The organism is Kineococcus gurbantunggutensis (genome assembly GCF_050871925.1).
Classification (GTDB): Bacteria; Actinomycetota; Actinomycetes; order Actinomycetales; family Kineococcaceae; genus Kineococcus.
Genome location: NZ_JBJLSG010000021.1, coordinates 1 through 50616 on the forward strand (window position 1 = coordinate 1; position 50616 = coordinate 50616).

A 50616-nucleotide genomic window follows, 5' to 3' on the forward strand; every position below is an offset into this window, starting at 1 on the left:
CCCCCGGCCGCGCGCCCCCCCCCCCCGCCCCCCCCCCCCCCCCCCCCCCCCCCCCCCCCCCCCCCCCCCCCCCCCCCCCCCCCCCCCGCGTCCGCGAGGAGGTCGTCGTGACCGTTCTGGTGTCCCTCGTCGTCATCCTGCTCGTCGCCGCCCTGGTGGGCCGCACCTGCGCCCGCTCGCGCCCGGGCGCGCGCCCGGCGGGCGCGCCGCGCACCGGCCTGGGCATCGAGCTGCCGGACCTCGTCGGCGAGCGCGGCACGCCCGGCGCGCGCGGGCCGGGCGCTCAGTCCACCGCCACGCCGAAGTCCAGCGCGATGCCGCGCAGGCCGTCGGCGTAGCCCTGCCCGACGGCGCGGAACTTCCACTCCGCGTCGCGCCGGTACACCTCGCCGAAGACCATCGCGGTCTCGGTGGAGGCGTCCTCGGACAGGTCGAAGCGCACGACCTCCTCGCCGGTGGCGCGGTCCACGAGGCGGATGAAGGCCCCGTGCACCTGCCCGAAGCTCTGCCGGCGGGCCTCGGCCTCGTGGATGGAGACGGCGAAGACGATCCGCTGGCACTGCACGGGCACGTCCGGCAGGTCGACCTCGACGACCTCGTCGTCGCCCTCGCCCTCGCCGGTGCGGTTGTCTCCGGTGTGCCGCACGGCCCCCTCGGGGCTGGTGAGCTGGTTGTAGAAGACGAAGTGGGCGTCGGAGAGGACCTTGCCGCCGGCGCCGAGCAGCAGCGCGCTGGCGTCGAGGTCGAAGTCCACGCCGGTGGTGGTGCGCACGTCCCAGCCCAGGCCGACGGCGGCCTGCCTGAGGTCCGGCGCCACCTTCGTCAGCGACACGTTGCCGCCCTTGGCCAGGGTCACGCCCATCGGTGTCCTCCCGCTGCTCCGCCTCGCGCGGCGCGTCGCGCGCCGCCCCGTGCTCCTGGCCGGGACGCTACCCGCGCGCCCGGCGGGCCACCCGGCGGGCGGTGTCCGCGCGCCCCGGCGGGTGGCGCGCGGGCCGCGCGGGAACAAGGTCCCGGGGCAACCTGCTTGACGATCGTGCCGGCGAACGGTCCCCGGTGCCCCCGCCCGCGCCGACACCGAGGAGACCCGTGCCCGACTCCCCCCGCCCGCGCCGCTCGCCGCTGCTGCCCGAGCGCGCCGCGTTCTGGCTGGTCGCCGCCACCCTGGCCGTGCTGGTCTCCGCCTCCTCGGCGCCCTCGCCGATCTTCCCGGTGTACCAGCAGGAGTGGGGGCTGAGCGCGACGACCGTCACCGTCGTCTTCGCCGTCTACGCCGGCACCCTGCTGCTCGCGCTGCTCACCGTCGGCTCGCTGTCCGACCACCTGGGCCGCCGCGCCGTCGTCGTCGCGGGCCTGGGCGGGGTCCTGGCCGCGCTGGCCGGGTTCCTGCTGGCGGACTCCGCCGCCTGGCTGGTGGCCGCCCGCGCCCTGCAGGGCGTGGGCACCGGCGCCGCGATCGGCGCCCTGGGGGCGTGGATGCTCGACCTGGCCGGGCGCCGCGGCGCCCTGGCGCAGACCCTCAACGGCGCGGTGCCGCCCTTCGGCCTCATGGTCGGCGGCCTGGGCTCCGGCCTGCTCGTGCAGTACGCCCCCGCCCCCACCCGCCTGGTCTACGCGGTGGCCGCGGTCCTGCTGGCGCTGTGCGCGGTGGCGCTGCTGGCCGCGCCCGAGCCGGCCCCGCGCGTGCCCGGCGCCCGCGCGTCCCTGGTGCCCTCGGTGCACGTGCCCGCCCCGGTGCGCCCGGTGCTGACCGCGATGGCCCCGGCCCTCACGGGCAGCTGGGCCCTGGGCGGGCTGTTCCTGGGCCTGGGCCCCTCCATCGCCGCCGGCGTGCTGGGCCGCGGCGACCACCTCGTGGGCGGCCTCGTCGTCGCCAGCCTCACCGGCACCGGCGCCCTGGTGGGCGTGCTCACGCGCTCCCTGCCGGCGCGCCGGGTGGCCGCCGCGGGCGCGGGCGCCTTCCTGGTCGGCCCGGCGCTGCTGGTGCTGGCGCTGCAGCAGGCGTCCACGCCGCTGTTCTTCACCGCCTCGGTCGTCTCCGGCGTCGGCTTCGGCGCCGCCTTCCAGGGCGGGCTGCGCGCGGTCGTGGCCACCGCCCCGGCGTCCGAGCGCGCCGGGGTCCTGGCCGCCGTCTACGTCATGTGCTACCTGGCGTTCGGGGTGCCCTCCGTCGTCGGGGGCCTGCTGACCCCGCACCTGGGGCTGCGCGCGGTCGCCGAGGGCTACGCCGCCCTGGTGGTGCTGCTGGGCGCGGCCGCGCTGGTGCTCACCGCCCGCGCCGCCCGCTCCGCGCGCCGCGCGGGCACCGCCGCCGGCGTGCCGGTCCCGGCGGGCGGGTGCTCCGCCGCCGAGGGCTGAGCCGCCCGCGGCCGGGGCCCGGCGCCCCCCGGGGTTCGCACGGGTCGTTGCGCGGTGGAAGCATCCTCCGCACGACCCCGATCGGGAGGACCGCCATGTCGGCAGAGCGCACCACGGGCCCGGGGGGCACCGCCCCGCGCGACTTCTCGCACGAGGAGGGGGGCCTGCACAAGGGCCTGAAGAACCGCCAGCTCCAGATGATCGCCATCGGCGGCGCCATCGGCACCGGCCTCTTCCTCGGGGCCGGCGGCCGCCTGGTCAGCGCCGGGCCCGGGCTCTTCCTCGTCTACGGCGTCTGCGGCTTCTTCGTCTTCCTCATCCTGCGCGCGCTGGGCGAGCTGGTGCTGCACCGGCCCTCCTCGGGCTCCTTCGTCTCCTACGCGCGCGAGTTCTACGGCGAGAAGGCCGCCTTCGTGGCCGGGTGGATGTACTGGTTCAACTGGGCGATGACGGCGATCGTCGACATCACCGCCATCGCCACCTACGTGCACTACTGGGACACCTTCTCCGCCGCCCCGCAGTGGCTGCTGGCGCTGATCGCCCTGGTCGTGGTGCTGGGCCTGAACCTGGTCTCGGTGCGGATCTTCGGCGAGATGGAGTTCTGGTTCGCCCTGATCAAGGTCGTCGCCCTGACCGCCTTCCTGCTGGTCGGGATCGTCTTCCTCGCCGGGCGCTTCCCCGTGCAGGGGCGCCCGACGGGCCTGTCGGTGGTCGCCGAGAACGGCGGCTGGTTCCCCACCGGCGCCGTGCCGCTGGTCGTGGTGGTCTCCGGCGTGGTCTTCGCCTACGCCGCCGTGGAGCTCGTGGGCACCGCGGCGGGGGAGACCGAGAACCCCGAGAAGATCATGCCGCGCGCCATCAACACGGTCATCGTGCGCATCGTCGTCTTCTACTGCGGCTCGCTGGTGCTGCTGGCCCTGCTGCTACCGTACAGCGCCTACTCCGCCGACGAGAGCCCCTTCGTCACCTTCTTCTCGCGCATCGGCGTGCCCGGCGCCGGCGACGTCATGAACTTCGTCGTGCTCACCTCGGCGCTGTCCAGCCTGAACGCGGGCCTGTACTCCACCGGCCGCATCGTGCGCTCGATGGCGATGAACGGCTCCGCGCCGCGCTTCGCCGCGAAGCTGAACAAGGGGGGCGTGCCCTTCGGCGGCATCGCGATCACCGGCTGCGTGGCGGTGCTGGGCGTGCTCCTGAACTACGTCGCCCCGGGCCGCGCCTTCGAGATCGTCCTCAACGCCTCCGCGCTGGGCATCGTCGCCAGCTGGGGCACGATCGTGCTGTGCCAGCTGAAGCTGCACCGCTGGTCGAAGCGGGGCGTCGTCACCCGCCCGGACTACCGGCTCTTCGGCGCGCCGTTCACCGGCTACCTCGTGCTGGCCTTCCTCGTGGCCGTGCTGGCCGTCATGGCCTACGACGAGGACAGCCGGCCCACCGTCTACGCCCTGGGCGTCATCGTCCCGCTGCTGGTGCTGGGGTGGTTCGGCGTGCGCGGTCGCGTGCTGGCCGCCGCGGAGGAGCGCATGGGCTGGACCGGCGACTTCCCCGTCAAGGCCGGCCCGAAGCCGCCGGAGCCGCCGCGCGGCTGAGCGGTGGGCTGAACCGGATCAGTCGCGGCGCGTAACGGGGGAGACGCGGAGCGCCGACCGCCCTAGGGTGGAGGGGACGGTCGGCGCCCCGCCCCGTCCTGCACCGCTCGACGGCGCGCGGCGCACCACCTCACCAGGCTCCCGAGGACCGCTCCCGCGATGACCGCGCTGCCCACCTCCCCACCGAAGACCTCCTCCTCCCGCAGCACCTCCACCTTCGGGCTGGTGCTGCTGCTCGGCGTCATGGCCGCCCTCGGCGCGGTCACCATCGACCTGTACCTGCCCTCGCTGCCGGAGGTGGCCGCCGACCTCGGCACCACCGCCGCCAACGCCCAGCTCACCATCACCGGGGTGCTCGTCGGCTCCGCCCTGGGGCAGCTCATCAGCGGTCCGCTCAGCGACGCCTACGGGCGCCGCAAGCCCGCCGTGGTGGGCTTCGGCGTGTACGTGGTGGCCGCCCTGCTGTGCGCGGTGGCCCCGGACCTGCCCTCCCTGGTCGCCGCCCGCTTCCTGTCGGGGATGGGCGCGGCCGCCGGGTCGGTCGTCGGCATGGCGATCATCCGCGACCTGTTCACCGGGCCCAGGGCCGCGCGCCTGATGTCCCGCCTGATCCTCGTCATCGGCGTCGCGCCGCTGTTCGCCCCCACGATCGGCGGCGCGATCGCCGAGCGCACCGGCTGGCGGCCGGTGCTGGCGATCCTGGCCGGCGTGGGCGTGCTGGTGCTGCTGGCCGTGTGGCGCAAGCTGCCCGAGACGCGCCCGGAGCTGGCCGCCGAGGTGCCCGCGCAGGCCTCGCGCGCCACCGGGCCCGCGGTGCCGGTCACCCGCCGCCGCGGCGGGCGCGTGCTGCGCAGCTTCAGCGGCTACGGCGCGCTGGTGCGCGACCGCCGCTTCATGGCCCTGGCGGTCGTGCCGGGCCTGGCGATGTCGGTGGTCATGAGCTACGTGGCGACCTCCCCGTTCGTCTTCCAGGAGGAGTTCGGGCTGAGCACCACGCAGTTCGCGGTCCTCTTCGCCGTCATGGGCGTCGCCCTCGTCGGCGGCAGCCAGGTCAACGCCGCGCTCGTGCAGCGCTTCGGCTCCCCGGCCCTGCTGCGCGTCGGGGTCACCGCGGCGCTGGTGCTCTCGCTGGTGCTGGGCGCGGTCGTGCTCTCCGGCGCCGAGCAGCTGCTGGCCTTCGTGGTGCCGCTGTGGCTGCTGCTGCTGACGCTGGGCCTGATCATGCCCAACGCGGTGACGATGGCCCTGGAGCCGTACGGCGCCAGCGCCGGCGCGGCCGCGGCCCTGGTGACCGCCCTGCAGTCGGGCGTGGGCGGGCTCGTCGGCGTCCTGACCGGCGTGCTGGGCGGCGACGAGCACGCGATGGCGCTGGTGATCGCGGTGGCCACCGCCCTGGCGCTGGTGCTGACCACGGCGGTGGCGGTCGCCGACCGCCGCGCCGCCGCGCTGCGCACCGCCTGACGCGGTGCCCGACGCGGCGCCCGGGCCCGGGGCGCGCGCAGCGCTCCGGGCCTAGGCTCGCGCCATGAGCTCGATCACGGACCAGCGCTCCGCGGTGGACGACCTGGACCCCTCCGTCCGCCCGCAGGACGACCTCTTCCGCCACGTCAACGGCCGCTGGCTGGCGACGTCCGAGATCCCCGACGACCGCGCCGTGGACGGCGCCTTCGTGCGCCTGCGCGACGAGTCCGAGGCGCAGTGCCGGGCCCTCGTGGAGGCCGCCGCGGCCGCCGCGGCGGACGGCTCGGCCCCCGCCGGCAGCGTGCAGCAGAAGATCGGCGACCTGTTCGCCTCGTTCATGGACACCGCCCGCGTCGAGGAGCTGGGCACGACCCCGGTGGCCGGCGAGCTGGCCGCCGTGGACGCCGTCGACGGCGTCGAGGCCCTGGTGCGGCTGCTGGGCCGCTTCGAGCGCCTGGGCGTGGGCGGCCCCTTCGCCTACTGGGTGGACACCGACAACGCCCGCTCGGACACCTACGTCGTCTACGTCACCCAGTCCGGCCTGGGCCTGCCCGACGAGTCGTACTACCGCGAGGAGCAGCACGCGCAGCTGCGCGAGGCGTACGTCGCGCACGTGGAGCGGGTGCTGACGATCGGCGGGCGCCCGGACCCCGCGGGCAGCGCCCGGCGGGTGCTGGAGCTGGAGACCGCCCTGGCCGCCCACCACTGGGACCGGGTGCGCAACCGCGACGCCAACGCCACCTACAACAAGCTGGACCGCGCCGGGCTGGCGGCGCTGCTGCCGGGCGTGGACCTGGGCGCGTGGACGGCCGCGGCCGGCCTGCCGGACTCGGCCCTGGCCGAGGTCGTGGTGCGCCAGCCCAGCTACCTGCAGGGCCTGGCGGAGGTGCTGGCGGGCACACCGGTGTCCACCTGGCGCGAGTGGCTGGGCTGGCGGGTGCTGCACCAGGCGGCCCCGTACCTGCACGAGGAGCTGGTGGCGGAGAACTTCGCCTTCTACGGCACGACGCTGACCGGGGCCCCGCAGCTGCGCGAGCGCTGGAAGCGCGGCGTGGGCCTGGTGGAGGGCGCCCTGGGCGAGGCGCTGGGCGAGCTGTACGTCGCCGAGCACTTCCCGCCGGCGGCCAAGGCGCGCATGGAGGAGCTGGTCGCCAACCTCGTCGAGGCGTACCGCCAGGACATCGAGGCCCTGGACTGGATGACGCGCGAGACCAAGGACCGCGCGCTGGAGAAGCTGGGCAAGTTCACGCCCAAGATCGGCCACCCCGAGCGCTGGCGGGACTACTCGGCGCTGAGCGTCGAGCGCGGCGACCTGCTGGGCAACGTGCGGCGCGCCTTCGCCTTCGAGGTGGACCGGGAGCTGGCCAAGCTGGGCGCCCCGGTGGACCGCTCGGAGTGGTTCATGACCCCGCAGACGGTCAACGCCTACTACAACCCGGGCATGAACGAGATCGTCTTCCCCGCGGCGATCCTGCGCCCGCCGTTCTTCTCCCTGGACGCCGACGACGCCGAGAACTACGGCGGCATCGGCGCCGTGATCGGCCACGAGATCGGCCACGGCTTCGACGACCAGGGCGCCAAGTACGACGGCGACGGCAACCTGCGCGACTGGTGGACCGACGCCGACCGCGAGGAGTTCGGCCAGCGCACCGCGGCCCTGATCGCCCAGTACGACGCGCTGGAGCCGCCGGAGACGCCCGGCCAGCACGTCAACGGCGCCCTGACCGTGGGTGAGAACATCGGCGACCTGGGCGGCCTGACGATCGCGCACAAGGCGTACGAGATCTCCCTGGGCGGGGCCGAGGCGCCCGTCGTGGACGGCCTGACGGGCAGCCAGCGGCTCTTCTTCGGCTGGGCGCGGGTGTGGTGCGGCAAGGTCCGCCCCGCCGAGGTGGCCCGCCGGCTGGCGATCGACCCGCACTCCCCGCCGGAGTTCCGCTGCAACGCGGTGGTGCGCAACCTGCAGGAGTTCCACGACGCGTTCGGCGTCCGCCCGGGCGACGGGCTGTGGATGGACGAGGCCGAGCGGGTGCGCATCTGGTGACCCGCTGAGGGGCGCCGGCGGGCGCCCCCGGCGGCGCCCCTGAGCGCGGCCGCGAAGGTTCGGGGCGCCACGGTTCGGGCGCGACGGTTCGGGAGGGTCGACGACGGTGGAGGGGGTCCGGGTGGACGGGCGGGACGGGGAGCGCGGGCCGGTGGTGCTCGTGCTCGGCACGAGCGCCGGCGGGGTGGGCCGGCACGTCGCGCAGCTGTGCGAGGGGCTGGCGGGCCGGGGCCACGTGGTGCACGTGGCGGCCCCGGCGCAGACGCTGCGGCGCTTCGCGTTCGCCGCGGCGACCACGGCCGTGGAGGTGGGGGCCTCGCTGGACCCGGTGCGCGACGCGCGCGCGGCGCTGCGCCTGCGCACCGCCCTGCGCGCCCCCTCCGCGCGCGGGGCGGTGGTGCACGCCCACGGCGTGCGCGCGGGCCTGGTGGCCGCCCTGGCGGTCCGCTCGCTGCGCCCGCGCCCGCCGCTGGTGGTGACCCTGCACAACGCGGTGCTGGGCGCGGGAGCGCGGGCGCGGCTGGGCCGGGCGGTGCAGGACGCGGTGTGCCGCGCCGCGGACGTCGTGCTGGCCGTCTCCGGCGACCTGCTGCAGCAGGCCCGGGCGGCCGGGGCGCGCCGCGCCGTGCGCGCGCTGGTGCCCGCACCGGTGCTGCCGCCGGGCGAGCCGGTCCTGCCGCCGGGGGAGCCGGTGGTGCTCGCCGTGGCCCGGCTGGCCCCGCAGAAGGGCCTGGACGTGCTGCTGGACGCCGCCGTGCTGCTGCGGCGCCCCGCGCGGGTCGTCGTGGCCGGCGACGGGCCGCTGCGGGCGGCGCTGGCGGCCCGGGTGGCGGCCGAGGGGCTGCCGGTGCGGCTGCTCGGCGCGCGCGACGACGTGCCCGGCCTGCTGGCCTCGGCCGACGTCGCCGTCAGCGCCAGCACCTGGGAGGGGCAGCCGGTCTTCCTGCAGGAGGCCCTGCGCGCGGGCGTGCCGGTGGTGGCCACCGACGCCGGCGGCACCGCGGAGGTCACCGGCACCGCCGCGCTGCTGGTGCCGGTGGGCGACGCCGCGGCGCTGGCCGCGGCCCTGGACGCGCTGCTGGCGGACCCGGACCTGCGCGCGCGCCGGGCGGCGCTGGCGCGCGAGCGCGCCGCCCGGCTGCCCGTGGCGGCGGACGCGCTGGCGCAGGTCGTGCGCGAGCACCGGCGGGCCCGGGACGCCCGCCGCCGGCGCGCGACCGCCGGGGTCCCCGGCGTGGGGTAACCTCGAAGTCCGTGGCGAACCGCAGCAACCCCGAGTCCCGCACCCAGCACGTCTTCGTCACCGGGGGGGTGGCCTCCTCCCTCGGGAAGGGTCTGACGGCCTCCAGCCTCGGTCGCCTCCTCCGCGCCCGCGGTCTGCGGGTGGCGATGCAGAAGCTCGACCCATACTTGAACGTCGACCCCGGCACGATGAACCCGTTCCAGCACGGCGAGGTCTTCGTCACCGACGACGGCGCCGAGACGGACCTGGACATCGGCCACTACGAGCGCTTCCTGGACGTGCGCTTCGACGCCTCGGCGAACGTCACGACCGGGCAGGTGTACTCCTCCGTCATCGCCAAGGAGCGGCGCGGGGAGTACCTGGGCGACACCGTGCAGGTCATCCCGCACATCACCAACGAGATCGTCGACCGGATGCGCGCGCAGGCCCGCGAGGACATCGACATCATCATCACCGAGGTCGGCGGCACCGTCGGCGACATCGAGTCCCAGCCGTTCCTGGAGGCCGCCCGCCAGGTCCGCCAGCGCCTGGGCCGCGACAACGTGTTCTTCGTGCACGTCTCGCTGGTGCCGTACATCGGGCCCAGCGGCGAGCTGAAGACCAAGCCCACGCAGCACTCCGTGGCCGCGCTGCGCAGCATCGGCATCCAGCCCGACGCGATCGTGTGCCGCTCGGACCGGGAGATCCCCGAGGGCGTCAAGCGCAAGATCGCCTCGATGTGCGACGTGGACGACGAGGCCGTCGTGGCGGCCATCGACGCGCCCTCGATCTACGACATCCCCAAGGTCCTGCACCGCGAGGGCCTGGACGCGTACCTGGTGCGCAAGCTGAACCTGTCGTTCCGCGACGTGGACTGGACCACCTGGGACGAGCTGCTGCGCCGGGTGCACTCCCCGCGCCGCCGGGTCGAGATCGCCCTGGTGGGCAAGTACATCGACCTGCCCGACGCGTACCTGTCGGTGACCGAGGCGCTGCGCGCCGGGGGTTTCGCCGAGGACGCCAAGGTGGACATCCGCTGGGTCGCCGCCGACGAGTGCGCCACCCCCGAGGGCGCGCGCCGGCACCTGCGCGACGTCGACGCGGTCTGCGTGCCGGGCGGTTTCGGCGTGCGCGGCATCGAGGGCAAGCTCGGCGCGCTGCGCTGGGCGCGCGAGAACGGCGTGCCGACGCTGGGGCTGTGCCTGGGCCTGCAGTGCATGGTGATCGAGTACGCCCGCAACGTCGCCGGCCTGACCGGGGCCAGCTCCACGGAGTTCGAGCCGGACGCCGAGCACCCGGTCATCGCCACGATGGCCGAGCAGAAGCACATCGTCGCCGGTGCCGGCGACATGGGCGGCACGATGCGCCTGGGCTCCTACGAGGCGGTGCTGCAGCCGGGCTCGGTGGTGGCGGGCGCCTACGGCAGCGAGCGCATCTCCGAGCGGCACCGGCACCGGTACGAGGTGAACAACTCCTACCGCGACCAGCTGGAGCGGGCGGGCCTGCGGTTCTCGGGCCTGTCCCCGGACCGGGAGCTCGTGGAGTTCGTGGAGCTGCCCGAGGAGGTGCACCCGTACTACGTGGCCACCCAGGCGCACCCGGAGTTCAAGTCCCGCCCGACGCGCTCGCACCCGCTGTTCTCCGGTCTGGTGGCGGCGGCCCTGCAGCGCCAGCGCGAGGAGCAGCTGCTGGACGTGGAGCCGGAGCCCTCCGAGGAGCACGCCGAGGCGCGCACCGCGGGCGCCGGCGAGCCGGCCGAGCTGTCGGAGGTGACCTCGTGAGCGGCTTCCCCGAGGAGCTCCGGGTGCCGGTGGTGACCGGCGAGCAGGTCGCCGACGCGCGGGTGCAGCGCACCCTGCGCTCCACCGAGGTGGCGTTCACCGGCCGCGTGTGGGACGTGGTGCGCGAGGAGGTGGAGCTGCCCGGCGCCGGCGGGGAGGTGTCCACCGTCACCCGCGACGTGCAGCGCCACCCCGGCGCGGTGACGGTGCTCGCCCTGGACGGCGAGGAGAACGTGCTGCTGCTCAAGCAGTACCGCCACCCGGTGCGCCGGGAGCTGTGGGAGCTGCCCGCGGGCCTGCTGGACGTCGAGGGCGAGGCGCCGCTGACGGCCGCCCGGCGCGAGCTCGCCGAGGAGGCGGACCTGGTGGCGGCCGAGTGGGCCGTGGTCGTGGACTGGTTCAACTCCCCGGGCGGCTCCAGCGAGGCCAACCGCATCTACCTGGCGCGCGGGCTGTCGGCGGTGCCCGCGGCCGAGCGGCACGACCGCGAGGACGAGGAGCGGGACATGGTGCCGGTGCGCCTGCCGCTGGACGAGGCGGTGCGCGCCGTGCTGGAGGGGCGCCTGCACAACCCGGGCACGGTCGTCGGCGTGCTGGCGGTGCACGCCGCGCGCGCGGCGGGCTGGTCGACGCTGCGCCCGGCGGAGGAGCCCTGGCCGGAGGGCGTGCTGCGGCGCTGAGGTGAGCGGCGCCCGCCCCGGCGGGGCGGGCGCCCGGCCCGACGCGTCGCTGCCCGCCCGGCGCGGTGCGCTGCCCTAGTGTCACCAGGGTGCCGCCCGTGACCTCCGCGACCCCCGCCGGCGTGCGGGAGCCCGGGGGTCCGCTGGTGGGGGCGCTGCACGACTACCTGGCCCACCTGCGGGTGGAGCGGGAGCTGTCGCAGAACACGCTGGGCGCCTACCGGCGCGACCTGCACCGCTACCTGCGCTTCCTCACCGCGCGCGGGGTGGACGAGCCCGCGGCCGTGGACGAGGCGACGGTGAGCGCCTTCGTGGCGGGCCTGCGCAGCGGCGCCGACGGCGGAGCGCCCCTGACGGCCAGCTCGGCGGCGCGCACCGCCTCGGCGGTGCGCGGCTGGCACCGCTTCCTGCACGCCCGGGGGCGCAGCGGCGCGGACCCGGCCTCCCTGGTGCGGCCGCCGACACCGCCGCGGCGGCTGCCGGTGGCGCTGACGGTGGAGGAGGTCACCCGGCTGCTGGAGGTGGCCGGCCAGGGCGGCTCCCCGGTGGCGCTGCGCGACCGCGCGCTGCTGGAGCTGCTGTACGGCAGCGGCGCGCGCATCGGCGAGGCGGTGGGCCTGGACCTGGACGACGTGCCCGCCCGGCCGCCCGGGCGCGCCGGCGCGGTGCGCCTGCGCGGCGGCAGCGCCAGGGAGCGGGTGGTGCCGCTGGGCGAGCGCGCCGGGCGGGCCCTGGAGCAGTACCTGCTGCGCGCGCGTCCGCAGCTGGCCCCGCCCGGTGCGGGCACCGCGGCGCTGTTCCTCAACACGCGCGGGGCGCGCCTGTCGCGGCAGAGCGCGTGGGCGGTGCTGCAGGCGGCCGCGGGGCGGGCCGGCCTCACCCGGGCCGTCTCCCCGCACACGCTGCGGCACTCCTTCGCGGCGCACCTGCTGGGCGCCGGCGCCGACGTGCGGGCGGTGCAGGAGCTGCTCGGCCACGCCTCGGTGGCCACGACCCAGGTCTACGCGCAGGTGCCCGAGCAGGTGCCCGGGCAGGTGCTCGAGCAGCTGCCCGGGCACGTGCCCGAGCGGGCGGCGGTGGACCCGCTGCGCGCCGTCGGCGCCGGAGCGGACCCCCGGGCCCAGCGCGCACCGCGGCGGGCGGACTAAGGTCGACCGCGCCAGCGCACCTGCGCGACCGCGGAAGCGGGGCGCGGGGCACCGCCCGAGAACGCCCGAGGATGTGGCACGCCAGTGACCAGCGAGTTCCCGACGTCCGCCCCCTCGATCCCGCCGGTGCCCGGTGCGGCGGGTGCGCCGACGGGGACGCCGCCGCAGCCCGGGCACCCCGACCAGCGCGAGCAGCCGGGCACCGCGCCCGCCGCGGAGCCCTCGCCCTGGCCGCCGTCCGCGGCGCCCGGGCAGGCCCCGGCCGCGGGTGAGCCGGCGCGCGAGGTGCAGGGCGCGATGGAGCTGGGCCCGCAGGCCGGGCCCACGGGCCGCCCGGTGCCCGACTTCCCGGTGCCGTCCGCGCTGCAGCAGCACGGTCCCGCGAGGGTCATCGCGATGTGCAACCAGAAGGGCGGGGTGGGCAAGACCACCACGGCCATCAACCTGGGCGCGGCGCTGGCCGAGTACGGCCGCCGCGTCCTGCTGGTCGACTTCGACCCGCAGGGGGCGCTGTCCGCGGGCCTGGGGGTGAACTCCCACGAGCTGGACCGCACGGTCTACCAGCTGCTGATGGAGCCGGGCACGGACGTGCGCGAGGTGATCCGCGAGACGGGGCTGGAGGGGCTGGACCTGCTGCCCGCGAACATCGACCTGTCGGCGGCCGAGGTGCAGCTGGTGGGCGAGGTGGCGCGCGAGAGCGTGCTGGCGCGGGCGCTGCGGCCGGTGCTGGGCGACTACGACGTCGTGCTCATCGACTGCCAGCCCTCCCTGGGGCTGCTCACCGTGAACGCGCTCACGGCCGCGCACGGGGTGGTGATCCCGCTGGAGTGCGAGTTCTTCGCGCTGCGCGGCGTGGCGCTGCTGGTGGAGACCATCGAGAAGGTGCAGGAGCGGCTGAACCCGGTCCTGGAGATCGACGGCATCCTGGCGACGATGTACGACGGGCGCACGCTGCACAGCCGCGAGGTCGTCTCGCGCGTGGTCGAGGCGTTCGGCGACGACGTCTTCCACACGGTCATCGGGCGGACGGTGAAGTTCCCGGACGCGACCGTGGCGGCCGAGCCGATCACCGTCTACGCGGGCAACCACCCGGGGGCCGAGGCGTACCGGCAGCTGGCGCGCGAGCTGGTCGCGCGCGGCGACGCGGCCTGAGCGCCGCCGCAGCGGGCCCCCGCGGGCCCCCGCGAGCCCCCGGGACCCCGCCGCGCACCCCGCCGAGGACCCCGCGCGCTCCACGCGGGGTCCACCGTTGCTGACGCCCCGTGGTGCCCGGACCGCCGACAGGGCGGTCGGCGCCCGCCGTGCCCGGAACGGCGGGCCGCACCGGCCCGCAGCCGTTATCGTGCGCTCCTGGCCGCGGGGGGAGCGGCCGCGAAAACGTAACGGGGAGTAGTCGAATGGTTGCGCCGATCTCGGAGGGGCACGCCGCGGGCACGCTGCTGCCGCGCATCGTGGAGGTCGCGCTCGACGCCGCGGACCGCGTCCTGGCCGCCGACGGCGAGCGGCGGCTGAGCGGCACCGACCTGCTGCTGCGCGCCGCCCGCGTGCGCGCCGCGGTGCTGGGGGCCGGCTCCGCCGGGCGCCCCGTCGCGGTGCTGCGCGGTCACGACGTCGGCGCCGTGGCCGCCGTCGTCGGCGTCGTCGCCGCCGGCAGCCCCGTCGTCGTCCTGGACCCCACCACCCCCGCGGCGCGCCTGCGGCACTACGTGGAGTCCGCCGGCGCCTCGATCTGCGTCAGCGACGCCGCCCGCGCCGGCACCGCCGCCGAGCTCGTCGCCACGGTGCTGGACCCGGACGCGGGCCGGCACGCTGGCGGCGACCACCGCGAGGCCGCGCGCGAGCTGCTCGCCACCGCCGCGCGCCCCGAGGACACCGCGGTCATCGTCTACACCTCCGGCTCCACCGGCGCCCCCAAGGGCGTGGCCTGCGACCACCGCTCGATCCTGCACGACGCCTGGGTGAACTCCGTGGGCACCGGCTGCTACGGGGCGGGCAACGTCGTGGCCCACCTGCTGCCGATGGGTTTCAGCGCCGGCATCGGCGTCACCCTGGCGTGCCTGCTCTCCGGGGCCCGCCAGGAGCTGTTCGACCCGCGGCGGCGCTCGGTGGCCGAGCTGCCCGGCTGGATGCGCGAGGTCGGCGTCGACGTCCTGCACGCCTCGCCGGCGATCCTGCGCGGGGCGATGGCGGCGCTGGCGCCCGGCGAGCGCATGGACGGCCTGGTCAGCGTCACGATGGCGGGGGAGACCGTCCACGGCGCGGAGCTGCGCACCGTGCGCGCGGCCGTGGGCCCGCGGTGCGTGCTGCGCAACCGCTACGGCTCCACCGAGACGTGGCTGATGGCCGAGCTCCGCATCGACCCGCAGGACCCCTCCCCCGAGGGCGCCACCCCCGTGGGGCACGCGGTGCCCGGTGCCCGCTTCGAGGTGCTCGGCGAGGACGGCGAGCGCCGCGCGCACGGCACCGGGCGCGTCGTGGTCACCTCCCCGTGGCTGACGTGCAGCTACTGGGGAGCGCCCGAGCGCACGGCCGAGGTGTTCAGCGAGAACCCCGACGGCACCCGCTCCTTCCTCACCAGCGACGTCGGCGTCCTCGGCGAGGACGGGTGCCTGCGCCTGCTGGGGCGCAGCGACCACAGCGTCAAGGTGCGCGGGCTGCTGGTGGAACCCGGCGAGGTGGAGGCGCTGCTGTTCGCCCAGCCGCAGGTGCGCGAGGCCGTGGTGGTGGGCCAGCCGTCCCCGCGCACGGGCCGGGTGCGGCTGGTCGCGTTCGTCGTGTGGTCGGGCGACCGCCCCAGTGCCTCGGCGGTGCGCGCCCTGGTGCGCGAGAACCTGCCGGCGCACATGGTCCCCGAGCACGTGGAGTTCCTGCACGCGCTGCCGCGCACCGAGCGCGGGAAGCTGGACCGCTCGCAGCTGCCCGCCGTCCCCGACGCCACGGGCAGCGAGGAACCCGTCAACGACTTCGAGAACGTCCTGACCCGCATGTTCGAGCGGGCGCTGGACGTGCCCCACCTGGGCGTGGACGCCGACTTCTTCCGCGCCGGCGGGGACTCGCTGGCCGCCGAGGCGCTCATCGCCACGGTGACCGCCGAGCTCGGCCTGGACGCCGACCGGTTGTCCACCGCCGACCTGGTGGCGTGCCCCACGCCGCGCGAGCTCGCCGCGGCGCTGCAGCAGGACCGCCGGCGCACCTCCACCACGCTGGTGGCGCTGCGCCGCGGGGGCGGCGCCGCGCCGCTGTTCTGCGTGGCCGGGGCCGGCGGGACCGCGCTGAGCTTCCGGGCGCTGGCCGACCGGGTGCCGCCCGGGGTGCCGGTGTGGGGGCTGCAGGCCAACGGCCTGGAGAACCGGGCGCGCCCGGACTGGTCGGTGCGCGCCCTGGCGCGGCGGAACGTGCGCTCGGTGCGCTCGGTGCAGCCGCACGGGCCGTACCGGATCGCCGGGTTCTCCCTGGGCGGCCTGGTGGCCCTGGAGATGGCCCAGCAGCTGCGCGCCGCCGGCGAGGAGGTCGAGCTCCTCGCGCTGCTGGACTCCTACCCGCCGGACCCGTCGGTCATGCCGCCGGCCCTGTCCCCTGGACCGCTCGGCCTGCTGCGCGGCGCGGTGGCCCTGGGCACCACGGGCCTGGACCTGCCCCGCGGCCGCGACCGCTACGAGCGCTACTACCGCCAGGGCATCTTCCTGCAGCGCTGGTACCGCACCACCCCGTACCCGGGCCGCACGCTCGTCGTGCTCGCCGAGGACGACCCGGACGCGGTGGCGCGCCGCGGCTGGGCCGCGCACCTGAGCGGGCCGTGGAGCAGCGTGGGCGTGCCCGGGGAGCACCTGTCGGTGCTGCGCGAGCCCACCGTGGCCCTGGTGGCCCGCGCCCTGGGCGAGGCGCTGGAGCCCGCCGCCGCACCCGCCGCGGAGCCCCTGCGCGCCTCCTGAGGCCTCCGCTGCCGCCCCGCGGGCCCGAGCTCCGCCGGCGCCCGCGCACCCCGGCCGCGGGGCCGCCCGGGGACGGTCCCGGGGGCCGGGTGCGGCCACCCGGGGTGCCGTCACCCGATCTGGTCACGCGCTGTGCGGGCGCTGTGGTCAGGACGAGTGAGAACGCTCCACCGGTCGGCGGAACCGGTCGCCGGCGGTGACCGTGGCGCCGGTCCCGCCGTGCGAGCGTCGGGGCCATGCCCCCCACCGCAGCCCCGCCCCGCGCCGGCGCGCCCGGCCAGGTCCCGGACTCCGGCGCCCGGCGCGTGCCCGCCCCCGTCCGCGAGCGCCGGCCGGCGCTGCTGGCCCTGGGCCTGGTCCTCGTCCTGGGCGGCGCGCTGGGCAGCGCCCTGGTCGTCCACCGCAGCGGCGACCGCGTCGACGTGCTCGTCGCCCGCCACGACATCGAGCCCGGCGAGCGCGTCGAGGCCGAGGACCTGCGGGTGGCGCGCGTGGCCGCCGACGGCGCGGCCGTCGTGCCGGCCGCCGCGATCGGCAACTTCGTGGGCACCTGGGCCACCACCCGGGTCCCCGCGGACACCCTGGTGAACCGCACGATGTTCCTGGCCGGCGGCGCGGTGCCCGCCGACGCCGCCGTGGTCGGCGTGGTGCTGGGGCCCGAGCAGCGGCCCAGCGGGGCGCTGCGCTCCGGGGACGTGGTGCGCGCCTACCTCGTCGCCGAGGACGGCGGCGCCACCGTCACCGGCGACCCCGCGGGCACGGTCCTGCTGGCGGCGGCCCGCGTGGTCGACGCCGGCGCCGGCGGCGCCTCCGGCTCCGACGCGGTGTCGCTGCTGGTGCCGGCGCAGCGCTCCGCGGCCGTGGTCGCCGCCGCCGCCGCCGGCCAGGTGGCCGTCGCGCGCGTGGCCGACGGCACCCGCCCGGACGTCGACCTGGTGCGGGAGTGAGCGGTGGCGATCCTGTCCTTCCTCTCCGCCAAGGGTTCGCCGGGCGCGACCACCGCCGCGCTGCTGACGGCCGCGCTGTGGCCGCGCGACGTCGTGGTGCTCGACGCCGACCCCGCCGGCGGTGACGTCGCCGCCCGCCTGCCCGGTGACGCCGGGGGCGTGCTGGACGCCGAGCGGGGGCTGCTGCCGCTGCTGACGTCCGCGCGCCGCGGCCTGCAGCCGCAGCAGCTGCTCGACGAGGCCCAGCGCGCGGCCGGCGGCACGGCCGTGGTGTGCGGCCTGACGCACCCGCAGCAGGCCGGCGCCGCCGCCGGCAGCTGGCCGGCGGTGGGTGCCGCGGCCGCGCAGCTGGGCACCGAGGGCACCGACGTCGTCGTCGACGCCGGGCGGGTGACCACCGAGCCGGTGCACCTGCCGCTGCTGCGCGGGTCGGACGTGGTCGTCCTCGTCGTGCGCGACGACGTGGCCTCCGTGCTGCACGCCCGCCGGCGGCTGAGCTGGCTGGGCACGGCGCTGCGCCGCGCCGACGGCCTGCAGCCGCGCACCGGCGTCCTCGTCGTCGGCGACGCGCGCCGCGGTGACGGCGACGAGGCCGCCGAGGTGCTGCGTGCGACGGGGCGCTGGGTGGAGGACTTCGGCCGCCTGCCGCTGGACCCCGCCGGCGCGCGCGTCTTCGACGGCGCGCGCACCGCCCGCCCGGAGCGCACCGCCCTGGTGCGCGCCGGGCGCGCCGTCGTGACGACCCTGGCGGCCGCGGCCGCCGGCGAGCACCGGAGGGCCTCGTGAGCACCCCCACCACCGGCCCCGCCGCCGTCCCCGCACCCGCCGGTCACGTCCCCGCGCCCCGCCGCGGCGCGGGCGCCGCGGGCGTGGACCACGAGCTGGTGCGCCGCCTGCGCAGCCAGGTCGCCGACCGGCTCTCCGCCCAGCGCCGCCGCGACGACGCCGCCGGCCGCGCGCCGATGTCCAGCGCCGACGAGCGCCAGTTCGCGCGCTCGCTGGTGGTGCAGGTGCTGGAGGACCACGCCCGCGCCGAGGTGGGCGCCGGCCGCCCGCCGCTGACGCCGGCGGCGGAGGAGGCGGTGGCCGCGGCGATCGGCGCGGCGCTGTTCGGCGTCGGCCGCCTGCAGCCGCTGCTGGAGGACCCCGACGTCGAGAACGTCGACGTCAACGGGTGCGACCGCGTGTTCGTCAGCTACGCCGACGGCCGCGAGGAGCTGCACGAGCCGGTCGCGGAGTCCGACGAGGACCTCGTGGAGCTGGTGCAGGTGCTGGCGGCGAACGTCGGCCTGACCAGCCGGCCCTTCGACGCGGCGAACCCGCAGCTGGACCTGCGCCTGCCCGACGGCTCCCGGCTGTCCGCCGTCATGGGGGTGTGCCAGCGGCCCGCGCTGAGCATCCGCCGCGCCCGCCTGGCCAGGGCCACGCTGGCGGACCTGGTGGCCGCGGGGTCGATGAGCGAGGACCTGGCGCTCTTCCTGCGCGCCGCCGTGCGCGCCCGCAAGAACATCATGATCGCCGGTTCGACGAACTCCGGGAAGACGACCCTGCTGCGCGCGCTGGCCGCGGAGATCCCGCCGCACGAGCGGCTCATCACGGTCGAGCGTGCCCTGGAGCTGGGGCTGGACCAGGACGTGCAGGCGCACCCGAACGCCGTCGCGTTCGAGGAGCGGCTGCCGAACTCCGAGGGCCTGGGCGGGGTGGGCATGGCCGAGCTGGTGCGGCGCTCGCTGCGCATGAACCCCAGCCGGGTCATCGTCGGCGAGGTCCTCGGCGACGAGATCGTCACGATGCTCAACGCGATGAGCCAGGGCAACGACGGCTCGCTGTCGACGATCCACGCGAACTCCTCCGCGGAGGTCTTCAACCGCATCGCCACGTACGCGCTGCAGGCGCAGGAGCACCTGCCGGTGGAGGCCAGCCACATGCTCATCGCGGGGGCGGTGGACTTCGTCGTCTTCCTCGCCAAGCGCAACGACCACCACGCCGGTGGCGGTCTGCGGCGCGCCGTCGCCAGCGTGCGCGAGGTGACGGGCGTGGACGGCCGGGTGCTGTCCTCGGAGGTGTTCGCCGCCGGCCCGGACGGCGTGGCGCGCGCCCACGCGCCGCTGCAGCGCGCCGCGGACCTGGAGGCGGCCGGCTGGTCGGCGCCCGTGGTGGACCGGTGGTCGGCGTGAACGGCACGACCGGTGCGACCGGCGCGGTGGCCGCCGCGCTGGCGCCGGAGGTCCTCGCGGCGCTGACCGCGGGCACCGCGACCGCCGGCGTCCTGGTGCTCGCGGCCGGTCTCGCCGGCCGCGCGCCGGGGCCCTCGGGCCGCCCGTCCCGGCGGCGCCGGCTGCCGCACCTCAGCCGCCGAGCCCTGCTCAGCGCCGGCGCCGGGGTGCTCGCCCTCGTGCTCACCCGCTGGCTGGTGGCCGGCATCGGCATCGGCCTGCTCGTCGCCTGCTGGGACCGGCTGTTCGGCGCCGGGGCCGAGGCCGGCCGCGGCATCGCCCGCCTGGAGGCGCTGGCGACGTGGACGGAGTCGCTGCGCGACACCATCGCCGGCGCGATCGGGCTGGAGCAGGCGATCCCGGCCACCGCGAGCACGTCCGCGCCGGTGCTGCGCCCCTCGCTGAACCTGCTGGTGGACCGGCTGCGCATCCGCGAGCCCCTGCCCGACGCGCTGGTGCGCTTCGCCGACGACGTCGACGACCCCAGCGCCGACGTGGTGTGCGCGGCGCTGGTGCTCAACGCCCGCCTGCGCGGGCCGGGGCTGCGCGACGTGCTGACGGCGCTGGCGGCCTCCACCCGCGAGGAGCTGGACGTGCGCCGGCGCATCGAGGCCAGCCGGCGCAGCATCCGCCGCAGCGTGCAGATCGTCCTGCTCATCGTGCTGGGCGTCATGGGGCTGCTCGCGGTGTTCAACCGCCCCTACGTGGCGCCGTACTCCTCGGTGCCCGGGCAGCTGGCGCTGCTGGTGGTCGGCGCCGTGCTGGTGGTGGCCCTGCTGTGGCTGCGCCGCCTGGCCCGCGTGGAGACGCACGAGCGGTTCCTCGCCGCGGGCGCGGGGGCGGGCCGGTGAGCGCCGCCCTGCTGTCCGGCGCCGCGCTGGGTGCCGGTGTCCTGCTGGTGCTGGCGGTGGTGCTGCGCCCGCGGCCGTCGCTGGCGGTGCAGGTCGCCCGCCACGACGGCCTGCGCAGGTCCTCGCGCCGCCGCCTGCTCAGCGCGGCCGAGGCCGCGGCCTCCGCCGCGCCGGAGCGCGGGCTGCTCGGCCTGACCCGCCTCACCGGGCACCTGGTCCGCTCGCTGGGGGACAGGCTGGAGGTGCTCAGCACCGAGCGCGGCTGGCGGCTGCGGCGCACCCGCGCCGACCTGGCCGTCCTCGGCCGCGGCACCGGGGAGTTCCTGGCGACGAAGGTGCTCGCCGCGCTGCTCCTGCTGCTGCTGGCGCCGGTGTGCTGGGCGGTCCTGCGGCTGTTCGGCGTGCCGCTGCCCGGCGGGGTGCCGCTGTCGCTGGCCCTGCTCCTGGGCGGCCTGGGTCTGGCCGTGCCCGACCTGGCGCTGCGCTCGGACGCGGCGCGCCGCCGCCGCGACTTCCGCCGCGTCGTGGGGGTGTTCTGCGACCTGGTGGCGATGAACCTCGCCGGTGGCCGCGGCCTGCCCGAGGCGCTGCTGAGCTCCGCCTCGGTCAGCGACTACTGGGCCCTGGTGCGCGTGCGGCAGGCCCTGGCGAACGCCCGGCTGCTGGGGGAGAACCCCTGGGACGCGCTGGGGCGCCTGGGCGAGGAGCTGGCCGTGCCCGAGCTCACCGACCTGGCCGGTGCGCTGGTCCTGGCCGCCGACGACGGCGCGAAGATCCGCGCCTCGCTGGCGGCGCGCGCGGCGACCGTGCGCCGGCGCGACATGGCGGACGTGGAGGGCGAGGCGGGCGAGAAGTCGCAGTCGATGCTCGTCGCCCAGCTGCTGCTGTGCACCGCGTTCATGGTGTTCCTGGCCTTCCCCGCCGTCTCGAACCTGCTCGGCCAGTCCTGAACCCGCCCGGCCGGTCCCGCACCGGCCGCGCACCGATCCCGTGAAGCACAAGGAGAGACCCGTGCCCTCGAACCCGACCGTCCTCGTCCGCGCGCGTTCCGCGCTCGCGTCGCGCGCCCGCCGCGCCGCCGCCCGCGGCCGCGACAGCGGCGCCTCGGCGCTGGAGTGGGCCATCATCGCCGCGGTCGTGGTGGTGGCCGCCTCCGTCATCGGCGGCGTCGTCTTCAACATCGTGCAGTCCAAGGGGAACGACCTGCGGGAGTGCGCGAACGTCGCCGTGGGCTCGGCCTGCGCCGGCGGGAGCGCCTCGGGGGCCGGCACCAGGTGAGCCGGCGCGGGGTCGACCGGCGCGAGGAGGGTTCCGCGGCGCTGGAGATGGCCTTCGTCGCGCCGGTGTTCCTGCTGCTGGTGTTCTTCGCCGTCCAGGTGGGGCTGTGGGCCTACGGGCGCTCGGTCGCCCTGGAGGCCGCGCGCGAGGGCGTCGCCCAGCTGCGCGTGCTGCCCGACCAGCAGTCCGTCGACGCCGGCCAGCCGGCGGTGGAGGAGCACGTGCGCCAGTTCGCCGGGACCCTCGGGCGCGAGTCGCTGCTGCAGCCGCGGGTGCGCACCACGTGGCAGCCGGAGCGGCGCAGGGTCGCCGTGGAGGTCTCCGGCCGGGTCGTCAGCCTCGTGCCCGGCCTGGAGCTGACGACCACCCAGCGCGCCGTCGGCACCCTGGAGCGGTTCCAGGGGGCGCGGTGAACCGGCGCACCCGGCACCCCGGGCGCCCGGGGCGCACCGGGCGTCCCGACTCCGGCAGCGTGGCGCTGGAGCTCACCCTCGTCGCACCGGTCCTGCTGCTGCTGATCGGGCTGCTGCTGGCGTACGCGCGCGTCGCGCAGGTCTCGGCGACGCTGGACGCCGGCGTGCGCGACGCGGCCCGCTCGGCCACCCAGTCCCGCTCGGCGGGCGCGGCGCACGAGCGCGCCGGCGAGGTCGTGCGGACCTCCCTGGGCCCGGGGGACTGCGCCGACTCCCTCACCGTGGACGAGATCGCCCCGCTGGTGCCCGGCACCGCGGTGACCGTCACCGCCCGCTGCACGTACTCCCTGGCCGACCTGGGCCTGCCCGGCCTGCCCGGCAGCCTCACCGTCCACGCGTCCTTCTCCAGCCCCCTCGACCCGAACCGGGAGGTGTCGTGACCAGCCCCTCGCCGCCCGCGCGGCCCCGCCGCGACGACGGCTCCATCGCCCCGGCCGTGCCGGTGCTGGCGCTGGTCCTGCTCCTGCTGGCCGGCCTGGTCGTCGACGCCTCCCGGCAGCTGAACGCCCGCGCCCGCGCGATCGCCTACGCCGAGGAGGCCGCGCGCGCCGGAGCGGCCGCCGTCGAGCTCGACGCGCCGGACCTGCGGCTGCTGCCGGACGAGCGCGTCGCCGAGCGCGTCACCGCCTACTGCCGGGCCGCCGCGGCGGCGGGCGGCCCGGTCGTCGACCCGGGCGGCTGCTTCCGCGGCACCACCGCCGAGGGCGACCCGCAGGGCCGCCGCACCGTCGTGGTGGCCCACGTGGACGTCGTCGTGCCGACGACCCTGCTGGGCATCGTGGGCGTGCGCGAGCTGCGCGCCGGCGGCGACGGGCGCGCCCGCCCCTTCGAGGGCACCGACGAGGAGCACGTGCGGTGAGCGGCTCGCGGACCCGGACCGCGGCGGTGCTGCTGCTGGCCGCCGCAGCGGGCTGCGCGCCGGCCGCCTGCACGAGCGCGACCTCCCCGGTGGCCCCACCGACCCCACCGACCCCGTCGGCCCCGGGCGCGGCGGTGCGGGCCCCCGCGGCGGGGGAGCCGGACGCGGCCGCCGACCTCCGCGGCGGCGACCCCGCCGTGGTGGCGCTGCGCGAGTACCTGCGCCAGCAGGCGCTGGCGATCAACGCCCGGCAGAGCGACCCGGCGGCCCTGCCGGCGTTCACCGCCACCCTCACCCCGGCCGCGCTGGGGTGGGCCGTGCCGCTGCTGGCGGCCAACCTCGGCGACGAGATGCCCGGGCCGTACCCGGTGGGGGTGCTCGGCAGCACCCGGCTGGGCGAGGACCGCGTGGAGCTGCAGCTGTGCCTGCAGGACCGCGGCTGGCAGGTGGACCGGGCCGGCGGGCAGCCGCTGAACCCGGCGCACCACGCGCGCGCCGTCGCGGTCGTGGTGCGCAGCGGCGAGCGCTGGCTCGTCGACGACGTGGCCGGCACCGGCGAGGCGTGCTCGGCCGACCAGGTGCGGGAGGAGAGGTTCTGATGGGTGCGCACGCGGTGCGGCGGGTGCGCGGCGCGGTGACCGCGCTGGCCGCGCTGGCCCTGGCCGTCGGGGCGGTGCCGGTCGCGGCGGCGCCGGCGTCGGCGGCCGAGGCCGGCGCGGCGCGGCTGCTGGCCTCCGCCGCCGACGAGGTGCACGGCACCGCCGGCTCGTGCCTGACCCGGGCCACCTCGCGCGGCACCTACTCGCTGCGCTGCGCGGGCAGCGGGCGCCGCGCGCGCAGCTTCCTGGACCTGCTGCAGGGCGCGCCCGCGCCCACGTGCTGGCTGCAGGACGGCGCCGCGCCCGACCCGCGCGACCTCGCCGACCCGCCGGTCAGCACCGGGGGAACCCTCGACGGGACTCCCGACGGAACCCCCGACGGGACCCCTGTCGAAACCCCCGGGGCAACCCCCGCCGACCCCGCCGGCGGTGCGGCCGCCGCGCCGCGCACCCCGGCGGCCCGGCTGCTCGCCGCGGCCGCCCCGACCGCGGACCCCACCGCGTCCCCGGCGCCGAACCCCACCGCGGCCCCTACCTCGAACCCGACCGCACCGCCGGCCCCGGGTCCCACCGCCGTCCCCACCACCTCCCCGGGCCCGGCGGCGGGTCCGACGGCGTCACCGGTTCCGGCGCCCACGGCCTCGCCCACCACCACCGCGCCTACCACCGCCGCGCCCACCCCCACCGGGCCGCCGCCGCCCCCGCCGCCCGCCCCGCCGCGGGAGTTCCAGCAGATCACCGTCACCCCGCCGCCGGACCCGCGCACCGGGGTGCCCTCGTGGAACCTCCGGTTCTCCCCCTCGACCGTGGTGGTCTCGCCCGACGACCCGCAGCGCTGCCCGTTCTGGAGCGAGCTGACCGCCGGGCAGCAGGCGTACGTGGAGCTGGCCCGCGAGCGCCGCGGCCAGATCCACACCCTCGGCGTGGTCACCTCCCCCTCCACGACCCCCCGCGTCGGGCAGACGATCGCCTTCTCGCGCGGGGAGAGCGCCGACCCGCGGCCGTTGGTCTCGGGCAGCACGCGGGTGCGGGCCGTGATGGAGGAGCTGCGGGTCGACCCCGGCGAGGAGCGTTCCACCACCGTGCGCTGCAGCGGGCGCGGGGACCGGCTGGCGCCGGGCGCCACGGTCCGCAGCGGGCCGACCCTGTGCTCGCACACCTACCGCACCACCTCCGCCGGGCGCTCCCGCGGCCGCGAGAGCGACACCTTCACCGTGGAGGCGCACGAGACGTGGCGCATCGAGGTGAGCCAGGACGCCGGGGCGACGTGGAGCACGCTGCGCGTCGTGGACCTGGAGACCACCACCGGTCTGCGCGTGACCGAGGTGCAGACGCTCGTCGTGCCCCTGGCGCGCTGACCGACCACCACCCCCTCCGGAACCGGCCCGCACCCCGCCGGGAGGGCCGGGGGACCGAGAGAACCCGAGGAGCCATGCCCACCTCCACCCTGCCCGGCCCGCGCCGCACCCCGGCGCGGCTGCCCCGGCGCGCGCCGTCCCCGCACGCGCGACCGCTGGAGCTGCTGCGCGGCGCGGCCGCCGCGCTCGTCCTGCTCGCCGTGCTCGGCGGCGTCCCGCTCGCCCTGGTGCACCTCGTGGGCAACCCGCTGCCCGCGAGCGCGCCCACCCGCTCCTGGCTCGACGCCGAGCTCACCGCGAGCGCCGTGGTGGACGTGCTGGCCGCCGTGCTGTGGCTGGTGTGGGGCCACTTCGCCGTGTGCGTCGCCGTGGAGCTGGCCGCGTGGACGCGCGGCGGCACCGCCGCCCGGCTGCGCCTGGGCGGGGCCAGCCAGGTCCTGGCCCAGCGCCTCGTCGCCGCGGTGCTGCTGCTGGCCGCGGGGGCCGCGTGGGTGCCGCAGAGCCCCGCGGCGCCGTCCGTGGCGGCGGTGGCCGGCACGACGGCCGGGCCCGGGCGGTCCGCGGCGCCGGCCGCGCACGGCACGGAGGCCGGCGCCGCGCGCAGCGCCCCCGCCGCGCAGGCGCCCGGTGCGCAGGGCCCCACCGCGCAGGGTCCCGCGGCGAGCGCCGACGCGGGGTGGCCCGCCGCGGACCCCGCCCCGGCCGCCGGCGGGCTCGTCAGCTACGTCGTGCAGCCCCCGCACGGCCGGCACCACGACTGCCTGTGGGACATCGCCGAGCGGACCCTGGGCGACCCGCTGCGCTACCGGGAGGTCTTCGAGCTGAACCGGGACCGGGTGCAGCCCGACGGCTCCCGGCTCGTCGACGCCGACCTCATCCGCCCCGGGTGGGTGCTGCTGCTGCCGGCCGACGCCGTCGGCGCCGGGCCCGCGGTGCCCCTCCTGCCCGCACCGGCCCCCGCCCCGGTCGCCGCTCCCGCCGTGCCCGCGGCCCACGCCCACGCCGCCTCCTCCGCCGACGCGGCACTGCCGGGCCCCGCCGCGCAGCAGGTCCCCGGCGCCGTCGCCAGGGGTGCCCTCAGCGGGGGGCTGCTGCTCGCCGGGGTGCTGTCGGCGCTGTCGGGCCGCACCCGCGGGCGCGGCGGGGACGAGGTGGTCGAGCACGTCCGCCTCGCCGCCGACGCCCCGCGCGCCCGGTTCCTCGACACGGCCCTACGCGCCCTGGCCGCCGGGCGGGCCGCCGCCGGGCTGCCGCTGCCGGAGGTGGTCGCCGCGCACCTGTCCGCCGACGAGCTCGTGCTGCACCTGGGCACCCGCCCGGAGGGGGCCGCGGCCGTCCCGCCGGCGCCCTGGACGGTGCTGGAGGGCGGCGCCTGGCGCGTGGCCCGCGCCGACCTGCCCGCCGCGCCGCCGGCCGGGGCACCGGCCGGGGCGCCGGGGGGCGAGGGCGCCGCCGCGCCGTACCCGGCGCTCGTCGACGTCGCCGGCAGCGGCGAGCACGAGGTCCTCGTCGACCTCGAGAGCGCCCCGGGCCTGATCGCCGTCGGCGGCCGGGCGGAGGCGGCCCGGGACGTGGTGACCTCGATGGCGGTGGAGCTGGCGACGAACGCGTGGTCCGACGGGGTCGACGTGCACCTCGTGGGCTTCGGCGACCAGCTGTCCGTGCTGGCGCCGGGGAACCTCACCGCGCACGCGGCCCTGGACGCGCTGCTGGAGCTGCTCGAGGCGCGGCACGGGCGCACCGGGCGGGGCGGGGACCTGCTCGCCGGTCGGCTGGCCCGCGAGGCCGGGCGCCCGCGGCCGACGGTCGTGGCGGTCTCCGGCCGCCCCGCCCCCGCGCAGGTGCAGCGGCTGGTGCGCCTGACCGCCGGCGGGCGCACCCCCGTCGCCGTGCTGTGCGTGGGGGACGTGCCCGAGGCGTCCTGGCGCTTCTCGGTCGACGACGCCGGGACCCTGGACCTCGGCGTCCTGGGCCTGCGCGGCACCGCGCGCCGGCTGCCCCCGGAGGAGTACGCCCCCTGGCTGGCCGCGCTGCGCGCGGCGGTGTGAGCGCGCCTGCGCGACCGCCCGGACGGGCGTGTGGACGACGCGACCCGGCACCTCCCCGACGCCACGACGTTCGTGCTCGTGGACCACGAGGGCGGTGCGGCGTTCGGGGACTGCGTGGACCTGCCGCCGCCGGGGTGCCGGCGGGCGCGGGGGAGCGGGGGCGGACCGGGGGGTCGGTACCGTGGCCCCCGTGGTGCCCCCCTCCAGACCGCCCCTGCCCGAGGGCACCCGCGGCGACGCACCCGCCGGCGCGCGCGGCGGGTTCGAGGTCCGGCTGGAGAACTTCTCCGGCCCCTTCGACCTGCTGCTCGGCCTGATCACCAAGCACCAGCTCGACGTCACCGAGGTGGCGCTGGCGCGGGTGACCGACGACTTCATCGCGCACCTGCGGGCCGTCTCGGCCGGCGAGGGGGACTGGGACCTCGACGAGGCCAGCGAGTTCCTCGTCGTCGCGGCCACGCTGCTGGACCTGAAGGCCGCGCGCCTGCTGCCGGCCGCGGACGTGGAGGACCCCGAGGACCTGGCCCTGCTGGAGGCGCGGGACCTGCTGTTCGCCCGGCTGCTGCAGTACCGCGCCTACAAGCGGGTCGCCGCCGTCCTCGGCGAGGCCTTCGCGCGGGCCTCGCGGCGGGTGCCGCGCGCGGTGGCGGTGGAGCCGCACTTCGAGAGGCTGCTGCCCGAGCTGGTGCTCACCGTCAGCCCCGAGCAGCTCGCCGCGGTCGCCGCGCGGGCGCTGACGCCCAAGCCGGAGCCGGTGGTGGGGCTGGAGCACCTGCACGCCAGCGCCGTCAGCGTGCGCGAGCAGGCCGCGCTGCTGGTGGAGCGCCTGCGCCGCAGCGGCAGCCTGACGTTCGCGCAGATCGCGCAGGACGCCGGGGAGGGCGAGCTGGGCACCCTGGTGGTGGTCGCCCGGTTCCTGGCCGTGCTGGAGCTGTTCCGCGAGCGGCGGGTGCGCCTGGAGCAGCCGGAGGCGCTGGGCACCCTGACGGTGCGCTGGGACGCGCCCGCCGCCGACGGCGCCGCGGGCGCCGCCGCCGTGCTGGCGGGGGTCGACGAGTTCGAGGGCGCGGACGCCGCGCCGGGGGGAGAGCGGTGAGCGGGGACGTGCGGGACGGCGGGCCGGTGCAGGACCCGGTGGGCGGGCCGGTGGACGACCCGGTGGGCGGGCCGGTGGAGGACCCGGGCCGGCGGGTGCGCGCCGCGGTCGAGGCGGTGCTCATGGTCGCCGACGAGCCCGTGGCCGCCGCCGCCCTGGCGCGCGCCACCGGCGAGTCGGTGGACGAGGTGGACCTGCTGCTGCGCGAGCTGGCGGGGGAGTACGACGAGGCCGGGCGCGGCTTCGAGCTTCGCGAGAGCGGCGGCGGCTGGCGGGTGTACTCGCGCGCCGAGCACGCCGACGTCGTGGAGGCGTTCCTGCTGGACGGGCAGACCGCCAAGCTCACCCAGGCCGCGCTGGAGACCCTCGCGATCGTCGCCTACCGCCAGCCGGTCAGCCGCGCGCGCGTCTCGGCGGTGCGCGGGGTGTCCGTGGACGGCGTGATGCGCACCCTGCTGACCCGCGGCCTGGTCACCGAGGCGGGCGTGGAGGCCACCAGCGGCGCCACCCTGTACCGCACCACGGGCGAGTTCCTGCAGCGCATGGGGCTGGAGAGCCTGGACGACCTGCCGCCGCTGGCCCCGTTCCTGCCCGAGGACGTCGACCCCGAGGACCTCGAGCCGCGCGAGGTGCTCGCCCCCGAGCCCGGCGCGGCCCTGGCGGGCGCGGTCGCCGACGCCGTGGCCGCACCCGCCGACCCCGGTGTCGACGCCGGTGTCGACGCTGGTGCCGACGCTGGTGCCGACGCGCGCGGCGACGCCCTGGGCGAACCCGCCGCCGCGGCGGTCGGCGTCGGGCCCGCGGTGGGGGATGATGGTTCTTTGCGCGCGAGCGCCGCGGACGACGCGGCGCCGGAGGCCACGGCGCAGCCGCAGGCCCCCGCGACGCCCGACGACCAGCAGGAGGAACCACGATGAGCCCCACCGCGCCCCGAGGGGGCGGCAGCCGCCGCCAGGGCGGTCCCGGCGGCCGGCCCGGCCGCGGCGCAGGGCCCGGCGGGGGCGGCAAGCCGTTCGGCAAGCGCAGCGGCGACCAGCCCGGCAAGCGCTCCGCCGGCCGCGGCGCCGCGCGCCGCATGACCGACGACATCAAGCCCGCGCCCGCCCCGCCGCGGCGTGGGCCGGGCCCGCAGACCCGCCGCGGCGCCGACGTGCACGACCCCGAGGGCGTGCGCCTGCAGAAGTTCCTCGCCCAGGCGGGTGCGGGCTCGCGCCGCGCCTGCGAGGAGATGATCACCGCCGGGCGCGTCACCGTCGACGGCGAGGTCGTCACCGAGCTGGGCGTGCGCGTGGACCCGACCCGCCAGGTGGTCCACGTCGACGGCCTGCGCTTCTCGGTGGACGACGAGATGGTCTACATCATGGTCAACAAGCCCAAGGGCGTCGTCTCGACCATGTTCGACGAGCAGGACCGGCTGAACCTGGCGGACATGGTGGGGCCGCGCGAGGAGCGCCTCTTCCACGTCGGGCGCCTGGACCTGGACACCGAGGGCCTGATCCTGCTGACCAACGACGGCGCGCTCGCGCACCGCCTGCAGCACCCCTCCTTCGGCGTGCAGAAGACGTACCTGGCCGAGGTGCGCGGGCCCGTCAAGCGCGAGCTGGGCCGCAACCTGCGCTCCGGGGTGGAGCTGGAGGACGGGCCGGTGACCGTGGACTCCTTCAAGATGGTGGACTCCAAGCCCGGCTACGCGCTGGTGGAGGTCGTGCTGCACGAGGGCCGCAAGCACGTCGTGCGGCGCCTGCTGGACGCCGAGGGCTACCCGGTCCTGAAGCTCGTGCGCACCCAGATGGGCCCGCTGGTGCTCGGCGACCTCAAGCCGGGCAAGAACCGCCGCCTGACCCGCGGCGAGGTCCAGCAGCTCATGGCGGCCGTGGGGCTGTGATCGGCGGCCCGCCCGCGCCGGCCCCGCCGGCACCAGTACGGTGAGCGCCGTGTCGGTGCGGGCGGTGCGGGGTGCGGTGCAGGTGGACGTCGACGAGCGCGAGGTCGTGCTCGCCGCGACGCGCGAGCTGGTCGCGGAGGTGGTCCGGGTCAACGACCTGGTGCTCGACGACTTCATCAGCGTCCTGTTCACCTGCACCTCGGACCTGACCAGCGAGTTCCCCGCCGTCGCCGCCCGCGAGCTCGGCATGGGCGACGTGCCGCTGATGTGCGCGCGCGAGCTGGAGGTCGCCGGGTCGATGCCGCGCGTGATCCGCCTGATGGCCCACGTGGAGACGCCGCTGGCGCGCTCGCAGGTGCGCCACGTCTACCTGCGCGGCGCGCAGGCCCTGCGCCGCGACATCGCCCAGTAGGCCGCGGTGACCCTGGACGCGGCGGCCCCGGCGCGCACCGCCGGCACGGTGCGCGTCGTCGGCACCGGCCTGCTGGGCGCCTCGGCGGGCCTGGCGCTGTCCCTGCGCGGGGTGGACGTCGTGCTCAGCGACGTCTCGCCCACCGCGGTGGCGCTGGCCCGCGACCTGGGCGCCGGCCGGCTGCCCGCCGACGGCGACGACCCGCGCCTGGTGCTGGTGGCCGCCCCGCCGGACGTGGTCGCCGACGTGGTGGCCGCCGAGCTGGCCGCGCACCCCTCCGCGGTGGTCACCGACGTGGCCAGCGTCAAGGGCGGGCCGCTGGCCGCGCTGCGCGCCGCCGGCGCCGACCTGTCCCGCTACGTCGGCGGGCACCCCATGGCCGGGCGCGAGCGCGGCGGGGCCGTCTCGGCGCGCGCGGACCTGTTCGCCGGGCGCCCGTGGGTGGTGGCCGCCACCGAGGCCGCCGACCGGGCGGCGGTCGCCCTGGTGCACGACCTGGCGCTGGACTGCGGCGGGGTGCCGGTGCCGATGCCGGCCGCCGAGCACGACGAGGCGGTGGCGCTGGTCTCGCACGCCCCGCAGGTCGCCGCCAGCCTGGTCGCCGCGCGCCTGCGCGAGGCCCCCGAGCCGGCCGTGGCCCTGGCGGGGCAGGGGCTGCGCGACGTCACCCGCATCGCCGGCAGCGACCCGGTGCTCTGGGCGCAGATCCTCGCCGCCAACGCCGGGCCGGTCGCCGACGTGCTCGAGGCGCTGCGCGACGACCTCGACGGCGTGGTCGCCGCGCTGCGCGCGCTGCAGGCCGACCCCGGCGCGCCCGGCGCGCGCGGGCGGCTGGCGGAGGCGGTCGCCGCCGGCGGCGCGGGCCGCGACCGCATCCCCGGCAAGCACGGCGGCGCGCCGGCGCTGTACGCCACCGTGGTGGTCGTGGTGCCGGACCGCCCCGGGGAGCTGGCCCGGCTGCTGGCCGACGTGGGGGCGGCGGGGGTGAACCTGGAGGACCTGCGCCTGGAGCACTCGCCCGGGCAGGCGGTGGCGCTGGCCTCGGTGGACGTGCTGCCGGCGGCGGCGGCGCCGCTGGCGGAGGCGCTGCGCGGGCGCGGCTGGACGGTCCCGGCCTCCTGAGGGCGCACCGCGCCGGGGCGCACCGTTCGGTGCGGGTGCGGCGGGTCGACTAACCTCGTCCGGTGCCCACCACCCCGCGCGGTCCCGTCGCGCCCGCCGACAGCCCTGCCGACAGCCCCGCCCCCGCTGCCGACGCCGCCCCGCTGCCGTCGGGGCTCGTGGTGGCCGTGGACGGGCCCTCCGGCTCCGGCAAGTCCAGCGTCAGCCGCGCCGCGGCGCGCGCGCTGGGCGTGGCCTTCCTGGACACCGGCGCCATGTACCGCGCCGTGACGTGGTCGGCGCTGCGCGCCGGGGTGGACCTGGGCGACCGCGAGGCGGTGGCCGCGCACGTGCGCGCGGTGGCGCTGTCGGTGGGCACCGACCCGCAGCGCCCGACGATCGCGGTGGTCGGCGCCGACGGCGCCGAGACCGACCTGACCGAGGAGGTGCGCGGGCCGGAGGTGACCGGCGCCGTCAGCGCGGTCGCGGCCGTGCCCGCGGTGCGCTCGGACCTGGTGCTGCGCCAGCGCGCGCTCATCGAGTCCGCCTGCGCCGCCCCCGCGCCCGGTGCGCGCCCCGGCGTGGTCGCCGAGGGCCGCGACATCACCACCGTCGTGGCGCCCGACGCCGACGTGCGGGTGCTGCTGACCGCCGACGAGCGGGTGCGCCTGGCCCGGCGCGCGCAGCAGGACCTCGGCGCCGCCGACGAGGCCGCCGTGGAGGCGGTGCGCCGCTCGGTCTCCGAGCGCGACCGCGTCGACGCGCGCACCACCGCCTTCACCGCGGCCGCCGACGGGGTGGTGACGCTGGACTCCACGCACCTGGACCTCGAGGGCACCGTCGCCGCCCTGCTGGACGTGGTGCGCACCGCCGCCGGGGGGCGCGCGTGAGCGGCGCGCCCGCGCAGGTCGCGGTGCCGCGCGCGGGCAGGCCGCAGCTGTGGACCAAGGGGATCGGGCGCTTCCTGGCCCACGTGGTCTGGAACGCGAAGGTCCACGGCGCCGAGAACGTGCCCCGCACCGGCCCGGTGCTGCTGGCCTCCAACCACGCCTCGCTCACCGACGGGCCGCTGCTGTACGCGGTCGCCCCGCGCGACGTCGCCTTCCTGGTGAAGAAGGAGATGTTCGGCGGGATCGTGGGCCGCGCGCTGCTGCGCGCCGGGCAGATCCCCATCGACCGCAGCCACGGCGACCGCGACGCGCTGCAGACGGTGCTGCGGGTGCTCTCCGAGGGCGGCGCGGCCGGCGTCTTCCCCGAGGGCACCCGCGGGCGCGGCGACGCCGCCTCGGTGCGCTCGGGGATCGCGTGGATCGCCCTGCAGTCCGGCGCCCCGGTGGTGCCGGTGGCGTGCCTGGGCGCGCACCGGCCCGGCGAGCGCAACCGCACCGCCCCGCCCCCGCGCCGCACGCTGCACTACTGCTTCGGCGAGCCGTTCACCGTGGTGAAGGAACCCGGCGTGCCCGGCCGGGCCGCGCTGGCCGCGGCCGTCGACCAGGTCCGCGACAAGCTCTCGGCGCACGTGCTGGAGAGCATGCGCCGCACCGGCACCCCACTGCCCGACGACCTGGACGCCGACGAGCTGGGGCTCGGGGACATGGCGTCCGACGACGTACCCGGAGGCCCGCGGTGAGCACCACCGACACCCCTGACGAGCACGAGAACCACGAGCAGCACGACGAGCAGCACGAGGCGGGCGTGGAGAACGCGCTGCGCGCGGGCCTGGAGGACTACGACCTCTCGCCCGAGGACGTGGCGCTGCTGGAGTCCGACGGCCCCGGCGGGCCGGAGGACGGCCCGGCCGGCCCGCTGCCGGTGCTGGCCGTGGTGGGCCGGCCCAACGTGGGCAAGTCCACGCTGGTCAACCGCATCATCGGCCGCCGCGAGGCGGTCGTGGAGGACGTGCCCGGCGTCACGCGCGACCGGGTCTCCTACCCGGCGAACTGGGCCGGGCGCGACTTCACCCTCGTGGACACCGGCGGCTGGGAGCGCAAGGTCGAGGGCCTGAACCTCGCCGTGGCCGAGCAGGCCGAGATCGCCATCGACCTGGCGGACGCGGTGGTGTTCGTCGTGGACGCCACCGTGGGGGCCACCTCCTCCGACGAGCAGGTCGTGCGGCTGCTGCGCCGCTCCGGCAAGCCCGTGGTCCTGGTGGCCAACAAGGTCGACGGCCCGCGCCAGGAGGCCGACGCCACCGAGCTGTGGGGCCTGGGCCTGGGCGAGCCGCACCCGGTCTCCGCCCTGCACGGGCGCGGCACCGGCGACGCGCTGGACGCCGCGGTGCGGCTGCTGCCGGAGGTCTCCGCCGTCGGCGGCGGGCTGCTGCCCACCGGCGGCCCGCGGCGCGTGGCGCTGCTGGGGCGGCCCAACGTCGGCAAGTCCAGCATGCTCAACCGCCTCGCCGGCTCCGAGCGGGTCGTGGTGCACCCCACGGCGGGCACCACCCGCGACCCGGTCGACGAGCTCATCGAGCTGGGCGGGCGCACCTGGCGCTTCGTGGACACCGCCGGCATCCGCCGCCGCGTGCACCTGACGCGCGGGGCGGACTTCTACGCCTCCCTGCGCACCCAGGCGGCGCTGGAGAAGGCCGAGGTGGCCGTCGTGCTGCTGGACGCCAGCGAGCCCATCACCGAGCAGGACATCCGCATCGTGTCCACGGTGGTGGAGTCCGGCCGCGCGCTGGTCATCGCCTACAACAAGTGGGACCGCACCGACGAGGAGCGCCGCCACTACCTCGAGCGCGAGATCGAGAAGGAGCTCGTGCAGATCCCGTGGGCGCCGCGGGTAAACGTCTCCGCGCTGACCGGCCGGCACGTCGACAGGCTCGTGCCCGCCCTGGACACCGCCCTGGAGTCCTGGGACACCCGCGTGCCCACCGGGCGCCTGAACAGCTTCCTGGGCCAGGTCGTGGCCGCGCAGCCGCACCCGGTGCGCGGCGGCAAGCAGCCGCGCATCCTCTTCGGCACGCAGGCCTCCACGCGCCCGCCGCGCTTCGTGGTCTTCGCCAGCGGCTTCCTGGAGGCCGGCTACCGCCGCTTCCTGGAGCGCCGGCTGCGCGAGGAGTTCGGCTTCACCGGCACGCCGATCGAGCTGAGCGTGCGGGTGCGGGAGAAGCGCAAGAGGTGATGTAAGGTTGTCACCGGTTCGCCCCCCGGGAACGGGGTTCGGGCCATCGGGCTGTGGCGCAGCTTGGTAGCGCACTTGACTGGGGGTCAAGGGGTCGCAGGTTCAAATCCTGTCAGCCCGACAGGTAAGGCCGCAGGTCAGCGGCATCAAGGGGCCGGCTCCATTAGGAGCCGGCCTCTTCTCTGTACCTCCATCTGTACCTCCATGCCGTCTCGGCTGCCGTAGAGCTTCTACGCGGCAGCGGTGCAGCCCGATGGCGTGATGCTCCCGGTGGCTGACGACTCAGTCGGAGGAGACCACAAGGAGGCTGAGGCAGAGCTCTGCTGCGAGCTAGCGGTCTCGAACAAGTGATCGATCGCCGAGTCCTTGCGCTGACGGGTGAGGTCTCAGCTGCATAGACCAGGAAGAGAGCTGCCGCTGTTCAGTACGTCTGACTGACAGCGTCGAGGACGCGTGCTTGAGTGCAGTCATGGTTGATCCTCTGGTGGTCCCGGGCGGGACCCTGGCGGCGAAGCGGCTGTTCCGCGTGCTCTTCCCTGCCAGGAAGCGAGCAGAGGTGAGGGCCCTAGCGGAGAACGTGCACGCATTCCGCGTCTGGCTGCGAGCTGAGGACCGATCAGACGCCCAGGTGTGGGCGGAGCTGGGAGCGCATCTGCCGCGTTGGGACGAGACGCGCCTGCTTACTCCAGTCGTCATGGACCACCTGCGTCATCGCTTTGAGGATTTGGAGCACGAGGGTGGTCGAGAGGCACGTGCCGCCCTCGATGCCGAGCTCTCACGGTGCTACGAGGAGCTCTTGACCTCTGACGCCATCACGCGATTCGTCAGATCGTGGAGGAACACCACCTCAACCCGTCGCGCCGAGAAGACTCGGCGGTTGGCGAAGCGTCAGCCTCAGCGCGCTATCCAGTCACCTCAGGCACGCTCGGATGCTGCTGCGTCGCCATGACCTACCAGCTCAGCGCGGCTGCCAGGTGGTCGGCAGCCTCGCGCTGCTGCTGCGGCATCACGTGCGAGTAGGTGTCCATGGTGATGGAGATGCCCGAGTGCCCCAGCGTCTCCATGACCACCCGCGGGTGCACGCCCTGCGCCAGCAGCAGCGAGGCGCAGGTGTGCCGCAGGGTGTGCAGCCCCACCATCGGCAGGCCGGCGCGCGTGACCGCGGCCTGGAAGGCGCGCAGCGCGTTGCGCGGGTCGAGCGGGGTCCCCAGTCGTGAGGGGAAGACGAGGTCGTTGTCCTCCCACTCGCTGGCCACGAGCAGCCGCTCCTCGAGCTGGCGCTGCCGGTGCCGGCGCAGCTCGTCGACGAGCTGGCGGGGGAGGGGAACCGTGCGCCGCGAGCGCGCTGACTTCGGCTCGGTGAAGACCAGCCCGTCCTTGGTGCGCGACAGGGTGCGCCCCACGCGCAGCAGCCCTTCGTCGAGGTCGACGTCGGCCCAGCGCAGCGCCAGCCCTTCGCCGCGGCGCAGGCCACAGCCCATCGCCACGGCGAAGAAGGCGAACAGCCGGTCACCGCGCGCGGCGTCGAGCAGCTGCTGCGCCTGCAGCGGCGTGAGCACCTTGGCCTCCCGGTGCCCCACCCGGGGTCGGCTTACCGCGCTCGCGACGTTGCGGCGCACCAGCCCGTCGCGCACCGCCGCGTCCAGCGCCCGCCGCAGCGTGGTGTAGATGAGCCGGATGGTGGCATCCGACAGCCCTTCACGGCGCTTGGCCAGGACCAGGGCCTCAACGTCCGCCGGCGTGAGCTTGCCCAGTGCGATGTGACCGAGCGTCGGCTCGAGGTGACGCCGGCACAGCGTGGCGTAGTTCTCCCGAGTCGTCGGCTTGAGCTCCGCGGCCTCGAGGGTGGTGGCGCGCCACTTGACCAGGAACGCCGACAGGGGAGCGGAGGAGTCGACGACGGGCCCGCCGTCCTCCACGCGCCGCTGCGCCTCCCGCAGCTTCTCCAGCGCCTCCTTGCGCGTCTTGCCGTAGAACGTGCGCCGGCGCGCGCGGCCGCCCTCCTCGACGACCAGGCGTGCCACCCAGCGCCCGTCGGAGTCCCGCCTGAACACCGAGCCCTCGCCGGCTCCCCGACGCGCCATCAGCTCAGCTCCTCGCGCAGCTCTACCGTCATCGCCCGGGTGATGTGCCCTCGCCGGGCCTGCACCGTGCGGGCCGGCACGTCGGAGACGTCACCCAGACGCCGGTCGCGCTCCTGCTGAGGCTCCCGGCCCCACAGGCGCCGGGACGTCTTGAGCACCTGACCCGTGCTGATGCCCAGTGCCCGTGCCAGCTTGATGACCATCGGGTCCTCTGTCGCCGTCCAGTCCAGGCGAGGGGCGCCACCCCTGAGGCCCCAGGCCAGCTGGTCACCGCCCCTGATGGCGCTCAGCAGAACGGCGAGTTCCACGCGCACACCGGGTGACATCTCCACGGTGACCTCTCTGGTGGCGGCAGGGGGGTCACAACCCTCGAACGCGTAGCCCTCCTCGTCGTCGTCCAGGTCGAGGAGTCCGGCCACGCCGCCCTTGTCGTGGTGGTGCACGAAGACGGACGTCAGGCCGGCCAGCTCGAGCAGGTTGCAGTCGCGCTTGCCGGCTTCGACGGCGGCGACGACGGGCTGCGTCCAGTCGAATCCCTGCTCTGCCATCCGCTGGGCCACGTCTACCTGGCGCCAGCCTCGGCGCGTGCGCCGGGTGCGCACGCGCTCTGACAGGAGCGCTTCCCAGTTGCTCGTGACCTCTCGCCCGTCCACGCCCTCAGAGTAGCTCAAGACATGGACGGAGTCGCACTTGACGGAACGCTCATGGACGTGCTTCTCTCAAGACATGGCTCCAGTCGACCTTGAGGAGGTAGCAATGGTGACCACTGGCCGGCCGGGCCTGTACGACCCGCTCGGAGCTGCGAAGTACCTCGGCATCTCACGCACGGGCCTGTTCGAGTTGCTGAAGGCGGGGGAGTTGCCCTCGGTGAAGATCGGCCGCCTGCGCCGCATCCCCGCCAGCGCGCTCGACGACTACATCACCCGCCTGCAGGCCGCCGGCGAGCCCGCGGCGCAAGTGAGTTGACCGAGGAACCGGAACCCCCAATGCCGCCCCCACGGCACAGAGGGACTCGAGAAGTGGAAACCCGATGAGCGACACAACGCAAGCGGCGGGCTCCGCCCCCACGGAACCCGCCGCCACCCGTGCCCGCAGCACGACCCACAACAACCACCCTCAGCGTAACCCCGCCCGTCGCTCCCGCGCACGGGTCAACACCGACCCATGGTTCAAGGACTGCACCGAGCGCGGCATCGAGCACCTCGCCCGCCAGGGCTACGAGTTCAGCGTCGACAGCCTGCGTGAGCTCGGCATCCCCGAGCCCGACGTCGCCCAGCGATGGGGAGCCGCGTTCGCCGCGGCCGCCGCGCGCGGCGTCATCGAGGTCTGCGGCGCCGGCATCATGTGGCGCCCCACCGGCGCCTCCGTCGCAACGCGCATGTGGCGCGGCACCGAGAAGTTCCGCACCGACCGCGGGCGTGATGCCGCGTGAACGCCCAGCCGTTGCGCCGCAATGGGTGGGACCACGAGGACGACCAGGTACGGCAGTCTTACTGGAACGGATTCGCCGACCGCGCCGACGAGGAAGAGCGCTGCCGGCAGGCACGAGAACAGCAACTGCTCGACACCTGTGGCGCGCCGCCGGCCGACGTCCTCGCCGAGGAGCGCGGCCAGCTGCAGCGCGCCCTGGCCATCCGGGACTTCTGGGAGATGACCGGCCTGACCGATCGGCGTCCACCGGCACCCCAGGTCGACCCGGCGCTCCGAGCGGCCCACATCACCCGCTGCCTCGCCTCGTGGGGTCTCGCGCCGCAGGCGAGCGACCACGGCCGCCGACTGAGCGACTGGAACACGACCTGGTGGGAGGAGGCCGCGTGAACTACGCACCGGACGCCCCCATCCCCCGCACCGTCGACGACCACCCGGGCACTGCGACCGAACGTCAGCAGGGCACCCCCAAGGCGCCCTCGGTCGCGACCGTCCTGGCGGAGATGGCGCAGGAACGCTACGAGTTCGCGTGCACCGACAGCGGCGAGCCGTTCGCCATCCCCACCACCGGCCCGCGCATCCCGCGCATGCTGCGCGGCGGGCGCGACTCCCTGCGCTCCGAGCTCGCCGCGGCGTACTTCGCCGCCACCGGCAAGGCGTCGCCGCAGCAGGCGCTCGCCGACGCCGTCCTGGTGTGTGAGGGCATCGCCATGGCCGCCGAGAAGCGCACCGTCGAGCTGCGCGTCGCAGCAGCCGCCGGGGCGCACTGGCTCGACCTCGGGGATGAGACGGGCCGGGTGGTGCGCATCCACCGGCGCGGCTGGGACGTCCTCGAGGAGGGGCCCGTGCTGTTCCGCCGCACCGCGCTCACCGGCGCCCTGCCCACCCCCGAGCGTGGCGGCACCCTCGACGAGCTGTGGCAGCTGCTCAACGTCGCCGCCGCCGACCGCCCCGTCGTCGCCGCCTGGCTCGTGGCCGCCCTGATGCCCGGCTTCCCGCACCCGCTCGCCGCCGTCCTCGGCGAGCAGGGCACCGGCAAGTCCACCGCGAGCAAGATGCTCGTCAGCATCATCGACCCCTCCCCGGTACCGCTGCGGAAGGCACCCAAGGACGTCGAGGCGTGGACCACCGCTGCCGCCGGCTCATGGATCGTCGCCGTGGACAACCTCTCCGGGGTGGCTGACTGGTACTCCGACGCGCTGTGCCGGGCCTCCACCGGAGACGGCGACGTGCGGAGGCAGCTGTACACGGACGGCGGCCTGCACGTCGTCGCCTTCCGTCGCTGCGTCCTGCTCAACGGCATCGACCTGGGTGCGGTGCGCGACGACCTCGCCGACCGCCTCGTCACCCTGCAGCTCGAGCGCATCCCGCCCGAGCACCGCCGCTACGATGCCGAGCTCGCCGCCGAGTGGGCACGTGCGCACCCGCGGGTCCTCGCCGCCGTCCTCGACCTCACCGCCCGCGTCCTCGACGTCGTCGACGACGTGCACCTGCCCGACCCGCCGCGCATGGCCGACTTCGCCCGCGTCCTCGCCGCCGTCGACGAGGTCCTCGGCACCGACGGCCTCTCCCGCTACCGGGCGCTCGCCGGCGACCTGGCCGTCGACGCCGTCGCCTCCGACCCCGTCCTCGCCGCGCTCGTCGACAGCATCACGACTCCGTGGACCGGGACGTCCTCGGAGCTCCTGCACGCCATCACCCCCACTACCGACGGATGGCGCCCGGACCGGGCCTGGCCCAAGAACGCCCGTGCGCTCTCCGGTCTGCTGCGCCGGCGCGCGCCTTCCCTGCGCAAGGTCGGGTGGGTCGTCGACGAGCTCGGCCGGGGTGGCCACGACAAGGCGCTGCGCTTCTACCTCGCGCCGCCGTCCGGCGACGCGGGCAACGCGGGCAACGACTCCGGTCGTCTCTCTGCGGGCAACAGCGCGGGCAACGCTGCGGGCAACAGCCTCGACGCCCGCGGCTTGCCCGCGCTTGCCCGCGCTGTTGCCCGCACGGACGCACCCCCTCTGACCTGCGACGACGCCCCAGATGCGGGCATTGCGGGCAACGCGGGCAACAGCGCGGTCGATCTCCTCTGTTCTTACAACGAAGAAGGAAAGAAGTACGCCGCCCATGGAGATGCGCCGGAAACGTCGCCCGCAACGCCCGCGTTGCCCGCATGGGCCGCGGACGGCATCGCCGACGTCACCCCTGCAGCCCTGCCGGACGTCGACCCCGAGCGGCACCCCGACGACCGCTGGTGGGCACAGGAGCCAGAGCCCGACGAGTGGGAGGGCCACGACTGGCGCGACGAGGCCGCCTCGTGAGCACCTGCACCACGACCGCCACGCACAGCACGTCTCCGGCCCGTCGCAGGGCCGCCCCGCGCGGGACCCAGCGGGCCTGGGCCCACTACCTGTACACCCTGAGGAGCGCTCGTGAACCCCAACGGTGACCCGCACCCCAACGGCTCGCTGCTCGGGGAGCACATCGCGTTGAGCAACGGTTACCGACTCGGCTGGGCCGTCGGTCCAGACGGGCGCACCTGGCCCTGGCTCGTCGCTCCGACCCCTACCGCTACCGACCCCAGCTCCCGCCGCTGCTGGGACGCGAGCACCGCCCACGAGAACACCGGCCCCCTGCCTGCCGCCATCGCAGCACTGCTCGCCACCACCGAGCACGCCCGCTGCGGCGCCCACCGACGCGACGGCGGCACCTGCCGCGCCTACGTCACCCGTGCCGGCGACCGCTGCCGGCACCACCCCGACCACCCGGCCACCACCACGAACACCTCGACCCCCAGGAGCACCCCATGAGCACCAGCACCCCCACCACCGCTCAGGACGTCGCCGCCCTCGCCGACTCCTACGAGGCCGCGCTGCGCCGGCACCTCGCCGTCGAGCGCACCACCCCGATCCTCGGCGTCGGCGGCATCGCCGCCATGGCCGTGCGCGAGGACCCCGCCCTCGATCAGGCCCTCCAGGAGCTCCTGAACGCCCTGCGCACGGGGCCCGACACCGCCGCCGTCGACGAGTTCGAGCAGGCCGCCACCGCATGGCTGACGGCACTGCACCACGAGCTGCAGTCGCCGCACCTCACCGCCACCGAGCGCGCCGCCTACCGCGACAACGCCCTCGGGCGCCTGCACGAGGTCCTCGCGCCCCTGGACCGCGCCCGCTCCACTTTCGCCGACGGCCCCGCCCTGAGCGCCGCGCAGCACGCCGGCAGCCACGCCCAGCACCAGCTGCGCCAGGCCCAGGCCGAGGTGCAGCAAGCCGTGGCCGCCGGCGCCGTCGACGCCCTGCCCGCCCTGCGCCGACGCGCCGAGATCGACGCCGCCGATGCCCTCGCCGAAGCCACCGAGCACTACCTCCAGCTCACCCTGGCCCGCGCCGAAGCCCGCGCCGTGCCCGGTCGCCAGCGCCTGCAGCAGGCCAGCGCCGACGTCGACGAGCTCGACGAGCACATCGCCGGCCTCGAGCGGCAGCTCGCCGCGGCCCGCGCCGACCGCGAGCACGCCGAAGCCCGCCGCGTCCTGACCGCCCGCGCCGCCGAGCTGAGCGAGCACCTCGTGCAGCGCGCCGCCGGGCACCTGCGCCACACGCAGGAGCAGCTCGAGCAGCAGCGCACCGAGCGCGTGCGCGCCTACGCGGGTCTACCGGCATGAGCACCCGCCCGCGGCGGCGAGGACCCGGCGCTACCACCGCTGCTGGGTTGGGGTGGGCGCACCAGCAGCGGCGGGCCGCGCTGCTGCGGGCGCACGTCGACGGCACCCCGTGCCCGTGCACGGATTGCGGGCCGGGGTGCCCCTGCCGGGCAGCAGGACGACCGGCCGGCCGCGGTCTGCCCATGTACCGAGACGCCATGCTCAACGTCGACGGACGGCCCCTCGAGGCCGACCACACGCTCGCGCGCAGCCTCGGTGGCGGCCTGGCCGACCGCCTGTTGATAGCCACGTGCAACGCCTCGCGCGGCGCCGGCCGCGCGTCCACACGCACCGCAGCCGCTTCCGATGAGCGGCGCCCCTACTGGTCCCGAGAGTGGTGAGTCAGGTGACCCTCATTTTTCTGACGAGCTGGGAGGTTCCTGACCCACAGTGGGGTCAAGATATCTCCCCCCGAGCTCTGCGCGAGGAGTCCGGCACTGCCTCAGCAGCTCTTCACGAGTCGTTCCGCGGCCGATCTGGCGCTCTCCCGCAGCACCTGCGTGCTCTGCGGGCTCAGCCACGCGGAAGGCTTCTGAGGCCTCGTCAGTCGGGGCTGGGCGAGCAGCGGTCGAGCTCGGCGCGGCGTCGGGAGGCGTGAGCGTGCACGGCTACCGCTGCCCGCCGACGTTCCAGCAGTACGCGGTGCGCCTGGGTGGTTGCCACGTCTTGCTGGGCTCCCCGCAGGCGCTGCTGGACGTGCTGCGGGCGCTGCAGAAGTCAGTGGCCGCTGGCCGCAGCGACGGCGTGGGTGCACCCGCCCGGGTCCTGGACCTCATCGCGCTGCTGCAGGCCGAGCTGGCCGAGCACGAGCAGCCCCCGCCGGCGCCGGCTTCCGCGCCCGCTTCCGCGGAAGTTCCGCCCAGGGGAGTTCTGGCACCGTCGGTACCGGTGGACGTCGCCCGGGCCGCACAGGTCCTTGGCCTGACCACTCGCCAGGTCCGGAACCTCGCCGAGCAGCTCGGCGGCCGCAAGATCGCCGGGTGCTGGCAGTTCGAGCTGGCGGCCCTGGAAGAGGAAGCGGCTCGCCGCGCGGCGACCCGGAACGAGGAGGTAGCAGCATGAGCCCCACCCCGAACATCACCGCCGAGGCCCGCCAGGTCGCCGCGGCCTGCGGCATCGACCCGACCACGCTGAGGGGCACCGGCCCGGCCGGGCAGGTCGTTCGCGCCGACGTCGTGCACCAGCACAACACCAACCTCGGCCTCGGCTTCCTCAACGCGCGCACCGGCACCGGCGCGGGCCGGCCCGCGGCGCGCCGCGCGAGCTCCGCGCGAGCCACTGCCGCCTCGGGCCCGTACACCGGCGCCGCCGGTGGCCTGCCGGCCTTCACCGCCTCCGGGCTGGACCCGGCGGCGCTGCTGAGCTACCCGGCGCCGGTGCGCCCGGCGATGGCCGCCGCCGCCACCGCGGCCGCGGCCTACGGCATCGGGCAGCGCTACGCCGGCCTCAGCGACGAGCAGGCCGCGCTCAAGCTCGCGCTGGACACCACGGTGGAGGAGGCCGTCGCCTACGCCTGGGGCAACGCCACCGGGTTCGACTACCAGGCCGCCACTCGTCACGGCCTGCCCGTCGGGGAGTAGCACCCGCTGGGGCAGCGCCCCACCCCGGGCCGGTAGCGCGGCCCGCACGACTTGCGGCTCGGGCGTCAACGTCGCCCCGACGGTCTTCTCCTTTCGGCCGGCTCGGGGAGCGAAGGACGCAGCCGGCGCACGCCGGAGCGGGGCCCTGCGGGTGCTCGTGATGTACCTGCGCCCGAGTCGTCATCCCCTTCCTCAGCGCACACCCACAGGAGGCCGCCGTGGCCGAAGTCGCCATCCGCATCAACGTCGCCGGCGGGGACCAGGCAGCCCGGCAGTTCCGGGGCACCGCCGTCGAGGTCGCCGGCCTCGGCGCGGCCACCGAGCGCGCCAGCTCGCGGATGCACGCGGCCCTGTGGCGCATCGGCACGATCGGCATCAGCGCGGCGCGCGGGGTCGGCTACGTCACCGCGGCCCTCGGCGGCCTGGGCGCCGCGGCGGCCACCGTGGGCCTGAAGACGGCCGCGAACATGGAGCAGGCGAACATCGCCTTCACCACGATGCTCGGCTCCGGGGAGCGGGCGCAGGGCTTCCTCACGGACCTCAACAAGTTCGCCGCCACCACCCCGTTCGACTTCCCCGGGCTGACGACGGCGGCGTCCTCGCTCATCTCCGCGGGCATCGACGCCAACAAGGTCATCCCGATCATGCGCAGCCTCGGCAACGCGACGTCCGGGATGGGCACCGGCGCCGAGGGCATCGCCCGCGCGACGGTGGCGCTGCAGCAGATGAACGCCGCCGGCAAGATTCAGGCCGAGGACCTGAACCAGCTGCGCGACGCGGGCATCCCCGTCTACGACCTGCTCACCGCCGCCACCGGCAAGAGCACGGCACAGATAGCCGAGATGGTCGACAAGGGCAAGCTCGGCCGCGCCGAGCTCGACGCGCTGATGAGCGCGCTCGAGTCCGGCAAGGGCCTCGAGAAGTTCAACGGCCTGATGGAGGCTCAGAGCCAGTCCCTCTCGGGAATGGTGTCCACCCTCAAGGACACCGCCGGCATGGGCCTGTCGGGGGCGTTCTCCCCGGCCATCCCGTTCCTCAAGACGATCCTCACCGACGCCAACGCGCTGCTCACCCGCGTGCTGCCCGGCATCACCACCGGCGTCGGCAAGGTCACCGCTGCCATCGCCGGCGTCTACGAGATCGCCGTGCGCGGCGACTTCAACGGCGGGTGGTGGGGACAGCTCGGCGTCGAGGAAGACAGCCGGATCATCGACTACCTGTTCCGCATCCGCGAGGCCATCTCCGGTGCCGGCTCCGCCGTCGCCGGTGTCGACTGGACCGGGGTGGGCACCCGCGTCCTGGACACGATGCGCTCCGTGGCGCAGGCGTTCTCCAACATCGACTGGTCGGCCCTCGGCGTGGGCCTGACCGCGGTGGGCAAGAGCATGGGCGACTTCGGCACCATCGCCGTCGTCGCTGGCGGCTTCGCCCGCATCCTCGGCGGCACCCTGCAGTTCCTCGCCGAGCACGTGGACACCATCGTCAAGTTCGCCCCCGTCATCGCCGCCGGCCTGCTGCTGTGGCGCGCGGGCATGGCGGTGGCCACCGTGGCGGCCGGTGCTCAGGCTGTGGCGACGCTAGCAACGGCCGCGGCCACCACCGCGAACGCGCTGGCCACCTTGCACGCCTCGAACACGCTGCGCCTGATGAACGGCGTCACGCAGCAGGCCATCGTGCTGCGCATCCGCGACGCGGTCGTGAGCAACGCGCAGGCCGTGGCCACCCTCGCCTCCGCGGCGGCCTCCCGGGTCGCCGCGGCCGGGCAGTGGCTGTGGAACGCAGCCCTCACCGCCAACCCCATTGGCCTCGTCGTCGTGGCCATCGCCGCGCTGGCCGCGGGCCTGACGTGGTTCTTCACCAAGACGGAGGTAGGGCGCAAGGCGTGGGACAAGCTCTCCGGGGCGTTCCGCGAGGGCGTCGCGTGGATTCAGAACGCGGCCGTGCCGCTGTTCCGCCTCGGCCTGTCCGCGGCCCTCGACGCCGCCCGCAGCAAGTTCGACACGATCAAGAACGCGGTGGGCGGGTTCGTCGCCAAGGTCCGCGAGGCGTGGGATTGGGTCAAGCGCCTCGCCGACCGCATCAGCGACTCCGCCCTCGGCCAGGCCGTCTCCTCGATCGGCGGGGCGTTCGGCATCGGCGGCGCCCGCGCGGCCGGCGGGCCCGTGGACGCCGGCACCACCTACCTCGTCGGCGAGCAGGGCCCGGAGCTGTTCACCGCACCGCGGGCCGGGCGCATCCTCTCCCACGAGCAGACCCTGACCGCGCTGAGCCCGAGCACCATGGACGCCCCACGCGTGTCCCTGGTCAAGGACGACCTCGGCCTGTCTGGGCAGGACCTCGCCGGGCTCGCGCAGCCCGTCGTGGTGTCCGTGCAGATCGACGGCCGCGAGCTGCTGCGCGCGGTGGCCACCGAGGCGAACCGGAAGATGGCGAGGTCGTGAGCGTGCCGGCCCGGTACGTCACCGACGAGGACCTCGCCCGCGCCGCGGACCTGCTGGCTGCCGACGCCGAATACGGACTCGGCTAAGGCGGTCGGAAGCCCGGGGCGGTGTGCTGGCATCTGCAGCACACCGAGGAGTAGCAGCGCCTGCCACATCTGGTCGCGTCGCTGCTCAGTGGTCTCCACGGCACCTTCCACCGTGCTGCGCTACTCCAATATTGCTTGTAGCAAAGATCCACGGTCTTGCTGCATAGGTTGTGGTGGCTGAGCGCACATGGCTGTCAGCCGTTCACTCCTCGGGTTCACCATCCCGCTGGCTGGTCGAGGCAGACACGGAGCGCTTACGCAACGGCCATGCTGCATGGATCATCATCGGCAGCGCGACGACGATGGCCACGGTGTTCATAGTGCCGGCGCCTGCCACATCTTGGCCGCCAGCCAGAGCCCACGCGGCTGTTGCTGTCCAGCTCAGGGCCCCTACTCCGAGCCAGCGCACAATCCGGCGCGCTTGACGCGCGATGGCGTCATGATCTGTCCACAGGGCAGCCGCATATAGGGCCTGACCAGCACAGGCCCCATAAGCAGCTGCGGCCGTGGAATCACCCGCATGCAGAGCCTCACGAGCGATGACCGCCATCATCAGGGCGACGAGCAGGCCGCTACCTGTCGGGATGCGATCGACCACAGGAGTGAGGAGCTTCTCAAAACTAGACACGATCTAGTACCTCCGTTACTGTTGAGGGGGACGATATCCAATTGATGGCTTGGCGATCTCACAGCGTGCCAGGCCCATAACTGACAGTCAAGATTTTGATCTTGTGATGTGCGACACTCAGGTTCTGCCCAGCAGAGACCATCACCCTGCGTGAAGAGCTTGACCGACTTGATAGCCCCGGGTGCCCAAAGATCCTCACCGCCCACTGTGAGCATGCTGCGGCTGGGCCCTGACGTTCACCGATGCTGCGGCCGCGCTCGTGGCAGCGTGAGCTGCTGACGCGTCGGCAGCACTGGCCCGGCGCACGAGGGCAGCGGAGGGTGTGCGCGTGTTCGGCAAGAAGGACGATGACGGCAAGACGCAAGCGGAGAAGGTGCAAGCGGTTCTCGACCCGGGCCTGGCGCACCGCACGTGGTCGGTGCTCGATGCCGGTGCTGCCGGCCGCCAGCGCGACGTGATGCGCGCCTACGAGCAGATCAAGCTCGTCGAGGCGCTGCTCGCTGAGCAGCAGCGCACCAACCGCCTGCTCGAGCAGCTCGTGCGCGCGGCTGGGCAGCACCCGGTGGACTGACGGCTCACGGCGCCCCTGTTTGGTCAAGGCGCGCTGTTCGTCCAGCTCGTCGTGCATCGTGGGGGACTTGACGTGGTCACGAGCACCCTGGAGCGGCAGCAGTGCAGCAGGCAGTCGACGTCCCCGGCGCGGCCGGGGCCCACCGCGCTCGCCGCTCGCGCGCGTGGGGGACCACCTTGACCGCCGCTGCCGTGGCGTGGCTGGCGGCCTACGCTCTGCCGATCCTGCGCCCAGAGCTACCTGTGGCCGCCCGTGAGGTCTGCGCCGCGGTCTCGAGCGCGGTGTGGGCCCTCTTCGCCGTGGACTACCTGTGGCGCCTGGCACGAGCCCGGCAGCGGCTGCTGTTCATCTGGCACCACCCCCTTGACTTGCTCCTGCTGGCCCTGCCGGCCCTGCGCCCGCTGCGCCTGCTGCGGCTGGTGACCGTGCTGCAGGTCCTCAACCGCCGCGCCGGCGCCTCCTTGCGCGGGCGCGTCAGCGTCTACGTCGCCGTGGCCACAACACTGGTGGGCTTCTGCGCTGCTCTGGCCGTGCTGGAGGCGGAGCGCCAGGCACCGGAGGCGAACATCACCAGCTTCACCGACGCCTGCTGGTGGGTGCTGACCACGATCACGACCGTAGGCTATGGGGACCGCTATCCGGTGACCGGCACCGGGCGCCTGGTGGCCATCGCACTGATGCTGGCCGGCATCGCCCTGCTGGGCACGGTGACCGCCTCCTTGGCGTCGTGGCTGATCGAGCGGGTCGCCGAGGAGCAGGAGGGCGCCGCAGCGGCCACGCGCGCTGACGTGGTCGCCTTGGCCTCAGAGGTGCGGCAGCTGCGCGCCGAGCTACAAGCACGGTGCGAGCCCGACCGGTGAAGCACTAGGCGTCGTCAAGGTGGTCGCGCGATCTGCCGAGGACCTGACGGTGATCTCTGAGGAGCCAGGTGTGCGGCTGCTGCCTACCGAGGCGCGCGACATGGTGCCCTCTGCGGTGCGCTGGGCCCAGGCCGTGCACGCCGCGGTCAAGGCCGTGCCCTCCCAGGTGATGCTGCGCCCGGCCCGGCGCTCGCTGAGCGCGGTGGTGTGGGTGCTGGCCGCCGCGGCCGACTTCGAGGACCGCATCCCAGCGTCCTTCACCGCCGCGGTGCTGGCCCGCGAGGCGGGCGTGGGGGCACGGGTGTGGCAGCAGCGCACCGCGTGGCTGCGCGAGCATGGCTGGCTGGAGCACGACGGTGGGCACCACCGGTCGGGGTGGCGGCTGCGGACGCCGGCGTGAGGCGCGGGCACCAGCACCCCGAGGGTGGCCGGGCCTTCACCCTGGCTGAGACGATGACGTGGCCGCACCAGGAGTGCCCCGACTGCGGCGAGTACACGGAGTGGTGGACCTGGTACCTCGACCAGCAGGACGGCGCCTGGCGGCTGTCGGTGGGGCGCTGCCCAGAGTGCGACGGAGTGCGAGGGACGCCCTAGCCTTGGAGTCGCCCCCGCCGACCTGCTCCCCCCTGATGATGAGGAGCAGGAGCCGTGAGCGAACAGCAGCACCCCGCATGGCGCGGCCTGCTCGTCGGCCTTGCCCTAGTCGCCGGCGGAGCCGCCGTCGTCGCGGCCCTGGTGTGGCTGGTGACGTGGTGAGTGGTGTCGCTGAAGTGCAACCTGTGATCTTACCCCGAGTGCCACAAGCCACTTTGTGCTCAAGGAGCCGACGTGACAGTCTCAAGCCCCAAGCGGGACGTGTCGACACCGAACCGCACAAGGGGCTGACAGCACTACACGGTGAGTGCTTGGATCGAGAGGTGGAAAAGGTGGGGATGGACGAGTTCGAGAGCCTGATTCACTCGATCGGCGAGAACACCGTCCGCGTGGTCAAGCGACAGTCCGGTGTCACCCGGGTGCTGGTCGAGGGCGACGAGGTGACCCACGACGTTCGCATCGAGCTGTGCCTGGTCGAGGACGACTGGGACCTCCAGGTGCGGCTCATCGAGAGCATGGCCGAGATCCGGGAGCTCTACATCGACGAGGTCGCTCTCGACTACGACTTCACCGTCCAGGACGAGTGCACCCCGGTGCCTCACGCCTCTCCGGCGAAGGCCTACAGCCACGCCATCTGATGCCCAGACTCACCGCTGACACCCACGCGAGGCGCGCTGAAGAGCACGCCAAGGTCGGGCGCCTGATGGTGCAGGTCGGGGCAGAGTGGGGGGCGGTCTGCCTCTTCTACTCGGCGTATCACCTGGTCAAGAGGGCTTTGATCCTTGATCCAGTGTTCGACAACCCTGTCGCCCTGGCTCAAGTAGATCTTCCCGAGGCGGCGCGTCATCCTGAGAGCCACCGAGGCCACACGCGGTCCGGTGGCGGGCGGGTGTGGGGCGTCAGTGACCTGGTCCTCAAGCTGTACGCCCCGCTCGAGCAGCCCTACAAGCGGCTGACGGTCGCCAGCCACCACGTGCGCTATGGGAGGGGCTTCCGCGGGGGAGCCGTCGGACTGCAGCGCCTGGAGCAGGACCTGGCGACCATCGAGCAGGCTTCGGCGGCCGGGATCATGTGCGGGCCTATGCCGATGCCGACTGCTGTACGCCGTCCTTGATCTAGAACATGACGAAGCGCCCCAGCACCTCCTGCGGTGGAGGCGCTGGAGCGCTGCCGTGCACAGGTCGCCACCTCCTCAGCGTGCGAAGCTCAAGCCGTGGGGGAGCTCGAGGGCCGTGACGAGGTCGTCGAAGGAATCATGCTGCTCTCGCGGCAGATGCTGCACCTGACCGAGCAGCTGGCCGCCCTCATCGAGCACGTCGGCGCACCTGCACCGCCGCCCGAGCTGATGACCACCCAGCAGGTGGCCCAGATGCTCGGGGTCGCCGAGTCCTGGGTGCAGGGCGAGGCCCGGGCCGGGCGCATCCGCCACCGCCGCATCGGGCGCAGCTACCGCTTCGCGCGCTCTGACCTCGACGACCTGGTCGAGCGCTCTCTCAAGGAGCCCCCCGAGCAGGGCCTGCTGCTCTCGGCGCGCTCACTGGCAGCGCTGCGCCGCAACAAGCGCGAGGGTCGGGCGCCGGTGACGCCGCGCCGGCTGGGCCCCTTCGACCCCCCGGGCATCCCGGACGGCGCCATCCCGGACCCCTCGCGGCCGCGGATGGTCCGCGTCGTCTGTCCCGCTACCGGCCGCTACGCCACCGCCAGCGGCTCGCACGAGCTGGACACCACGGTCGACTGCCCCGAGTGCGGCCGCCCCTTCTGCACGCTGCGGCGCTTCGATGCGAAGACCCGCCGGGGCACCATCACCCGCCACGTCCTCTACCTCCCTGTCGCCGACCTGACGCCCGAGCACGTGCTGTGGCCTGGAGGTGAGCGGGGGAGTCAGCAGCCGCCGATACCTGCGGCCGCGCCGACGTCACCACCATCGCCGCCTGCTGACTCGGGTCCGCCGGCGATGGTGCGCTGCCCCGGCAGCGGCCGCGCTGTGAACGTCGACAAGGGCCCGGTGCGGTGCCCCTCGTGCCAGCGCGCGGACCTCACTGCGCCGCGCTTCTCGCCCCTGCGCAACTTTGGGCTGCTGCCTGCCCACGGCAAGACGGTGCCCGCCGACAGCGAGGAAGCGGAGCTGGAGCGCTGGCAGGAGCCGACCCCATCCTGAGCGGGGTCACGAGCCGACACGCGAGGGCCCCGCACCA

At 75.7% G+C, this 50616-nt stretch carries 50 protein-coding genes, 1 tRNA gene and 1 pseudogene; 49 read left to right on the plus strand and 3 right to left on the minus strand.

Annotated features, from left to right (window positions below; translation table 11 throughout):
- The first annotated feature begins 107 nt into the window (after positions 1-107).
- Complete coding sequence (locus ACRYR7_RS05920; RefSeq protein ID WP_432571147.1) at positions 108-338, plus strand: hypothetical protein; 231 nt, start codon at positions 108-110, stop codon at positions 336-338.
- Here ACRYR7_RS05920 and ACRYR7_RS05925 read toward each other — a convergent pair.
- On the minus strand, positions 284-862 hold the full coding sequence (locus ACRYR7_RS05925; RefSeq protein ID WP_432571148.1) for a TerD family protein: 579 nt from the start codon (positions 860-862) through the stop codon (positions 284-286). The genes ACRYR7_RS05920 and ACRYR7_RS05925 overlap by 55 nt on opposite strands.
- 227 nt (positions 863-1089) lie before the next feature.
- Between ACRYR7_RS05925 and ACRYR7_RS05930 the strand changes: the two genes are divergently transcribed.
- From ACRYR7_RS05930 to ACRYR7_RS06080, 31 genes and pseudogenes are all read left to right on the plus strand, one after another.
- Entirely contained in the window at positions 1090-2358 is a 1269-nt protein-coding gene (locus tag ACRYR7_RS05930; RefSeq protein WP_432571149.1) for an MFS transporter, read from the plus strand.
- A gap of 95 nt (positions 2359-2453) precedes the next feature.
- Complete coding sequence (locus ACRYR7_RS05935; RefSeq protein WP_432571150.1) at positions 2454-3947, plus strand: amino acid permease; 1494 nt, start codon at positions 2454-2456, stop codon at positions 3945-3947.
- Positions 3948-4106: 159 nt separating this feature from the next.
- Entirely contained in the window at positions 4107-5408 is a 1302-nt protein-coding gene (locus ACRYR7_RS05940) for a multidrug effflux MFS transporter (RefSeq protein WP_432571151.1), read from the plus strand.
- A 64-nt stretch (positions 5409-5472) separates the two neighbouring features.
- Positions 5473-7452, plus strand: coding sequence for a M13 family metallopeptidase (locus ACRYR7_RS05945; protein ID WP_432571152.1), 1980 nt, complete (start codon positions 5473-5475; stop codon positions 7450-7452).
- Positions 7453-7573: 121 nt separating this feature from the next.
- Positions 7574-8695 carry a glycosyltransferase family 4 protein gene (locus ACRYR7_RS05950; RefSeq protein ID WP_432571153.1) on the plus strand — a complete coding sequence of 374 codons (1122 nt, stop codon included), beginning with the start codon at positions 7574-7576 and terminating at the stop codon, positions 8693-8695.
- Between the two features lie 11 nt (positions 8696-8706).
- Positions 8707-10455, plus strand: a complete 1749-nt coding sequence (locus ACRYR7_RS05955) for a CTP synthase (protein ID WP_432571154.1) — start codon at positions 8707-8709, stop codon at positions 10453-10455.
- Positions 10452-11135, plus strand: coding sequence for an NUDIX domain-containing protein (locus ACRYR7_RS05960; RefSeq protein WP_432571156.1), 684 nt, complete (start codon positions 10452-10454; stop codon positions 11133-11135). The genes ACRYR7_RS05955 and ACRYR7_RS05960 overlap by 4 nt, the downstream gene beginning before the upstream one ends.
- A gap of 98 nt (positions 11136-11233) precedes the next feature.
- Complete coding sequence (locus tag ACRYR7_RS05965) at positions 11234-12283, plus strand: tyrosine recombinase (protein WP_432571157.1); 1050 nt, start codon at positions 11234-11236, stop codon at positions 12281-12283.
- Between the two features lie 297 nt (positions 12284-12580).
- The gene (locus ACRYR7_RS05970) at positions 12581-13435 is read left to right on the plus strand and encodes a ParA family protein (protein ID WP_432571196.1); all 855 of its coding nucleotides are present in this window, start codon (positions 12581-12583) and stop codon (positions 13433-13435) included.
- Positions 13436-13680: 245 nt separating this feature from the next.
- Positions 13681-16215 carry an AMP-binding protein gene (locus ACRYR7_RS05975; RefSeq protein ID WP_432571158.1) on the plus strand — a complete coding sequence of 845 codons (2535 nt, stop codon included), beginning with the start codon at positions 13681-13683 and terminating at the stop codon, positions 16213-16215.
- Positions 16216-16451: 236 nt separating this feature from the next.
- The gene (locus tag ACRYR7_RS05980) at positions 16452-17162 is read left to right on the plus strand and encodes an SAF domain-containing protein (RefSeq protein WP_432571159.1); all 711 of its coding nucleotides are present in this window, start codon (positions 16452-16454) and stop codon (positions 17160-17162) included.
- A 3-nt stretch (positions 17163-17165) separates the two neighbouring features.
- Positions 17166-17948, plus strand: coding sequence for a hypothetical protein (locus tag ACRYR7_RS05985; protein WP_432571160.1), 783 nt, complete (start codon positions 17166-17168; stop codon positions 17946-17948).
- Between the two features lie 83 nt (positions 17949-18031).
- Complete coding sequence (locus ACRYR7_RS05990) at positions 18032-19339, plus strand: CpaF family protein (RefSeq protein ID WP_432571197.1); 1308 nt, start codon at positions 18032-18034, stop codon at positions 19337-19339.
- On the plus strand, positions 19336-20229 hold the full coding sequence (locus tag ACRYR7_RS05995) for a type II secretion system F family protein (RefSeq protein ID WP_432571161.1): 894 nt from the start codon (positions 19336-19338) through the stop codon (positions 20227-20229). The genes ACRYR7_RS05990 and ACRYR7_RS05995 overlap by 4 nt, the downstream gene beginning before the upstream one ends.
- Positions 20226-21179 carry a type II secretion system F family protein gene (locus ACRYR7_RS06000; RefSeq protein ID WP_432571162.1) on the plus strand — a complete coding sequence of 318 codons (954 nt, stop codon included), beginning with the start codon at positions 20226-20228 and terminating at the stop codon, positions 21177-21179. Before ACRYR7_RS05995 ends, ACRYR7_RS06000 begins: the two co-directional genes overlap by 4 nt.
- Before the next feature lie 61 nt (positions 21180-21240).
- The gene (locus ACRYR7_RS06005; RefSeq protein ID WP_432571163.1) at positions 21241-21507 is read left to right on the plus strand and encodes a hypothetical protein; all 267 of its coding nucleotides are present in this window, start codon (positions 21241-21243) and stop codon (positions 21505-21507) included.
- Complete coding sequence (locus ACRYR7_RS06010; protein ID WP_432571164.1) at positions 21504-21920, plus strand: TadE family protein; 417 nt, start codon at positions 21504-21506, stop codon at positions 21918-21920. The genes ACRYR7_RS06005 and ACRYR7_RS06010 overlap by 4 nt, the downstream gene beginning before the upstream one ends.
- Positions 21917-22360 carry a TadE/TadG family type IV pilus assembly protein gene (locus ACRYR7_RS06015; protein WP_432571165.1) on the plus strand — a complete coding sequence of 148 codons (444 nt, stop codon included), beginning with the start codon at positions 21917-21919 and terminating at the stop codon, positions 22358-22360. The genes ACRYR7_RS06010 and ACRYR7_RS06015 overlap by 4 nt, the downstream gene beginning before the upstream one ends.
- Complete coding sequence (locus tag ACRYR7_RS06020) at positions 22357-22839, plus strand: pilus assembly protein TadG-related protein (protein ID WP_432571166.1); 483 nt, start codon at positions 22357-22359, stop codon at positions 22837-22839. Before ACRYR7_RS06015 ends, ACRYR7_RS06020 begins: the two co-directional genes overlap by 4 nt.
- Positions 22836-23438: a hypothetical protein gene (locus tag ACRYR7_RS06025; protein ID WP_432571167.1), complete on the plus strand. Its 603-nt coding sequence runs from the start codon at positions 22836-22838 to the stop codon at positions 23436-23438. The genes ACRYR7_RS06020 and ACRYR7_RS06025 overlap by 4 nt, the downstream gene beginning before the upstream one ends.
- The gene (locus ACRYR7_RS06030; RefSeq protein WP_432571168.1) at positions 23438-24796 is read left to right on the plus strand and encodes a hypothetical protein; all 1359 of its coding nucleotides are present in this window, start codon (positions 23438-23440) and stop codon (positions 24794-24796) included. The genes ACRYR7_RS06025 and ACRYR7_RS06030 overlap by 1 nt, the downstream gene beginning before the upstream one ends.
- A 74-nt stretch (positions 24797-24870) precedes the next feature.
- Positions 24871-26844, plus strand: a complete 1974-nt coding sequence (locus tag ACRYR7_RS06035) for a LysM peptidoglycan-binding domain-containing protein (RefSeq protein ID WP_432571169.1) — start codon at positions 24871-24873, stop codon at positions 26842-26844.
- Between the two features lie 190 nt (positions 26845-27034).
- Positions 27035-27940, plus strand: a complete 906-nt coding sequence (locus ACRYR7_RS06040; protein ID WP_432571170.1) for a segregation and condensation protein A — start codon at positions 27035-27037, stop codon at positions 27938-27940.
- Between the two features lie 38 nt (positions 27941-27978).
- Positions 27979-28545: pseudogene (gene scpB, locus ACRYR7_RS06045) on the plus strand (SMC-Scp complex subunit ScpB); the annotation flags it as partial.
- Between the two features lie 308 nt (positions 28546-28853).
- Positions 28854-29825: a pseudouridine synthase gene (locus ACRYR7_RS06050; protein WP_432571171.1), complete on the plus strand. Its 972-nt coding sequence runs from the start codon at positions 28854-28856 to the stop codon at positions 29823-29825.
- Between the two features lie 49 nt (positions 29826-29874).
- A complete protein-coding gene (aroH, locus tag ACRYR7_RS06055) occupies positions 29875-30237 on the plus strand; it encodes a chorismate mutase (RefSeq protein ID WP_432571172.1) in 363 nt (120 codons plus the stop codon).
- Positions 30238-30243: 6 nt separating this feature from the next.
- Positions 30244-31359: a prephenate dehydrogenase gene (locus tag ACRYR7_RS06060; protein WP_432571173.1), complete on the plus strand. Its 1116-nt coding sequence runs from the start codon at positions 30244-30246 to the stop codon at positions 31357-31359.
- Between the two features lie 62 nt (positions 31360-31421).
- The gene (cmk, locus tag ACRYR7_RS06065; RefSeq protein ID WP_432571174.1) at positions 31422-32228 is read left to right on the plus strand and encodes a (d)CMP kinase; all 807 of its coding nucleotides are present in this window, start codon (positions 31422-31424) and stop codon (positions 32226-32228) included.
- Complete coding sequence (locus ACRYR7_RS06070; protein ID WP_432571175.1) at positions 32225-32968, plus strand: lysophospholipid acyltransferase family protein; 744 nt, start codon at positions 32225-32227, stop codon at positions 32966-32968. Before cmk ends, ACRYR7_RS06070 begins: the two co-directional genes overlap by 4 nt.
- Positions 32965-34461 carry a ribosome biogenesis GTPase Der gene (gene der, locus ACRYR7_RS06075; RefSeq protein WP_432571176.1) on the plus strand — a complete coding sequence of 499 codons (1497 nt, stop codon included), beginning with the start codon at positions 32965-32967 and terminating at the stop codon, positions 34459-34461. Before ACRYR7_RS06070 ends, der begins: the two co-directional genes overlap by 4 nt.
- A gap of 47 nt (positions 34462-34508) precedes the next feature.
- Positions 34509-34582 (plus strand) — tRNA-Pro (locus tag ACRYR7_RS06080).
- 829 nt (positions 34583-35411) lie between these two features.
- Here the strand turns inward: ACRYR7_RS06080 and ACRYR7_RS06085 are convergent.
- Positions 35412-36545, minus strand: coding sequence for a site-specific integrase (locus tag ACRYR7_RS06085; RefSeq protein WP_432571177.1), 1134 nt, complete (start codon positions 36543-36545; stop codon positions 35412-35414).
- Positions 36545-37198: a hypothetical protein gene (locus ACRYR7_RS06090; RefSeq protein ID WP_432571178.1), complete on the minus strand. Its 654-nt coding sequence runs from the start codon at positions 37196-37198 to the stop codon at positions 36545-36547. The genes ACRYR7_RS06085 and ACRYR7_RS06090 overlap by 1 nt, the downstream gene beginning before the upstream one ends.
- A gap of 103 nt (positions 37199-37301) precedes the next feature.
- Here ACRYR7_RS06090 and ACRYR7_RS06095 point away from each other — a divergent pair, with 103 nt between their 5' ends.
- The 17 genes from ACRYR7_RS06095 to ACRYR7_RS06175 all read left to right on the plus strand — a co-directional run bounded on the left by ACRYR7_RS06095 (position 37302) and on the right by ACRYR7_RS06175 (position 50579).
- Complete coding sequence (locus ACRYR7_RS06095) at positions 37302-37511, plus strand: excisionase family DNA-binding protein (RefSeq protein ID WP_432571179.1); 210 nt, start codon at positions 37302-37304, stop codon at positions 37509-37511.
- Between the two features lie 64 nt (positions 37512-37575).
- On the plus strand, positions 37576-37977 hold the full coding sequence (locus ACRYR7_RS06100) for a hypothetical protein (RefSeq protein WP_432571180.1): 402 nt from the start codon (positions 37576-37578) through the stop codon (positions 37975-37977).
- Entirely contained in the window at positions 37974-38363 is a 390-nt protein-coding gene (locus ACRYR7_RS06105; RefSeq protein ID WP_432571181.1) for a hypothetical protein, read from the plus strand. Before ACRYR7_RS06100 ends, ACRYR7_RS06105 begins: the two co-directional genes overlap by 4 nt.
- On the plus strand, positions 38360-40282 hold the full coding sequence (locus tag ACRYR7_RS06110; protein WP_432571182.1) for an ATP-binding protein: 1923 nt from the start codon (positions 38360-38362) through the stop codon (positions 40280-40282). Before ACRYR7_RS06105 ends, ACRYR7_RS06110 begins: the two co-directional genes overlap by 4 nt.
- A 111-nt stretch (positions 40283-40393) precedes the next feature.
- Positions 40394-40771, plus strand: a complete 378-nt coding sequence (locus ACRYR7_RS06115; protein ID WP_432571183.1) for a hypothetical protein — start codon at positions 40394-40396, stop codon at positions 40769-40771.
- Positions 40768-41622: a hypothetical protein gene (locus ACRYR7_RS06120; protein ID WP_432571184.1), complete on the plus strand. Its 855-nt coding sequence runs from the start codon at positions 40768-40770 to the stop codon at positions 41620-41622. Before ACRYR7_RS06115 ends, ACRYR7_RS06120 begins: the two co-directional genes overlap by 4 nt.
- A 197-nt stretch (positions 41623-41819) precedes the next feature.
- A complete protein-coding gene (locus ACRYR7_RS06125) occupies positions 41820-42002 on the plus strand; it encodes a hypothetical protein (protein WP_432571185.1) in 183 nt (60 codons plus the stop codon).
- 253 nt (positions 42003-42255) lie between these two features.
- Positions 42256-42723 (plus strand): hypothetical protein, encoded by a 468-nt coding sequence (locus tag ACRYR7_RS06130; protein ID WP_432571186.1) that lies wholly within the window; start codon positions 42256-42258, stop codon positions 42721-42723.
- Positions 42720-43241 (plus strand): E3 binding domain-containing protein, encoded by a 522-nt coding sequence (locus ACRYR7_RS06135; RefSeq protein WP_432571187.1) that lies wholly within the window; start codon positions 42720-42722, stop codon positions 43239-43241. The genes ACRYR7_RS06130 and ACRYR7_RS06135 overlap by 4 nt, the downstream gene beginning before the upstream one ends.
- Positions 43242-43459: 218 nt before the next feature.
- Positions 43460-45682, plus strand: coding sequence for a tape measure protein (locus ACRYR7_RS06140; RefSeq protein ID WP_432571188.1), 2223 nt, complete (start codon positions 43460-43462; stop codon positions 45680-45682).
- Between the two features lie 1042 nt (positions 45683-46724).
- The gene (locus tag ACRYR7_RS06145) at positions 46725-46967 is read left to right on the plus strand and encodes a hypothetical protein (RefSeq protein WP_432571189.1); all 243 of its coding nucleotides are present in this window, start codon (positions 46725-46727) and stop codon (positions 46965-46967) included.
- A gap of 101 nt (positions 46968-47068) precedes the next feature.
- On the plus strand, positions 47069-47827 hold the full coding sequence (locus ACRYR7_RS06150; RefSeq protein ID WP_432571190.1) for a potassium channel family protein: 759 nt from the start codon (positions 47069-47071) through the stop codon (positions 47825-47827).
- Positions 47828-47897: 70 nt separating this feature from the next.
- Positions 47898-48227, plus strand: coding sequence for a hypothetical protein (locus ACRYR7_RS06155; RefSeq protein ID WP_432571191.1), 330 nt, complete (start codon positions 47898-47900; stop codon positions 48225-48227).
- On the plus strand, positions 48224-48421 hold the full coding sequence (locus tag ACRYR7_RS06160; protein WP_432571192.1) for a hypothetical protein: 198 nt from the start codon (positions 48224-48226) through the stop codon (positions 48419-48421). Before ACRYR7_RS06155 ends, ACRYR7_RS06160 begins: the two co-directional genes overlap by 4 nt.
- 338 nt (positions 48422-48759) lie before the next feature.
- On the plus strand, positions 48760-49059 hold the full coding sequence (locus ACRYR7_RS06165) for a hypothetical protein (protein ID WP_432571193.1): 300 nt from the start codon (positions 48760-48762) through the stop codon (positions 49057-49059).
- Positions 49059-49535: a hypothetical protein gene (locus ACRYR7_RS06170; RefSeq protein WP_432571194.1), complete on the plus strand. Its 477-nt coding sequence runs from the start codon at positions 49059-49061 to the stop codon at positions 49533-49535. Before ACRYR7_RS06165 ends, ACRYR7_RS06170 begins: the two co-directional genes overlap by 1 nt.
- Positions 49536-49634: 99 nt before the next feature.
- Entirely contained in the window at positions 49635-50579 is a 945-nt protein-coding gene (locus tag ACRYR7_RS06175; RefSeq protein WP_432571195.1) for a helix-turn-helix domain-containing protein, read from the plus strand.
- The last annotated feature ends 37 nt before the right edge of the window (positions 50580-50616 follow it).

Excerpts from the sequence above, each read along its gene's own strand:
- ACRYR7_RS06100 (WP_432571180.1), top strand. The coding sequence starts at position 37,576 with ATGAGCGACACAACGCAAGCGGCGGGCTCCGCCCCCACGGAACCCGCC.
- ACRYR7_RS05940 (WP_432571151.1), top strand. The coding sequence starts at position 4,107 with ATGACCGCGCTGCCCACCTCCCCACCGAAGACCTCCTCCTCCCGCAGC.
- ACRYR7_RS06085 (WP_432571177.1), bottom strand. The coding sequence starts at position 36,545 with ATGGCGCGTCGGGGAGCCGGCGAGGGCTCGGTGTTCAGGCGGGACTCC.
- ACRYR7_RS05945 (WP_432571152.1), top strand. The coding sequence starts at position 5,473 with ATGAGCTCGATCACGGACCAGCGCTCCGCGGTGGACGACCTGGACCCC.
- ACRYR7_RS05925 (WP_432571148.1), bottom strand. The coding sequence starts at position 862 with ATGGGCGTGACCCTGGCCAAGGGCGGCAACGTGTCGCTGACGAAGGTG.
- ACRYR7_RS06120 (WP_432571184.1), top strand. The coding sequence starts at position 40,768 with ATGAGCACCAGCACCCCCACCACCGCTCAGGACGTCGCCGCCCTCGCC.
- ACRYR7_RS06125 (WP_432571185.1), top strand. The coding sequence starts at position 41,820 with ATGCTCAACGTCGACGGACGGCCCCTCGAGGCCGACCACACGCTCGCG.
- ACRYR7_RS06165 (WP_432571193.1), top strand. The coding sequence starts at position 48,760 with ATGGACGAGTTCGAGAGCCTGATTCACTCGATCGGCGAGAACACCGTC.
- ACRYR7_RS06170 (WP_432571194.1), top strand. The coding sequence starts at position 49,059 with ATGCCCAGACTCACCGCTGACACCCACGCGAGGCGCGCTGAAGAGCAC.
- ACRYR7_RS06095 (WP_432571179.1), top strand. The coding sequence starts at position 37,302 with ATGGTGACCACTGGCCGGCCGGGCCTGTACGACCCGCTCGGAGCTGCG.
- ACRYR7_RS06035 (WP_432571169.1), top strand. The coding sequence starts at position 24,871 with ATGCCCACCTCCACCCTGCCCGGCCCGCGCCGCACCCCGGCGCGGCTG.
- ACRYR7_RS06030 (WP_432571168.1), top strand. The coding sequence starts at position 23,438 with ATGGGTGCGCACGCGGTGCGGCGGGTGCGCGGCGCGGTGACCGCGCTG.
- ACRYR7_RS05975 (WP_432571158.1), top strand. The coding sequence starts at position 13,681 with ATGGTTGCGCCGATCTCGGAGGGGCACGCCGCGGGCACGCTGCTGCCG.
- ACRYR7_RS06050 (WP_432571171.1), top strand. The coding sequence starts at position 28,854 with ATGAGCCCCACCGCGCCCCGAGGGGGCGGCAGCCGCCGCCAGGGCGGT.
- ACRYR7_RS05980 (WP_432571159.1), top strand. The coding sequence starts at position 16,452 with ATGCCCCCCACCGCAGCCCCGCCCCGCGCCGGCGCGCCCGGCCAGGTC.
- ACRYR7_RS06135 (WP_432571187.1), top strand. The coding sequence starts at position 42,720 with ATGAGCCCCACCCCGAACATCACCGCCGAGGCCCGCCAGGTCGCCGCG.
- ACRYR7_RS05970 (WP_432571196.1), top strand. The coding sequence starts at position 12,581 with ATGGAGCTGGGCCCGCAGGCCGGGCCCACGGGCCGCCCGGTGCCCGAC.
- ACRYR7_RS05935 (WP_432571150.1), top strand. The coding sequence starts at position 2,454 with ATGTCGGCAGAGCGCACCACGGGCCCGGGGGGCACCGCCCCGCGCGAC.